General features: G+C 47.0%; 60 protein-coding genes (2 of these 60 cut by a window edge). 4 read left to right on the forward strand and 56 right to left on the reverse strand.

The genetic code is table 11. The features are described 5' to 3' along the window. On the reverse strand, positions 1-441 hold the 5' portion of the coding sequence (gene panB, locus Q7C19_RS06160) for a 3-methyl-2-oxobutanoate hydroxymethyltransferase (RefSeq protein WP_035407228.1). It extends 399 nt beyond the left edge of the window; only the first 441 of its 840 coding nucleotides appear in the window; it begins with the start codon at positions 439-441; the stop codon falls past the left edge of the window. Between the two features lie 88 nt (positions 442-529). Here panB and Q7C19_RS06165 point away from each other — a divergent pair, with 88 nt between their 5' ends. Beyond that, on the forward strand, positions 530-652 hold the full coding sequence (locus Q7C19_RS06165) for a hypothetical protein (protein ID WP_308101724.1): 123 nt from the start codon (positions 530-532) through the stop codon (positions 650-652). Positions 653-689: 37 nt separating this feature from the next. On the opposite strand, the gene Q7C19_RS06170 is transcribed toward Q7C19_RS06165, so the two are convergent. The 3 genes from Q7C19_RS06170 to bshA are packed head-to-tail and all read right to left on the reverse strand — an operon-like array spanning position 690 to position 3,893. Continuing rightward, positions 690-1,661 (reverse strand): biotin--[acetyl-CoA-carboxylase] ligase, encoded by a 972-nt coding sequence (locus tag Q7C19_RS06170; protein WP_375091881.1) that lies wholly within the window; start codon positions 1,659-1,661, stop codon positions 690-692. Next, positions 1,631-2,785, reverse strand: coding sequence for a CCA tRNA nucleotidyltransferase (locus Q7C19_RS06175; protein WP_308101725.1), 1,155 nt, complete (start codon positions 2,783-2,785; stop codon positions 1,631-1,633). The genes Q7C19_RS06170 and Q7C19_RS06175 overlap by 31 nt, the downstream gene beginning before the upstream one ends. Then, complete coding sequence (gene bshA, locus Q7C19_RS06180; RefSeq protein WP_035407220.1) at positions 2,751-3,893, reverse strand: N-acetyl-alpha-D-glucosaminyl L-malate synthase BshA; 1,143 nt, start codon at positions 3,891-3,893, stop codon at positions 2,751-2,753. The genes Q7C19_RS06175 and bshA overlap by 35 nt, the downstream gene beginning before the upstream one ends. Before the next feature lie 170 nt (positions 3,894-4,063). Between bshA and Q7C19_RS06185 the strand changes: the two genes are divergently transcribed. Continuing rightward, a complete protein-coding gene (locus Q7C19_RS06185) occupies positions 4,064-4,951 on the forward strand; it encodes a YitT family protein (protein ID WP_035407218.1) in 888 nt (295 codons plus the stop codon). Positions 4,952-4,992: 41 nt separating this feature from the next. Here the strand turns inward: Q7C19_RS06185 and Q7C19_RS06190 are convergent, their stop codons facing one another. From Q7C19_RS06190 to prsW, 26 genes are all read right to left on the reverse strand, one after another. Continuing rightward, positions 4,993-5,673 carry a zinc metallopeptidase gene (locus Q7C19_RS06190; protein WP_035407205.1) on the reverse strand — a complete coding sequence of 227 codons (681 nt, stop codon included), beginning with the start codon at positions 5,671-5,673 and terminating at the stop codon, positions 4,993-4,995. A 44-nt stretch (positions 5,674-5,717) separates the two neighbouring features. Then, a complete protein-coding gene (locus Q7C19_RS06195; RefSeq protein WP_035407193.1) occupies positions 5,718-6,320 on the reverse strand; it encodes a DUF1405 domain-containing protein in 603 nt (200 codons plus the stop codon). Positions 6,321-6,374: 54 nt separating this feature from the next. Next, positions 6,375-7,166, reverse strand: a complete 792-nt coding sequence (locus Q7C19_RS06200) for a menaquinol-cytochrome c reductase cytochrome b/c subunit (RefSeq protein ID WP_035407183.1) — start codon at positions 7,164-7,166, stop codon at positions 6,375-6,377. 40 nt (positions 7,167-7,206) lie between these two features. Beyond that, positions 7,207-7,878: a menaquinol-cytochrome c reductase cytochrome b subunit gene (gene qcrB, locus Q7C19_RS06205; RefSeq protein ID WP_012370658.1), complete on the reverse strand. Its 672-nt coding sequence runs from the start codon at positions 7,876-7,878 to the stop codon at positions 7,207-7,209. 3 nt (positions 7,879-7,881) lie between these two features. Further along, positions 7,882-8,388, reverse strand: coding sequence for a ubiquinol-cytochrome c reductase iron-sulfur subunit (locus Q7C19_RS06210; RefSeq protein ID WP_035396830.1), 507 nt, complete (start codon positions 8,386-8,388; stop codon positions 7,882-7,884). A gap of 104 nt (positions 8,389-8,492) precedes the next feature. Beyond that, on the reverse strand, positions 8,493-8,933 hold the full coding sequence (locus Q7C19_RS06215) for a DUF2487 family protein (RefSeq protein ID WP_035407181.1): 441 nt from the start codon (positions 8,931-8,933) through the stop codon (positions 8,493-8,495). Between the two features lie 183 nt (positions 8,934-9,116). Beyond that, complete coding sequence (locus tag Q7C19_RS06220) at positions 9,117-9,647, reverse strand: ReoY family proteolytic degradation factor (RefSeq protein WP_035407179.1); 531 nt, start codon at positions 9,645-9,647, stop codon at positions 9,117-9,119. A gap of 28 nt (positions 9,648-9,675) precedes the next feature. After that, complete coding sequence (locus Q7C19_RS06225; protein ID WP_231496842.1) at positions 9,676-10,962, reverse strand: tetratricopeptide repeat protein; 1,287 nt, start codon at positions 10,960-10,962, stop codon at positions 9,676-9,678. 11 nt (positions 10,963-10,973) lie between these two features. Beyond that, entirely contained in the window at positions 10,974-12,230 is a 1,257-nt protein-coding gene (aroA, locus tag Q7C19_RS06230) for a 3-phosphoshikimate 1-carboxyvinyltransferase (protein ID WP_375091883.1), read from the reverse strand. Further along, the gene (aroB, locus tag Q7C19_RS06235; RefSeq protein WP_056062174.1) at positions 12,221-13,282 is read right to left on the reverse strand and encodes a 3-dehydroquinate synthase; all 1,062 of its coding nucleotides are present in this window, start codon (positions 13,280-13,282) and stop codon (positions 12,221-12,223) included. The genes aroA and aroB overlap by 10 nt, the downstream gene beginning before the upstream one ends. Next, complete coding sequence (gene aroC / locus Q7C19_RS06240; RefSeq protein ID WP_035407171.1) at positions 13,279-14,433, reverse strand: chorismate synthase; 1,155 nt, start codon at positions 14,431-14,433, stop codon at positions 13,279-13,281. Before aroC ends, aroB begins: the two co-directional genes overlap by 4 nt. 19 nt (positions 14,434-14,452) lie before the next feature. Continuing rightward, entirely contained in the window at positions 14,453-15,229 is a 777-nt protein-coding gene (locus tag Q7C19_RS06245) for a CheR family methyltransferase (RefSeq protein WP_375092148.1), read from the reverse strand. A gap of 192 nt (positions 15,230-15,421) precedes the next feature. Further along, on the reverse strand, positions 15,422-15,838 hold the full coding sequence (gene ndk / locus Q7C19_RS06250) for a nucleoside-diphosphate kinase (protein WP_035407166.1): 417 nt from the start codon (positions 15,836-15,838) through the stop codon (positions 15,422-15,424). 93 nt (positions 15,839-15,931) lie between these two features. After that, on the reverse strand, positions 15,932-16,894 hold the full coding sequence (locus tag Q7C19_RS06255; RefSeq protein WP_035407163.1) for a polyprenyl synthetase family protein: 963 nt from the start codon (positions 16,892-16,894) through the stop codon (positions 15,932-15,934). A gap of 1 nt (position 16,895) precedes the next feature. Next, on the reverse strand, positions 16,896-17,603 hold the full coding sequence (locus Q7C19_RS06260; protein ID WP_035407160.1) for a demethylmenaquinone methyltransferase: 708 nt from the start codon (positions 17,601-17,603) through the stop codon (positions 16,896-16,898). Between the two features lie 22 nt (positions 17,604-17,625). Next, on the reverse strand, positions 17,626-18,204 hold the full coding sequence (locus tag Q7C19_RS06265) for a heptaprenyl diphosphate synthase component 1 (protein ID WP_290751244.1): 579 nt from the start codon (positions 18,202-18,204) through the stop codon (positions 17,626-17,628). A 140-nt stretch (positions 18,205-18,344) separates the two neighbouring features. Next, positions 18,345-18,617: an HU family DNA-binding protein gene (locus Q7C19_RS06270; RefSeq protein WP_012370671.1), complete on the reverse strand. Its 273-nt coding sequence runs from the start codon at positions 18,615-18,617 to the stop codon at positions 18,345-18,347. A gap of 85 nt (positions 18,618-18,702) precedes the next feature. After that, complete coding sequence (locus Q7C19_RS06275) at positions 18,703-19,437, reverse strand: hypothetical protein (RefSeq protein WP_035407154.1); 735 nt, start codon at positions 19,435-19,437, stop codon at positions 18,703-18,705. Continuing rightward, a complete protein-coding gene (locus Q7C19_RS06280) occupies positions 19,434-19,610 on the reverse strand; it encodes a DUF2768 domain-containing protein (protein WP_023468644.1) in 177 nt (58 codons plus the stop codon). The genes Q7C19_RS06275 and Q7C19_RS06280 overlap by 4 nt, the downstream gene beginning before the upstream one ends. Positions 19,611-19,649: 39 nt before the next feature. Beyond that, positions 19,650-20,675, reverse strand: a complete 1,026-nt coding sequence (locus Q7C19_RS06285) for an NAD(P)H-dependent glycerol-3-phosphate dehydrogenase (protein ID WP_035407152.1) — start codon at positions 20,673-20,675, stop codon at positions 19,650-19,652. Between the two features lie 14 nt (positions 20,676-20,689). Continuing rightward, positions 20,690-22,000 (reverse strand): ribosome biogenesis GTPase Der, encoded by a 1,311-nt coding sequence (gene der, locus Q7C19_RS06290; RefSeq protein ID WP_029342014.1) that lies wholly within the window; start codon positions 21,998-22,000, stop codon positions 20,690-20,692. A 123-nt stretch (positions 22,001-22,123) separates the two neighbouring features. After that, positions 22,124-23,257, reverse strand: a complete 1,134-nt coding sequence (gene rpsA, locus Q7C19_RS06295) for a 30S ribosomal protein S1 (protein ID WP_056062180.1) — start codon at positions 23,255-23,257, stop codon at positions 22,124-22,126. A 102-nt stretch (positions 23,258-23,359) separates the two neighbouring features. Next, positions 23,360-23,959, reverse strand: coding sequence for a lysophospholipid acyltransferase family protein (locus Q7C19_RS06300; protein ID WP_290751258.1), 600 nt, complete (start codon positions 23,957-23,959; stop codon positions 23,360-23,362). Beyond that, positions 23,956-24,630 (reverse strand): (d)CMP kinase, encoded by a 675-nt coding sequence (cmk, locus tag Q7C19_RS06305; RefSeq protein WP_290751261.1) that lies wholly within the window; start codon positions 24,628-24,630, stop codon positions 23,956-23,958. The genes Q7C19_RS06300 and cmk overlap by 4 nt, the downstream gene beginning before the upstream one ends. Before the next feature lie 76 nt (positions 24,631-24,706). Next, positions 24,707-25,363, reverse strand: a complete 657-nt coding sequence (locus tag Q7C19_RS06310; protein WP_035407143.1) for a flagellar brake protein — start codon at positions 25,361-25,363, stop codon at positions 24,707-24,709. A 19-nt stretch (positions 25,364-25,382) separates the two neighbouring features. Continuing rightward, positions 25,383-26,060, reverse strand: a complete 678-nt coding sequence (gene prsW / locus Q7C19_RS06315) for a glutamic-type intramembrane protease PrsW (protein WP_056062183.1) — start codon at positions 26,058-26,060, stop codon at positions 25,383-25,385. Positions 26,061-26,227: 167 nt separating this feature from the next. Between prsW and Q7C19_RS06320 the strand changes: the two genes are divergently transcribed. Beyond that, positions 26,228-27,196 carry an asparaginase gene (locus Q7C19_RS06320; RefSeq protein WP_375091884.1) on the forward strand — a complete coding sequence of 323 codons (969 nt, stop codon included), beginning with the start codon at positions 26,228-26,230 and terminating at the stop codon, positions 27,194-27,196. A gap of 51 nt (positions 27,197-27,247) precedes the next feature. Here the strand turns inward: Q7C19_RS06320 and Q7C19_RS06325 are convergent, their stop codons facing one another. From Q7C19_RS06325 to Q7C19_RS06360, 8 genes are all read right to left on the reverse strand, one after another. Then, complete coding sequence (locus Q7C19_RS06325) at positions 27,248-28,237, reverse strand: YpdA family putative bacillithiol disulfide reductase (protein ID WP_056062188.1); 990 nt, start codon at positions 28,235-28,237, stop codon at positions 27,248-27,250. A 130-nt stretch (positions 28,238-28,367) separates the two neighbouring features. Continuing rightward, positions 28,368-29,633, reverse strand: a complete 1,266-nt coding sequence (locus Q7C19_RS06330; RefSeq protein WP_035407132.1) for a Glu/Leu/Phe/Val family dehydrogenase — start codon at positions 29,631-29,633, stop codon at positions 28,368-28,370. Between the two features lie 146 nt (positions 29,634-29,779). Then, the gene (locus Q7C19_RS06335) at positions 29,780-30,712 is read right to left on the reverse strand and encodes a D-alanine--D-alanine ligase (RefSeq protein ID WP_056062191.1); all 933 of its coding nucleotides are present in this window, start codon (positions 30,710-30,712) and stop codon (positions 29,780-29,782) included. Positions 30,713-30,851: 139 nt separating this feature from the next. Continuing rightward, entirely contained in the window at positions 30,852-31,442 is a 591-nt protein-coding gene (locus Q7C19_RS06340) for an adaptor protein MecA (RefSeq protein ID WP_035407127.1), read from the reverse strand. A 57-nt stretch (positions 31,443-31,499) separates the two neighbouring features. After that, positions 31,500-32,384: a MerR family transcriptional regulator gene (locus Q7C19_RS06345; protein WP_035407123.1), complete on the reverse strand. Its 885-nt coding sequence runs from the start codon at positions 32,382-32,384 to the stop codon at positions 31,500-31,502. A gap of 71 nt (positions 32,385-32,455) precedes the next feature. After that, positions 32,456-32,650: a hypothetical protein gene (locus tag Q7C19_RS06350; protein WP_035407120.1), complete on the reverse strand. Its 195-nt coding sequence runs from the start codon at positions 32,648-32,650 to the stop codon at positions 32,456-32,458. A gap of 43 nt (positions 32,651-32,693) precedes the next feature. Then, complete coding sequence (locus Q7C19_RS06355) at positions 32,694-34,124, reverse strand: RecQ family ATP-dependent DNA helicase (RefSeq protein WP_375091885.1); 1,431 nt, start codon at positions 34,122-34,124, stop codon at positions 32,694-32,696. Next, entirely contained in the window at positions 34,124-35,146 is a 1,023-nt protein-coding gene (locus Q7C19_RS06360) for a YpbB family protein (RefSeq protein ID WP_375091886.1), read from the reverse strand. The genes Q7C19_RS06355 and Q7C19_RS06360 overlap by 1 nt, the downstream gene beginning before the upstream one ends. A 230-nt stretch (positions 35,147-35,376) precedes the next feature. Here Q7C19_RS06360 and Q7C19_RS06365 point away from each other — a divergent pair, with 230 nt between their 5' ends. Then, entirely contained in the window at positions 35,377-35,625 is a 249-nt protein-coding gene (locus Q7C19_RS06365; protein WP_029342027.1) for a ferredoxin, read from the forward strand. A gap of 133 nt (positions 35,626-35,758) precedes the next feature. Here Q7C19_RS06365 and Q7C19_RS06370 read toward each other — a convergent pair whose 3' ends face one another. The 18 genes from Q7C19_RS06370 to infB form a co-directional block, all read right to left on the reverse strand. Beyond that, positions 35,759-36,718: an ABC transporter permease gene (locus Q7C19_RS06370; RefSeq protein WP_035407114.1), complete on the reverse strand. Its 960-nt coding sequence runs from the start codon at positions 36,716-36,718 to the stop codon at positions 35,759-35,761. Continuing rightward, entirely contained in the window at positions 36,718-37,788 is a 1,071-nt protein-coding gene (locus Q7C19_RS06375; protein ID WP_375091887.1) for an ABC transporter permease, read from the reverse strand. Before Q7C19_RS06375 ends, Q7C19_RS06370 begins: the two co-directional genes overlap by 1 nt. After that, a complete protein-coding gene (locus tag Q7C19_RS06380; RefSeq protein ID WP_035407107.1) occupies positions 37,785-39,314 on the reverse strand; it encodes an ABC transporter ATP-binding protein in 1,530 nt (509 codons plus the stop codon). The genes Q7C19_RS06375 and Q7C19_RS06380 overlap by 4 nt, the downstream gene beginning before the upstream one ends. A gap of 65 nt (positions 39,315-39,379) precedes the next feature. Further along, positions 39,380-40,453, reverse strand: a complete 1,074-nt coding sequence (locus Q7C19_RS06385) for a BMP family lipoprotein (RefSeq protein WP_035407104.1) — start codon at positions 40,451-40,453, stop codon at positions 39,380-39,382. A 130-nt stretch (positions 40,454-40,583) separates the two neighbouring features. Next, positions 40,584-41,303, reverse strand: a complete 720-nt coding sequence (locus tag Q7C19_RS06390; protein WP_035407101.1) for a GntR family transcriptional regulator — start codon at positions 41,301-41,303, stop codon at positions 40,584-40,586. Positions 41,304-41,525: 222 nt separating this feature from the next. Beyond that, the gene (locus tag Q7C19_RS06395; protein WP_290751301.1) at positions 41,526-42,539 is read right to left on the reverse strand and encodes a BMP family lipoprotein; all 1,014 of its coding nucleotides are present in this window, start codon (positions 42,537-42,539) and stop codon (positions 41,526-41,528) included. 317 nt (positions 42,540-42,856) lie between these two features. Further along, positions 42,857-45,004 (reverse strand): DNA translocase FtsK, encoded by a 2,148-nt coding sequence (locus tag Q7C19_RS06400; RefSeq protein WP_308101737.1) that lies wholly within the window; start codon positions 45,002-45,004, stop codon positions 42,857-42,859. Between the two features lie 68 nt (positions 45,005-45,072). Next, the gene (locus Q7C19_RS06405) at positions 45,073-46,737 is read right to left on the reverse strand and encodes a ribonuclease J (RefSeq protein ID WP_023468670.1); all 1,665 of its coding nucleotides are present in this window, start codon (positions 46,735-46,737) and stop codon (positions 45,073-45,075) included. 153 nt (positions 46,738-46,890) lie between these two features. Then, positions 46,891-47,553 carry a M15 family metallopeptidase gene (locus tag Q7C19_RS06410; protein WP_375091888.1) on the reverse strand — a complete coding sequence of 221 codons (663 nt, stop codon included), beginning with the start codon at positions 47,551-47,553 and terminating at the stop codon, positions 46,891-46,893. Beyond that, positions 47,553-48,812, reverse strand: a complete 1,260-nt coding sequence (locus Q7C19_RS06415) for a lipid II:glycine glycyltransferase FemX (RefSeq protein WP_290751309.1) — start codon at positions 48,810-48,812, stop codon at positions 47,553-47,555. The genes Q7C19_RS06410 and Q7C19_RS06415 overlap by 1 nt, the downstream gene beginning before the upstream one ends. Beyond that, entirely contained in the window at positions 48,809-50,272 is a 1,464-nt protein-coding gene (locus tag Q7C19_RS06420) for a UDP-N-acetylmuramoyl-L-alanyl-D-glutamate--2,6-diaminopimelate ligase (protein WP_035407085.1), read from the reverse strand. The genes Q7C19_RS06415 and Q7C19_RS06420 overlap by 4 nt, the downstream gene beginning before the upstream one ends. A gap of 59 nt (positions 50,273-50,331) precedes the next feature. Then, on the reverse strand, positions 50,332-51,564 hold the full coding sequence (locus tag Q7C19_RS06425) for a M16 family metallopeptidase (protein WP_035407082.1): 1,233 nt from the start codon (positions 51,562-51,564) through the stop codon (positions 50,332-50,334). Positions 51,565-51,638: 74 nt separating this feature from the next. Then, a complete protein-coding gene (pnp, locus tag Q7C19_RS06430) occupies positions 51,639-53,858 on the reverse strand; it encodes a polyribonucleotide nucleotidyltransferase (protein ID WP_290751315.1) in 2,220 nt (739 codons plus the stop codon). A gap of 138 nt (positions 53,859-53,996) precedes the next feature. Next, positions 53,997-54,266, reverse strand: a complete 270-nt coding sequence (gene rpsO, locus Q7C19_RS06435) for a 30S ribosomal protein S15 (protein WP_023468676.1) — start codon at positions 54,264-54,266, stop codon at positions 53,997-53,999. Positions 54,267-54,389: 123 nt separating this feature from the next. Continuing rightward, positions 54,390-55,319 (reverse strand): bifunctional riboflavin kinase/FAD synthetase, encoded by a 930-nt coding sequence (locus Q7C19_RS06440; protein WP_035407075.1) that lies wholly within the window; start codon positions 55,317-55,319, stop codon positions 54,390-54,392. Positions 55,320-55,335: 16 nt separating this feature from the next. Next, positions 55,336-56,244, reverse strand: coding sequence for a tRNA pseudouridine(55) synthase TruB (gene truB / locus Q7C19_RS06445; RefSeq protein ID WP_290751322.1), 909 nt, complete (start codon positions 56,242-56,244; stop codon positions 55,336-55,338). A gap of 50 nt (positions 56,245-56,294) precedes the next feature. Continuing rightward, the gene (gene rbfA, locus Q7C19_RS06450; protein ID WP_035407069.1) at positions 56,295-56,636 is read right to left on the reverse strand and encodes a 30S ribosome-binding factor RbfA; all 342 of its coding nucleotides are present in this window, start codon (positions 56,634-56,636) and stop codon (positions 56,295-56,297) included. 39 nt (positions 56,637-56,675) lie between these two features. After that, positions 56,676-57,671, reverse strand: the final stretch of a protein-coding gene (gene infB / locus Q7C19_RS06455; protein ID WP_035407064.1) for a translation initiation factor IF-2. Its footprint extends 1,176 nt past the window's final position; the window shows 996 of its 2,172 coding nt (coding positions 1,177-2,172); the start codon falls outside the window, past its right edge — the gene reads right to left on this strand; its stop codon occupies positions 56,676-56,678.

Here is a 57,671-nt window from a genome sequence, read left to right on the forward strand (position 1 = left end):
AAGAACTCCAACGGATTGTGGTGTTAGTCCGAGATGTGCGACGCAAGGCATCCCAGCGTCCGTCAAACGACGAATCGTTTTTAAGATCTCCCCTGCCCCTTCTAGTTTCAAAGCATCCGCCTGTGATTCTTGGAAAATACGGGCCGCTGATTCAAGCGTGCGATCAAATGAACCATGATAGCTTGCGAACGGCATATCGACGATCATGAACGTCTGTGGTGCGCCGCGGCGAACAGCACGCGCATGGTGGACCATGTCGTCGACCGTGACGGCAATCGTTGAGTCATAGCCGAGAATGACGTTTCCGAGGGAGTCCCCGACGAGTAACATATCTACCCCTGCTGCCTCTGATAATTTTGCTGAAGGATAATCATATGCCGTCAACATGACGAGCTTCTCTCCAGCTTGTTGTTTTTTTAATAATGGACCCATTGTGTGCATCGTGTTCTCTCCTTACGTGTGTAGGGAGGACAAAAGGAAAACGCCTTCTTCTCCAAAATAAACGCATGCGGAAAAGAAGGCGGAATAATTGAATATCGTCCTTCTGTCCCTGTCCGTTAAGATCAAGGCAGTTGAAACAGCTAAAACTGGCACCTGTCGATTCGGTATGATTCCGACGAGCGGATACCATCCGTGGCTTTATTATACATGACGGGAAAAGCTCTCTGCAAACCGTCTGATTCAAATCCTCATTCTTTTTCCCAGTAAATCAGCTCTGCCGAATGGAAACGGGTCTCGCCTGCATCCGTCTCAATCCGGATCGTTCCCGTCTCGTCAATACCGAGCAATGTTCCGGAAGCGGTCGCTTGACGTGTCCGTAGCGTCACTTGTTCATGTAGGCGATCAGCGAGTGTTTCCCATTCGAATACGAAAGGTCCGAACCCTAGCTCGACCCACTGCGTATATAGTCGTTCAAATCGATTCAAAAAAGCTGCGACGACTTCCGCACGTCGGAAAGTTCTTCCTGATTCTCGGACAAGTGAGGTAGCACGATCTTTAATCCCTTCCGGAAACTGTTCATGATGCACGTTGATTCCGATGCCGATGATGACTGAACTGATCCGGTCTGCCTCGGTCTGCATCTCTGTTAAGATGCCAGCTACCTTGCGACCGTTGATCAAGATATCATTCGGCCATTTGATTGTAACCGGAACATCGAATGTCCGGAGAGACTGCGCAAGCGCAATACCTGCTACGAGCGTTAATTGACCTGCTTGGTGCATCGGTACATCCGGGCGGACGAGCAAACTCATCGCGATCCCCTCATTCTTCGCCTCATGCCAAGTCCGTCCCAGTTGTCCGCGACCTTTCGTCTGATGATCACATACGACAAGTGTTCCCTCCTGCGCCTGCTGTTGTGCTTGTTCATGTGCGATCCGTTGCGTCGTGTCCAGTTCTTCGAAATGAAGGATGTGTCGACCGAAACGCACTGTTGTTAATCCGTGCTCAATTGCAATCGGTGTCAACAAGTCACCTTCATCGACCAATTGATAGCCTTGTTTTTTATTGGAGATGATCTGGTATCCTTCTTCCTTTAAGCTTTGCATATGTTTCCAAATAGCGGTACGTGAAATATTTAGTGTCTCCGCTAATTCCTGTCCGGAATACCACGTCCGCTTGCGCAGTGCTATCAAGATTTGTTCTCGGACTGTGTGTGCCATCGCTCTACCTCCTTCATCAATACCGTTCGGTCGTTTGGACAAGACCGTATGACGACGCTGTACTCCAAGTGCAAGAGTGCTTCTTTAATCTGTTGCTTTCGAAGACCAAGACGAATCATGTCTTTTCCGTCAACAGCGAGCTCTTTGCGACCGCGAATCGGTAAATCCGATCGATCCGGATAATCCATTCCAGTCATCTCCCGCAGAATCGCCAGTTCTTCATCCGACAATTGATAACGATCCCAGTCCTGTAACGGTCGGTATAACAGAGGGACTAAACGCACAGCGAGCTGCATTTGATGTTTCGATCGTTTCCAGCGTGTCAATTGATCGCGCGTTAGACCGGCATCAAGTACGAGTGTCCAGACGGCATCCTTTGAAACACCCCGAAACGATTGCTTGGCGAGTCTCTCGACGATTTCTGAAGTCATGCCGGGTAGATAGCGTTCGATCCCTGTCCGGAGCATCGCCTGTAACGCCTGCTGTTTCCCTGGACCAAGTAAGAGCTTCTCAAACTCGGTCGCGATCCGCTCAATCGCAACGGCCTCTAGATGCGGAGCAAGTTCAAAGATTGCTTGCTCGGTCGTCTCCTCAAGCGAAAAATCAAGTTGACTCATAAAGCGGAACGCCCGCATCATACGGAGTGCATCTTCATTAAAACGTTCGACTGGTTCACCGACCGTGCGGATGATCCGCTCTTCGATGTCGCGCGCTCCGCCGAACAAATCCACACGTCCGGATGGTCTGAGTGCCATCGCGTTGATCGTAAAATCACGCCGGGTCAAATCCTCTTCCAAACTAACGCCAAGCGTCACCGCATCCGGTCGCCTACGATCGCTATAGGTTGCTTCCGAGCGGAACGTCGTGATTTCGTACGGTACGTGGTTGAGAACAACCGTTACGGTTCCATGCTCGAGCCCTGTCGGAATGACGACAGGGAATAAGTCGATGATCTGTTCCGGTAACATCGAACTCGCTAAATCATAGTCTCCTGGTGTCCGGTCGAGTAACATGTCGCGAACGGCACCACCAACGATATAAGCCTCACCACCCGCTTGTTCGATCGTCTGAATGATATGATGCGCGCCTTCAAGCAAGTTCATGACGCGCACACACCCGTTCATAGACTTGTTCATAACGACGGACGATCTCATTCGAGTCAAAACGACGACGAGTATCGCGAATACCCTCTTCTGCCATCCGTTCTCGTAACAACGGATCATCCGCAAGTTCACCGATGCGCGCCGCAGCGACCTTAACGTCGTAAGTCGGAACGATATATCCTGTCACGCCGTCCTGAATGACTTCTGGTAATCCACCCGCTGTCGAGACGACACTTGGGACACCAATTGCCATCGCCTCGAGGACGACGAGTCCAAACGCTTCTTTTTCCGACAGCAACACATGAATGTCACTGATGGCGAGCAGCTGCGCGACATGTTCCTGTTTACCAGCGAAAATGACTTTGTCGTCAATGCCAAGTTCCTTCGCACGCCGTCTCGTTTGTCCCATCTCTGGACCATCTCCGACGAGCAACAGGCGCATCTTCCGATCTTTTGCCGCGATTGCGAATGCCGCGACTGTATCGTCAATTCGTTTGACCGGTCGGAAGTTCGAGATATGGATGACGACGACTTCATCCGATTCGATACCGTAATGCCGCTTCAATCGTTCATCCCGCATCGGATAATAGACACTCTCATCAATCGAGTTCGCGATGACATCGATGTCGTAATGGGCGTTAAGTGTCGCATTCGTCTCAAGCGCAAGACTCTCAGAAACAGCCGTGACCGCATCCGATTGTTCGATACCATACCGAATGGCCGGTTGCATCTCTAAGTCCTGACCGATGACGGTGATGTCTGTTCCATGTAATGTCGTGACGACGGCGACGCCTTTTTTCTTCGCCATGTTTCGTCCGAGTTCTGCACAAACGGCATGCGGAACAGCGTAATGGGCGTGGATCACATCGAGATCGAATAAATCAATGATTTCTGCGACTTTTGACGCTAACGTAATGTCATAGGGTGGATATTTAAAAACAGAATACTGGTTGACCTCAACCAAATGGACCGTGATGTTTGGTCGATATTCCGTCAGCCGAAACGGCATGCTCGATGTAATAAAGTGAACGTCATGTCCACGATCTGCTAGCTTCATACCAAGTTCAGTCGCGACAACCCCACTACCGCCGACTGATGGATAACAGAGAATCCCAATTGCTTTTTTCATGATAAAACCACACTCTCTTTATGACTTCTATTCGTCTCTATTCTAAGCAATATCGATCAGAATGACCATACTGATCACTTTTCGACTGATTTTCGTAGGAAAAGCTAGTCTTTTTCCGACCGTGCCGTTACCCTAGAGAAAGAGTCTTGATTTGAAAGGAGCACACGGAAATGGCACCTCCATTCCAGTTTCCGATTCGGGTTCAGAACATTCTCTGGATTTTAGTCGGGTCATTCATCTTTGCTTTTGGTATTTATCATTTTAACGTCCAAAACGAATTGGCAGAGGGCGGTTTCACCGGAATCACGCTGATTCTAAAAGGACTGTTCGGGTTATCACCATCGATCACGAACTTAGTGCTGAACGTTCCTCTCTTTTTCGTCAGCTATAAGATTTTAGGGCGAACGACGTTCGTCTATACGTTGATTGGTACATTCAGTTTTTCCTTTTGGTACGGAGTGATTGCGAAGTATTCACCACTCGTGATTGATTTACGAGAAGACATGGTCCTTGCTGCCCTGTTTGCAGGTGTGTTCATCGGGGTGGGACTCGGAATCATCTTCAACAATGGCGGAACGACGGGTGGTGTCGATATCATCGCGCGTCTGACGAAACGCTACTTTGGTTGGTCGATCGGTCGAACGTTCTTAGTCTTTGACTTCTTCGTCATCGTTGCTTCTTTGACGTATCTCGATTATAAGCAGGCAATGTATACGTTACTTGCCGTCTACGTCGGTGCCCGTGTCATCGATTGGATGCAAGAAGGCACTTACGCTGGTAAAGCGGCGATGATCATCAGTGACCACCGGACGGAGATCGCGGACGGCATCCATGCGACGATGAACCGAGGTACGACCCGTCTGATTGCGAAGGGTGGATACTCGGGACGCGACCTCGAAGTATTATATGTCGTCGTCGCTCGAAACGAGATCAATCGCTTGAAGACACTCGTTAAAAGTGTCGATCAGCATGCCTTCATCACCTTGCATGATGTCTATGAGGTGACGGGGGAAGGTTTCACGTTCGATGAGAATCGGATTCCGATCAAAGAAACGTAAAAAACACGGATCGCTCGTTTGAGCGATCCGTGTTTTTCGTTTTAGTCATCACTTGACGGGTTGAAGACGATTAGTGCGAGACGAAGGAACTCGGCGACGGCAACGAGTGTTGCCGCGACGTATGTCCAAGCGGCTGCGTTCAAGACACGGCGTGAACCTCGTTCTTCTTCCGCGTCGATGATTCCGTGATCTGTCAATTGCGCCATTGCTCGGTTCGAAGCATCGAACTCGACCGGTAACGTGACGAGTTGGAAGATGACCGCTCCAAGCATCAGGACGACACCTAGCATCGCAAGACCAGTGAACCCAGCGAATAGACCAATCAACAACAGAGGGAACGATAAGTTCGACGTGATTGAGGCGACAGGTGCAATGCGGTGCCGGACACGCATCATGTTATAATCCGTCGCATCTTGGATGACGTGACCAATTTCGTGTGCCGCAATCGAAACGGCTGAGACCGTCGAACCGTAATAGACGTCTTCTGAAAGCCGGACGACTTTATTTGTCGGATCATAATGATCGGACATCGTTCCACCAATCGGCTCGAGCCGGACGTTCGTAATCCCGTTCTGCTTCATGATGAAGTCAGCGACCTGTGCTCCTGTCACCCCACTCTGAATCGGAACATCTTGATATTTTTTATAGGTGCTCCGCACCCGCATCTGAGCCCAAATCGGGACGATCATGATGATCGCGAGATAAATCAAATAGTTTGCCACGAGACATCGTTCCTTTCTTTTTTGTTTATAGGTCTATTTTATGTTCAAGCGACCTTATTGTCAATTGAATCGCGTGCGACAAACAGATATCCCATCAAAAGACATAATCCAGTCAACCAGAAAGAACCGTATCCGATCCATTTGATGTGCTCTGCAAGCGCCGGGTACCGGGGCCATTGCCCAAGGACATAATCGACGACATCGTTATGAACGACCCAAATCGCAACGAGAACAAGTTCCTTGATGCGAAATGTCATCAAAGGACTGAATAACAACGCCTGAAACGCCATCGCTCCGTGCGACACCATCAGCATCAGTGCCATCGTTGTTAAGTAGGCGTTTGATGTGCCGAGTTCGTTCAACATCAAGGCATTCATGACGACCGCCCAGACACCATATTTGATCAATGTCACGAATGCAAGCGCTTCAAACAAGCGGGAACGTCGTCCGAAAATCCATAGAAAAACGATGATCGTAAAGAACAGCGATGCGGTTGGGCTATCCGGAATGAACGGATAGAAGTACCACTTCGATGTCGCGAGTTGTGGTTCATACCAGTAGTAGCCGTATAAGGTGCCTGCTAAGTTGATCAATCCGACGATCCAAAGCACGGCTTTATGACGGAGTAAAGTAAATATTCCTTGCAATCGTTTCACCTCATCATCGACAAAAGCCGGAGGATTGCTCCCCCGGCTTTTGGCTTATTTATTGTTTTCGCCGCCTTCACCGTATGAAGCGATGAATTTCGCAAGTTCTTTATGATCGGCATCTGAGCCTTTGAACTGACCAGCCGGCATCGAACCGACACCTTTGACTGCGATATCATAAATCTCTTTTTCAGTCTTTTTCGTTCCGACGAGCGCTGGAGCTGCTGCTCCACCTTCGAGGTTCTTACCATGACAGTTGACACATGACTGGTTCGAATAAATTTCGTATCCTTTTGCCGATGTATCAATTTTTGGTCCTTCGTTCATCGTCAACTCACCTTGCTTGTGGATGGTATCCCAGTGTGTCGTTTGAACAGATTCCCATGTCAAGAAGACGATCGAGACGACTGCGAGGAGCATCATGCTGACGGCGACTGGCCGTTTCGCAGGACGGCGTTCAAGACCTTGGTCGAGCCATGGCGCGACGAGAAGTGCTGTGAACGCAAGACCTGGAAGGATGACTGTTCCCATCAAGATGTATGGACCTGCAGCGAATTGGTATTTCAAGAGCTGATAGAGGAATAGGAAGTACCAGTCCGGAAGTGGAATGTACGACGTATTCGTCGGATCGGCAATGTTTTGAAGTGGCGCTGCTTCTACGATTGTCAGAGTCATGAAGCCGATCAAGAAGACCGCTCCAACCATCCATTCGCGAAGTAAGAAGTTCGGCCAGAACGCTTCCGTTCGACCTGGATATTCCGAATAGTCTTTTGACTTGTTCGGCATCCGGTTATTGATCGACACCCGTGAATCGGTGACGAATTTCATTCCTTTACCACGATGCATCGTGTTCTCCCCCTTTTTTGTTGTCTAGATGATAGTCGGTTTAAAGTGGTCCAGAGATCCCTTGTTTACGGATCATCATGAAGTGGGCCCCGAGCAAGACGAACAATGCTGCAGGAAGGAAGAAGACGTGAATCGCAAAGAATCGAGCGATTGTACTTGCGCCGACGATTTCTCCACCCGCAAGGAGGGTCTTCGCGATACCACCGATGACCGGGATACTTTCAGCAATCTGAATCGTAACTTTTGTCGCGAACAACGCTTTCATGTCCCAAGGCAATAGGTATCCTGTCAGACCGAGAGCTAAGACGACGAAGAACAAGAGAACTCCGACGACCCAGTTCAATTCACGTGGTTTTTTGTATGAACCAGTGAAGAAGACACGTAATGTATGTAGGAACAACATTACGATAACGACAGACGCACCCCAGTGGTGCATACCACGAACGATTTGTCCGTGTGCGACTTCGTTTTGTAGATAGTAGACGGACGCGTGTGCGTTGATGATGTCCGGTACATAATACATCGTCAAGAACATCCCCGAAAGAATCTGGATGACGATCGTAAAGAACGTCAATCCGCCAAAACAATAAACGAAAGCTGAAAAGTTATGTGCCGGGTTGACGTGCTCCGGTACTTCATGATCGGCGATGTCTCGCCAGAGCGGCGTAATATCAACGCGCTCATCAATCCAATCATAGATTTTTTGCATCATCGCTTACGCACCTCTTTCGACTGGTTTACCAAGGTAGAGGTAACCATCTTTCTGTTGCATTTCATACTCATCGAGTGGTTTCGTTGGAGGCGTACCAGGTACGTTCGTGCCATCCTTCGTATACCGTCCGAAGTGACATGGGCAATAGAATTGCTCCGGGTGCGTTGGATCTGCGCCGAAGCTGACTTGGCAACCTAAGTGTTTACAAATCGGTGAAAGGGCCAAAATTTCTCCCTTATCATCTTTGAACACCCAAGCCGACAACGTTTCTTCGAACTCATACCACGCATCTTGCGTTTGTTTCTTGAAGTCGACCCGTTTTGGTTCTGTCGTGATATCCGACAACTTCATTACTTTTACTTTATCGCCTGCTCCTGATTTCTTCAGGACTGGATCAACTGCGAAGTTGACCATCGGCATGACCATTGTCGCAGCCATGAAACCGCCGACGCCTGTCAATGTATACGTCAAGAATTGACGACGTGTTACGTTAGACCCGTTTTGAGCCATCTCGATCCCCCCTTGTGATGTACGCTGTGCCCCAAGACGACAGTACTTCACACAAATTTCTCACATGGTAATAGTATCTTAATAAAATCATTGCGTCAACCGCTTCATAGCGCGGTCCAACGGTTTCCTAACTGTTCGAGAACTTGTCCAACAAAATTCCCGACCATCTGACCTTGTTGGTCACGACTCATCGTCTCAAGAGCTAGACGTGGCACGTAGATAATCTCTTCTGCGGCAGTCTCCTTCCACCTTAAATCAGCGGTGATGAAGGTGATGAAACGGAATTGCCCGGAAGCAGCCGCTTGACGCCATCCTTCCAACTGTTCGATCGACGGTACATCGATGTAGGTCATGGCAGGTAAGAGCAACGCCCGTCCAGATAGCTGGCGTTCGACTTCGGACGCCACCGTCAATGTCATGTCTGCGCATTCCGCATAAGCATGCATCGCCTCATCGAAACCGATCGGAAGCAAAGGCACGATTAGCGTGTCGATATACGCTTGCTCGCTTCGTGTCCGCTGTACGTCGGATGGTTTGAAACGCAAGTCATTTCCCCCTTTCTTTCTTACTTACAATTCGTCACATTTAATGTATCATATCCACATTTCCTCCTGCTCTCTTAATGTGAACGTTTTATGAAATTCCACCCTATTTTTCTTCATATTTTGCACAAATCTTCACATACGAAAAAGACTCTATCGCCTGTTATAAGCAATAGAGTTCTTTGATTAAGGGAGTTGATTTCGAACGAGACGTAATTGTTCGGAAAGGGAGTGGAATCGATGTTGATCGCGTGCATCAAGTGCTTCATCGATCAATCGGACCAACCGTTCTTCTTCTTGTCGATTGACCGTGACAGCGATGAAATGAGTCGCTTCATCTGCTAAGCGCGGTTCAACAGCGACTTCCGGACGAAATGGATTTTCTTCCAGTAAAGACAAGTATTCATCGTCCATCATCATGCCTTGGAAGTTTAGCTCGATGTAGATATCTTCCGATGTCAAACGAATGTCATGATACGCTTTTTCTGGATCTAGCGTCGTGACGTCCCCTTTTTTAAAAAGAAACGGTTCCGCATCGAATCCGTATGTCGTCATGATGATGGCTTTCGGAGCGAAAGTCGCATTTTGAACGAAGTGTACCTGCTCGAGTTTTGCCTCGTTACGCAACCAGTAATCGATGATCCATTTTGCTTCCCGTCGCTTTAACGTGTAATAGGTCAAGATGCGGCGTAAGAATCGCTGCTTTCTCTCTATCATCTCAATCCTACTCCCTTCTCCCGTGAAGTCATCCATCCATTCGTTCAACATAGTCGACGAGTTCGTTATCCTCTGGTGTCAACTGTGCAGCGCGTCGTAAGAGACGTTGTCCCTCTTCACGCCGTCCTTCCTCGACGAGTGCAAAACCATACTCTTTCAAGAAAAGCGCGTCTTCCGTGAATGCGCCTTCGACTATCGCATAGTTCTCCATCGCTTGCGTGTATTCCTCTAACGCATATAAAGCGCGCGCCCGGTACCATGTCAGAATCGGAGCCGTGACATGTTCTTCAATGGCTGAGATTGTCTCAATCATTGCTTCATGATCCTCGTCTTCTGCCAGTAACGAAAGCAAACGTTCCGCTGCGACGATTGATTCCGGGTTTAAAGCGAGTGCTTCACGTAACGCTTGAACACTTCCTGCGCGATCGCCGAGTTTGAGAAGGAATAAGGCTTCCATCGTCCGTAACTCGTCATTATAATCATCGCGCTCCATCCCTTGCTTGATGACGTTCAGTGCTTCTTTCGTCAGCCCAAGTTCGGCTTGGCTTTCTGCGTACGGTACATACGCTGATGTATAATCCGGATCCTGCGCAATCAATTGTTGGAATGTCTCGACTGCTTTTTGGTGTTGACCGACACGGTGAGCCGTCATCGCAAGACCAAACAGCGTATGCAAGTCGGAACGTTCTGCGACAGCACGTTCATACAGTGGAATCGCATCCTCAAATTGTCCTGTCATCGCGAGTGATTCCGCGTACAGGGCATCGAGCGGCAATTCAGCACGTAACTCTGGACGCTCTGCGATTTCAGCGAATAGTGGTACCGCTTGATCAAACGCACCGAGCGTCATGTAGAGCTCGGCTAATCCGTATGCCAGTAATGGTTCTTCAGGAGCGAGATTACGTGCTTCCTTCAGCTTCGCTAATGCCACTTCGTCAAGACCTTGTGACTGATAGAGGTCAGCGAGTAATACGAGAGAACGGGGACCATATTCCATGTCCGTTGTGTCGACCTGCTCAAGGACAGAAATCGCTTCCTCTTCCCGGTCCAAATCGATATAACATTCTGCCAGTAACAAGGCGACTCCGGCGTTACCTGCATATTCGACGTAAAGCGGTGCCAATAGATTAACTGCTCGGTCTGATAATCCAAGTTCGATATAGAGATCGGCAACCGCGAGGCGATCCTCATCCGTCCCTGTCTTTTCGAGTTGTTCTAGTGTCGCTAAGGCTTCCGAGGTATGACCGTGTTCTAGTTCTTCGATGATGCCATTCAATACTTGTTCATTCAAGGCAAACGCCCCACTTTCTGTCATCCGCCTATTTCTTACTCAGATCGGTCGGATTGAAGTTTCTTTAAATCATCATAGAACGTTGGGTAGCTGACTTCAACTACTTCGCGTCCATGCACTATAATTTCCGGGTTGATTGTCGCCGCGATCGTCAACATCATTGCGAGTCGGTGATCACCTGCACTGTCGACTTCCGCTGCTTGCAAAGGTGTCGGTCCTTCGATAATCATACCGTCATCTGTCGCCTCGATATTCGCCCCGAGACGCCGTAACGCCGTCACTACCGTCTCGATCCGGTCCGTCTCCTTGACACGGAGCTCTTCCGCATCGCGAATGATCGTTCGTCCCTCTGCTTGCGTCGCAAGCAATGCAAGTAACGGGATCTCATCGATCAAGGAAGGGATTTGTTCACCTTCGACCGTGGTCGCTTGCAACGATGTCGTCTCGACGGTCACATCTGCCGTCTCCTCTCCACCATCTTCTGAGCGATGATCGATTTCGACACTTGCCCCCATCTGGCGCAACGTCTGTAAAAAACCGACCCGTGTCGGATTCATCAAGACGTGCGTCGTCGTGATCCGACTATCCTGCCCGATCGCTGCTGCCGTCCACCAAAACGCTGCTGACGATGGATCCCCCGGGATGTCGAGTGACGTCGCTTGTAAATGTACAGGACCTTGAACACGAATATGTCGACCATCTTCGTAGTCATCGATCGATACGTCAACGCCAAACTGTGGCAGCATCCGTTCCGTATGGTCCCGTGATAGAATCGGCTCGATGACCGTCGTCTCGCCCGTCGCATGTAAACCTGCGAGTAAGACGGCACTTTTCACTTGCGCGCTTGCGACCGGTAACGTATACGTCGTTCCGACAAGTGGCGTTCCCGTAATGTGAAGCGGCGCCGTCTCACCTGTTATGTTCGCTCCGAACAAGGCAAGTGGTTCCGTGATCCGTTTCATCGGACGTCTGCGCAAGGAAGCATCTCCATCGAGTACATACGTTGCTTGACCGCCTGCTAGAATCCCACTTAAAAGACGGATCGTCGTTCCCGAGTTTCCGCAATCGATCTTTGCTTCTTGAAACGTTTCCGTACCGGTGATGCGAATTTCTCCTGCTGTTCGCTCGACGTGTGCCCCAAGCGCTCGCATCGCTTCTAATGAAGCGAGACAGTCCGCTCCTTCGAGTGCATTTCTGACATGTGTCGTTCCTTTAGCGATCCCACCGAACAGAAAAGCACGGTGTGTCATTGATTTATCGCCCGGTACTTGTACTGTTCCTCTTAATCCCATTCTAAACACCTCATTGTTTGATTGAACGCTTGTTGCAATCGTTCTTCACTGATTGCCTCTAAGTCAAAACGTCCTTCTTTCTCAAGGACGAATCGGATCGTAGTTTGGTGATTCTTTTTGTCGCGACGCATCAGTTCCAGATATGTCTCGAACGATTGTCGGTCCGGCAATCCGGTTCCGAGACGGTGGAGCAACCGTCCGAGTTGTTCCGCCTGTTCCTCATTTCCTTCCAAAAACTTGACGAAGACGAGTCCGATCCCTACTGCCTCGCCATGCGACAGACCCAGGCTCGCATATTCAACGGCATGCCCGAATGTATGCCCATAATTCAAGAAGGCACGCATCCCTTGTTCCGTCTCATCTTGTTCGACGATATCCCGTTTAACGTTAATCCCTCGTGCGAGCCAGTCTTCAAGATCAAGCCCTTTTATAGTATCCAACGAGGCATCGAGTAACGTATCTGCAAACGATGGTCGTGCGAGGAATCCATGTTTGACCAATTCAAAGAAGCCGCTCCGCCATTCCCGATCTGGTAATGTCTGAAGAAGCGTTAAATCATACACGACACCGCTCGGTTGATAAAATGCCCCGACCAAGTTTTTTCCAAGCGATAAATTCAAACCGACCTTTCCACCTACACTCGAATCATGTGCTAAGAGTGTCGTCGGAATTTGAATGAACGGGATGCCGCGCAAAAAAGTCGCTGCAACGAATCCCGCTAAATCACCTATCATGCCACCACCAAACGCAAGGATGATACTATGTCGTGTCATTCCATGACGTATTCCCTCTTCCAATAAAGAACCGTAGACCGCAAGTGATTTACTCTGCTCCCCAGTTGGCACAGTGCTGACATGAATGCTTGTTGATTGAGATATAGACCCTAATGCCTCTTGCAACGTGTGCAAGTGCAAGTCTCGAACCGTCTCATCCGTAATGATCCAGATGCGATCCGCCTCGTTCAGCGCCGAAAGATGCGATAAACGTGCTAATGCCCCATTTCCGACAAATACTGGATATGACGTTTTCAACCGGATATCAAGCTCGATCAAAACGTTCGAACCTCCTCTGTATAAGCGGCAACGGCAGCTTGAAGACGATCAATCGTTGATGTTCCGAACATTTCAAGGATAGCGACCGCAATCTCAAACGCAACGACGGCTTCTAAAACAACAGATGCGGCAGGAACGGCACAGGCATCACTTCGCTCGATTTGTGCCGTGAAGGCTTCCTTCGTCTCAATATCGACTGATTGCAGGGGGCGATAGAGCGTCGGAATCGGCTTCATCGCGACCTGGACGCGAATCGGCATCCCTGTCGACATCCCTCCTTCGATTCCACCTAGATGATTCGTCCGTCGATGATATCCGGATGCATCATGGACGATCTCATCTTGGACGGTACTTCCTTTGCGACGACCGAGCTCGTACCCGTCACCAAAACCGACTGATTTCATCGCATTGACGCTGATGACAGCCTGCGCGATTCGGCTGTCGAGCTTTAGATCGTTTTGGGTAAAGGATCCAATGCCTGGCATCATGCCCGTCACGACGACTTCGATCTCACCGCCGAGTGTATCGCCTTCTTTTTTGGCAGCATCAATTTCCTCCATCATTCGTTGTCCTGCAAGTTCGTCGGCACAGCGAACAGGTGAAGCATCAATGGTTTCCTGATATTCTACAGGATCTTTCCAAGGGGCATCAATCCCACCGATCGATCGTACATGCGAGAATACTTCAATTCCGAGTTCATTCAGTAATTGTTTAGCGAAGGCACCGACGGCAACACGTGCTGCTGTCTCACGCGCTGAAGAACGTTCCAGCACATCGCGTAAATCGCGATGACCGTACTTCAATCCTCCGACGAGATCCGCATGTCCGGGACGTGGACGCGTTAATGTCCGTGGGCGTTCCAACTCTTCTTCGAGCGGTTCCGCCTGCATGACTTGTGTCCAGTGCGTATGATCCTTATTCTCGATGAACAAACTGATCGGTGATCCCGTCGTGTATCCGTGGCGAATCCCACCACGTGCATCAATCTGATCTTGTTCGATTTGCATCCGTCGACCTCGTCCATATCCCCCTTGACGACGCGTCATTTCACGCTGAATGGCTTCGAAATCAATCGTGAGTCCTGCCGGCATCCCGTCAATGATGACAGTCAATCCTTTTCCGTGCGATTCTCCTGCTGTCATGTAACGCATTCGCTTCATCCCTTCCTGTTCAACCGATTTTTTCGTAAAAGAAGCTTTGTTTCATCTTTAATCCAAATCGTTCTGGTTGGAAAATTTGTTCCGTTCCTCCAACGAACAGAATACCGCCTGGTTTTAATGCCTCGACGAACGAACGATAGACATGTGCTTTCGCTTCTTCCGTAAAATAAATCAGTACATTACGGCAGATGATTAAATCAAAACCGGTATCGTACCGGTCGCCTAACAAATTATGTTTACTGAAACGAACAAGTCGTTTGATTTCTGGAACAACTTCGAATGTCTGCTCCTGCTCGATGAAATATTGCTTTTTCCGCGCTTCTACGACCTCATTCAATGCGGAAGCTCCGTATCGACCAAGCTTCGCTTTTTCAAGGACAAGCTCATCCAAATCCGTTGCTTGAATCGTAAAAGCCGACGAATCGAGTCGTTCACTTAAGATCATCGCTAGGGAATACGGTTCCTCTCCCGTCGAACAGGCAGCACTCCACGTTCGAATTCGTCCATGTGCACGTGATTCCAAGACCGGTAAGATGTCTTGCTCCAATTGTTGCCAACGTATCGGATTACGGAAGAATTCACTGACATTAATCGTCATCCGATCTAGAAATTCTTCGTATAACGAGGTACTTTTTTCCATTGCCTGCATATAGGACGCAAACGTACTGTACCCTTTTTTGTCACGTAACGCCGTCAACCGTCGTTTCATCTGTGCTTCTTTATACTGACCGAGATCAATCCCTGATTTGGTCTTGAATCGTTGTATGAAAAGTTCATAATCTTCCAATTGGCACACCTCGCTCACTCTCGATATCAAATGGTCATTTCTTTGACCGGTTCAACTTATTTTCTATAGTAGCATAAAGCTATAGGCATTCCAAAAAGCAATTAACCAATCCGGTCAGTCCGTTTTACAAGAATACGACAAAAGGGATTCGATCGAATCGAATCCCTCCCCGCTTGTCCTACTATTCATGTATTAGACATTAACTGGCTGTCCTTGAAACCAAAGACCAAGCTCACGCTCCGCACTTTCGATACTGTCTGAACCATGAATGACGTTCTCACTCATCGTGTTCGCAAAATCACCACGGATCGTTCCAGGTGCTGCTTCAAGTGGTTTTGTTTTTCCTATCATCAAACGAGAAACGGCAACAACGTCTGCCCCTTCAACACGCAAAGCGACGACAGGACCTGACGTCAGGAAAGTGACCAACTCTCCAAAGAATGGTTTCTCCGCATGTTCCTCGTAGTGTGCTTTTGCGAGTTCTTCTGTGACGTTCATCATTTTCATTTCACGAATGATGAATCCTTTGCGTTCGATCCGTCCGATGATTTCCCCAATCAACCCACGTTCTACGCCATCCGGTTTGACCATTAAAAATGTCTGTTCCATCTCTAGTTCCCCCTATGAAATGCTTTTAGAAAAGCGCTTACATAGTCAGTTTACTGGCTTTTTAGAAGAACAGCAAGAAATTTTTGACAATCTTTATCCTTTTCGTTTACCAACGTAGCGCGCCACTTCTTCGAGCGATCGTTTAGCGGAAGATTTAGGTAAGGGTTCGAGCCGGTTGATGGCACGACGAATGTAAAGATCGACCGTTCGTTGTGTTCGTTCGAGGGCACCTGAAGTTTGAAGAAATGCTAGCAATGGTGCAACTTCTTCATGGGTAGGCATCGTCTCGATTTTCGAAAGACTTTCGTAAAAGGCAGCATCTTCCGCTCCATAAAAGACGGGTAACGTCTTATGTCCATGACGTAGATCCTCTGCCACTGGCTTACCAAGTTGCGTTCGATTCGCTGTGAAGTCAAGCAAATCATCAGCAATCTGAAAAGCGAGTCCGATATCTCGTCCAAACAGTCGTAACGCTTTCGTATCGGCCGCTGAACAATTCGCAACGATTGCACCTAGATGGCAACTTGCTTCAATGAGAATGGCTGTTTTTCGTTCAATTCGTTTGATATAACGTTTAATCGACTGTTCCCAATCATATTGATCATAGATCTGTTCAATCTCACCCTCGCAAATTTCACGCATCGTATGGACCATGACTTGGACCAGCTCTGGTTTTCCGACTTCTCCAATCAACCGAATCGCTTCCCCAAACAAATAATTGCCTGAATAAAGCGCCACTTCTTCATCGAAGTATTGCATAACGGTCGGTTTTCCTCGTCGTAGTTCAGCGTCATCAATGACATCATCGTGTACAAGCGATGCCATATGGACGAGCTCAAGACTTGCTGCTACACGGATCAGTTCATCTCGATCTGCCTCACCGAATTTAGAGGCTAACAATACGAACGCTGGTCGAATCCGTTTTCCACCAGCTTTCAACAGTTGTTTTCCTGCTGCATCAATCGTTGGTTCCTCCGAAGCGATATGACTGATCAGAAAACGATCGACTAAATTAACTTCCTTCGTGACATCACGGTAGATGGAATGCAGTGACATCTCACCACTTCTTCCCAAGGTGCATCGCAGCAGCCCCACCCGCGAATGCTTTGACTTCCACTTGCATGAAGCCTGCCTGTTCGAAGAGTTGTTTCAGTTCGACACGGTCGAGGAACACTTCCGTTGATTCTTGTAACCAGTTGTATTGATCATACGATTTAGCAAGCAAACGACCTACTTGTGGCATGATTTTTCCAAAGTATAGCGAATATGCTTCTCGGAAAATCGGTGCCGTCGGTTGACTCGTTTCCAGACAGACGACCGTTCCACCTGGTTTTAAGACGCGATGCATCTCTTTAATGACCTGAAGGTAATCAGGAACGTTCCGTAAACCGAAACCAATTGTCACGAAATCAAATGAGTTGTCACCAAACGGTAAATCCATCGCATTTCCGTGAATCAATTCGATGTTTTTCATATCAAGCGCTTCTACTTTCTCCACGCCGACTTTTAACATGTTCTCTGAAAAATCAAGTCCCTTGATGACACCAGTCGGACCGGCTGCTTTTGCCAGTTGAATCGTCCAGTCTGCCGTTCCACAACAAAGATCAAGACATTTAGCACCTGGGAAGACTTGCATCCGGCGCATCGTTTCGCGTCTCCACAATTTATGCAGTCGGAAGCTGATGACTGAATTCATTTGATCATAGTTCGTTGATATCGATTGGAACACTTCATACACTTTTTTTTCTTTATCTTTTGTCTGCACACTGCTCACCCTTTCCAAGATCTCATGCTACCGCCATCTGTTCGAGATGCGATAACAGTAATTTCTGTGCGACCAGATCTAGCTGCTCTGCCTGTTGTTGAATGATCTGCCGTCCTTGTCGTGTCAGCCATTCTCGTTTGGTGATTGCCGCGAGTCCTTGCATTAATCCGAACTCTGCTGTTAACCATAAGAGAACCCGTTCTTCCGTTGATTCATAGTTCATTTCGTGTAAGGCACACTTCGCTTCATTGACACGTTGAATGGTCCGTCCGAGTGAGACAAGAATCTCTTTCGGCAAACCCGCTAATTGTTCGAAGAAGTAGCTCGAGAAAAGATCTCCAGCTAATACAAGAAGCTGTCTTTCCTTCGAACCGCGTAATGTTTTACTGACGCGTTCATGCAGACGTAAAGCGACTTGTGCGAAATGAATCGCTTTGACGAGTGCTTCTGAATCTAGCTTGTCATGTTGAGCGACATCAATCAACCAACGGATCTGTTCACGATCGATGGAAGGGAAATCCACATGTCGAGCCAATCGTGTCGTTTGTTTAGTGGTGAGTGCAGTGATGATTTCATCCACGCGCAGCTCATGTTGTTCCATGCTTTTACCCCCCGATCTCCAGTGCCATCTCGTTGATGGACGTTCTTCTTTTTTAATATACCATAATCGGCGGGCTTTCACGCTTCTGAATGTCCACAAAAAAGCCGCCCGAGAAAATCTCGGGCGACTATGTAGCCGGATTACTTCACAGCATCTTTCAATGCTTTACCTGGTTTGAAGGCAGGTACTTTGCTTGCTGGAATCTCGATATCTTCTTTCGTACGTGGGTTGCGACCTTTACGGGCTGCACGCTCACGGACTTCGAAGTTACCAAATCCAATCAATTGGACTTTCTCTCCAGACTGAAGTGTCTCAGTGATCGATTCGAATGTTGATTCAACAACTTTCGTCACGTCTTTTTTTGTAAGACCTGATTTTTCGACGACTGCTTGAATGAGTTCAGTTTTGTTCATTACTTTCACCCCCTCCCAATCACTTCTTCGAGGGTAATCATACCCTATAAACGTTGCTATTACAACATTTTCGTGTAAATAACGTTCAATTTTCAGATTCTTCGCTCGATTTCTCTGAAAACACAGGTTCGCCTTTTTCGTTTATCGTGTAGCTTTGAGAATAGGCAGGAACAAAAGGTTGATCTTCATAAAGCAAATACCGAATATCCTGACCGACTTTCGGCTTTTTCTTCGCAGTTTGTACAGCTTTCTTCAACTCTGGCAAATAGTTGATGAAAAGACGACCTTGACCATCGACATAGATCGATAGCTTTTCATCTGAGTACGGACTTGGGACAGTCGGTTCTTTTTTGATGAATAACTTTTTATAGTCAAGGGTAAACTGATTTTTTCCGATGGAGCCTTTAAATGGGTACTTATCATTCTTCTTGCGATACGCATCAATTCGGACTTGAAGCTTCTGTAGTTCTTCCGCGACAAGCAAATCCATCAATTTGACAGTCGGCTTCGTCTCAACGTCGACCAACAAATAGATGAATGTTCCCCCGCCTTCGAAACTGTTCGTTGGTGGATCACTCATATAACGAGGTATCAGACGGCCCAGTTCGATTTGATAACGTTCCATGAGTGGCGTATCTGCCTCCATCGTTTTGATCGGCAAAACACCTGTGTCTTTCTGGTATGCATCGACGGCATCCTGAACGGTACGTAATTGTTGCGGATACGGCACGCGGTTCGACGGTTTCTGGCTGTCCGGAAAGAGACAACCTGATAATAACGTCACCGGAATGAGCATGAGTAGTACGAACCACTTTTTCATGCGCTCGGTCCCGCCATGACGATAAATACCATGATGATCGACGCAACGATGAAACAAACGAATGCCAAGGTTGACACGAGAATCTGCCAAATCCCTTTCAACTTCGTCCGACTGACCGTGACCAGCAAGACACTGATCGCAAAGAGTCCGATGCCAGCGAACGAAATCCACATTTTTAATAATCCTGGACTCAAGGTTTCCACCCCACTCCGTTAATCTTTCGTCGTGAAGAGATGCTCGATCTCATTTTTTTGTGGTCGTTGCATCAACTTTTTGACTTCTTCTTCCGGTGTATGACCGTCAAAGAGAACATGGTATAAAGCAGAAGTAATTGGGAGTTCACATTGTTTCGACTCTGCTAGGTCATATGCAGCTTGTGTCGCACGAACACCTTCTACGACCATTCCCATGTTTTCAAGCACTGTCTCTAGTTTTTCTCCTCGACCGATGGCATTTCCCGCACGCCAATTTCGGCTATGGACAGAAGTACAAGTGACGATTAAGTCACCCATTCCTGTCAAGCCGGTGAACGTCATTGGGTTTGCCCCAAGCATCGTTCCAAGACGAGCCATCTCGACCATTCCACGCGTAATCAAGGCTGCCTTGGCATTGTCCCCGTAACCGAGACCATCTGTCATACCCGCAGCAAGTGCAATGATATTCTTCAGTGCTCCACCGAGTTCTGCCCCGATGATGTCCGCATTGAGGTAGACACGGAAGTTTTCATTCGTAAACAATTCCTGCACACGACCAGCCTCTTCTAAATCATCCGATGCAACGGTCACCGTCGTCGGTTTACGTAACGCAACCTCTTCAGCATGTGAAGGACCTGTCAAGACACAAACCGCTTTACGTTTCGCCGGGTCGACCTCTGCTTCGATCAACTCAGACAATCGAAGATGTGTCTTCGGTTCGATTCCTTTTGATGCATGAATCAGGACGACTGGTTCTGTCAATAGTTCATTTAGTTGACGAGAAACCGCACGAATCGCAGATGACGGTGTCACGATCAAAATATGTGTTGCGCCTTCGACCGCCACTTTGAGATCCGTCGTCGCCTTCAATGATTGTGGCAACACGACGCCCGGCAAGAATTGCGCATTTTCATGATGCTCATTGATACGGTCGACATTTGTTTGTTCACGACCGTAAAGAATGACTTCCTGATCATTATCGGCTAAGACGAGCGAGAGCGCTGTTCCCCAGCTTCCTGCTCCGATGACAGCGATTTTGGTCATACTGAATCACCTCATTATTGTTTTTGACGAGCTAAAATCCGGATTGGTGTACCTGTGAAATCAAATGCCTCCCGAATCCGGTTCTCGAGATATCGTTTATAAGAGAAGTGAAGCAATTCTGGATCATTGACGAACAAGACGAACGTTGGCGGACGCGACGCGACCTGAGTCGCATAGTTAATCCGTAAACGAACTCCTTTATCTGTCGGCGCAGGGTTCATAGCGACAGCATCGACGATGACATCGTTCAAGACACTTGTCTGAATCCGTTGCGCATGACTGTGCGCTGCTTGCTGAATGACTGGTAATAACGTTTGTAAACGACGTTTTGTTTTTGCTGAGACGAAGACGATTGGTGCATAGTCAAGGAAACGGAATTCTTCCCGAATCTCTTCTTGCATCTTTTTCATCGTCTTATCATCTTTTTCAACAGCATCCCATTTATTGACGACAATGATGACCGCGCGACCTGCTTCATGGGCATATCCTGCTACTTTTTTATCTTGTTCGATGATACCTTCTTCACCATCAAGAACAACACAGACGACATCTGCTCGTTCGATTGCTTTTTGAGCACGCATGACACTAAAGCGTTCTGTCGATTCATAGACTTTCCCGCGTTTTCGCATCCCTGCCGTATCGATGATGACGTATTCTTGTTCATCCCGCGTAAATGGTGTATCGATTGCATCACGTGTTGTACCAGCGATATTCGAGACGATGACACGCTCTTCACCAAGAATCGAGTTCGTCATACTTGATTTCCCGACGTTTGGACGACCAATCAAGGCAAACTTAATCGTACTTTCGTCATATTCCAACTCTTCTTTATCTGGTGCTAATTCAAGGACACGGTCGAGTAAATCACCAAGTCCAAGACCATGTGTACCAGAAATCGGGAATAAGTCTCCGAATCCAAGAGAGTAGAATTCATACATTAAATCACGCATCTCAAAATTATCCACTTTATTGACAGCTACGACGACTGGTTTGTTCGAACGGAACAACATGTTCGCGACTTCCTCATCCGCTGCTGTGATTCCTTCGCGTCCGTTCACCATGAAAATGATAACGTCCGCTTCATCAATGGCGAGCTCCGCCTGATGACGCATCATTTGAAGTAGGGGCTCATCCCCAACTTCGATTCCACCTGTATCAATCAAATGAAAATGACGATTCAGCCATTCTCCAGTTCCGTAAATACGGTCGCGGGTAACGCCTGGCTTGTCTTCTACGATTGAAACCCGATCTCCAATCACCCGGTTAAAAATCGTCGACTTTCCGATATTTGGGCGACCTACGATCGCCACGACTGGAATTGCCATCCCAACACCTTCTTTCTCTTCTCTCGCTTCATAGCCGTTCTATTGTATCAAATCAAACTCTCATATACCATAACAAACCGCATATAAAAAGCGGACACGCTTGTGTCCGCTTTGTGTCATCCTTTATTCTTTCGTCTCTGAATCGTCTTCTGTCAAGTCAGCGACAGAAAATCCTTCTGATTGATTCGAGTAATCCGAATAGTCCTCAGAAGACCCTTCTTCCTCTTCGAGAACACGTGTCGAGAGCGAGATCTTGTGCTCATCAAGACGCACTTCGAGTACCTTCGCTTCAATTTCTTGTCCTTCTTCAAGTACTTCTGAAGGCGATCCGATATGACGGTTCGCGATTTGTGAAATATGCAAAAGCCCTTCTACCTGCGGTGCAAGCTCAATGAAGGCACCGAACTGGACAAGACGACGTACACGTCCTTTGACAATATCCCCAGCTTCGATTTTCCCTTCCATCTGTTGCCATGGACCCGGTTGTGTTTCCTTGATCGACAACTTAACCTTTTCTGTATCACGGTCGACGCCAAGTACTTTGACTTCGACTTTCTGACCTTCCGTGACGATGTCCGAAGGACGTTCGACACGATGGTGTGCCATTTCCGAGATATGAACGAGACCATCGACGCCACCGATATCAACGAAAGCACCGAAATCTGTCAATCGTTGGACTGTTCCTTCTAGAACTTGCCCCACTTCTAGATTTTCGAGTGTCTCTTTTTTCTTCGCGTTCAATTCACCTTCAACGACGGCTTTGTGCGAGAGAATGACACGGTTCTTCTCTTGATCGAGTTCAACGACCTTGACGTCAATCGAACGACCGATGTAATCCGAGAAGTCCTCGACGTAATGCCGCTCGACAAGCGACGCTGGGATGAATCCACGGACACCGATATCAACGACGAGACCACCTTTAACGATGTCTTTCACGACAACTTCAAAGATCTCACCTGATTTATACTTCTCTTCAACTTGCTCCCACGCTTTAAGTGCATCAATTTCTCGTTTTGAGACGACGACCTCTTCATCCGTGATTTTCTTGACCTTCACTTGTAGTTCATCTCCGACGTTCAACACACCACGAATATCATCGAGATGAAGACTCGATACTTCGCTGATCGGTAAGATGGCTTCTGTTTTATATCCGATATCAATGAGTGCTTGCTTGTCTTCAATTTTCACGACCATTCCGGTAACTACCTGGTCCCGATGAATTTCAAAATCAGGCATATCTTTCATTTCTTCGACCATTCCAAAACAACCTCCTCACGATGAGTACAAGAAACGCCTGACACGTGTCAATGCGTTTATCCTGCTTCTAACTTCTTACAATTCTGACTATTTGTCAAGGTATTAAGCGTGATTGTAGTAGACGGATTTGATTTCGTCCATGATTCGATCAGAAATCGCTTTCGCAGCACCACGTTGATCACGTAAATCCGAAATATCGACCGGTTTTCCGATCGCGACGCGCATTCGTTTGAAAGGGCGATACGATCCAATGATGGCAATCGGTAAAATCTGAGCATTCGATCGTAAGGCGAAGAACCCTACACCGGGTTGTGCTGATGTGAATTCTCCTGGAGCAGAACGCGTTCCTTCTGGGAAAATGCCAACAGTCTCATCCGTATTTAACAGCTCGATCGTCCGTTTCAAGGCTTGACGGTCCCCTTGACCACGACCGACAGGATAGGTTCCTGCCGCAATCATCAGCTGCTTTAAGGCAGGGACTTTAAACAACTCCTCCTTCGCCATATAACGAACCGAACGTTTCGGTGGAATCGCACTGACGAGGAAGACGGGATCCCAATTTGAACTGTGGTTGGCACAGATGAGTAAGGAACCGTCTTTCGGAATATTCTCTTGCCCCGTCACCTTCAATCGGAAGACTGTTTTGGCTATGACCCAGACGACAAACCGCGCAATCCGATAAACGGTATCTTGACGTTTCATTTTAGAACACCTTCCGCTAGTTCCATCAGGCGAACAACGACTTGATCAATCGTCATCTCTGTCGTATCTAGATATAATGCGTCGTCTGCTTGGCGTAGAGGAGAGACTTCACGTTCACTGTCCCGTTTGTCCCGCAGCGCGATTTCTTCTTGAAGAACTGTGATATCGCTAGCCATCCCACGCGCGATGTTCTCCCGGTGCCTTCTAGCTGCACGCTCTTCCACAGTTGCCGTCAAGAAAACTTTTAATTCAGCATCAGGTAATACGACTGTACCGATGTCACGACCGTCCATGACGATGCCACCCTGATCTGCTAATTTTCGTTGCGCCGTGACGAGTGCTGCTCGAACTTCTTTTTGACGAGCGACGAACGATACATTATTCGTGATTTCGATGGAACGGATCGCATCCGTCACTTCGCGATCACCAATAAAGACACGTTGCCCGTTTTCGCCTGGTGTTAAACGAATATCAAGCGATTTCATCAATTCGCCAAGCACTTCTCCGTTGTTCAGATCAAGCGATTGTTCGAGTGCTGCGAGCGTAACGGCACGATACATAGCCCCTGTATCGATATATACATAGTCAAGGCGTGCCGCCAGTTGTTTTGCGATCGTACTTTTCCCAGCACCTGCTGGTCCATCTAATGCAATTTGAATCTTCTTCATCATCCATCCAATCCTTCCATCTTCCCCATATTTGATGGGGATTCATTCTTCCGAACGTTATCATAGCAAAAAAATGCGGTCAGGTGAATGGATTCATGCCCCTTCTTGAACTTTTCATTTGCATTTGATAACAGTGACGCAATACTAGCTCACGACTTCTGTCAGGAATCATTGTAAATTGGAATGCGAGTTCATACCGTTCTTCCCGTCGATCGATACGGACGAGCTCAGCAATAACATCTAAAGTACTCGAAATACCGTCACCAGTAGGTAGAATGAATGTCATCTCCACCTCTTCCTCTTTTTGAATCGGTAACTGATCCGACAAAATCATCATGCCACCAGCCGATAAGTCAAGCGTCACCGTCGTAAACGGATCAAATTGTGTTTTATGCGGATGAACGGCGACATCGAGCATTTGTGGTACTCGAACGAATTGACGTCGTTGGATGCGCTCGATTTGATCATCACTCGGTCGCTTTAAGGCGTACCGCTGACCACGAAGTGGATCATTTTGTCGTTCCACGACGACCGTATCAAACCCAAATAATTTACCTTTTTCTTTAAAGAAGTAAAAAGAAACTTCTTCGTGATCTGACAAGATGAACGTTTTTAATGTCGCGACCTCACTTGGTGCCTCGATCCAAATCAATCGATTCGTTACGGCTGTTACTTTTGACCGTCCTTGTCGATCTTCACTATTCGAAAGCATTACTAAATCCCCGATTTCCATCATCCTACTTCGCTCCTACTTTCTATTCGATGCCATCTGAATGTTGTTTTTTTCGTTTGAATCGACGATTCAAACGGTTGGCACCTCGTACTTGAAATAATCCGATCGTCCATAAAATGATCATGAAGACGATTGGCAAAACAGATATACCACCATTTTCCAATATTAACAAATTAAATAAGATATGTGCAAATACCGGAATCGTTATCGATAAGGACAACCACCGATACGGGTGAGGCGAGAATTTCGCCATTCCCATGAAGAAACCCATGATGACAGCAAACAAAGCATGACCGGATACCGGTAGTAAAGCTCGGAATAGCATGTGTTCGACCGTTCCATTCACCATCAGATATAAGATGTTCTCAAGGGTAGCAAATCCAAGCGAGCACGCTACGGCATAGATGATCCCATCATAATAATCATTAAACCGTTGATGGATATACACGGTATAAAAGACGACGAACCATTTTGCAAACTCTTCTGTGACTGCTGTTCGAATCAATTGCACCTCTTCACGCCCACCAAACTCCGTTTGAACGATGTAGTCGATGAACATCAAGGGAAAAACGAGTAAAATTCCAAAAATGAAGCTTCGAAGGATATATCCAACGGGCTCTGATTCATGTTCGTGACGTAGATAAAAATAAGTTAGGAGTGCGATGCCTGGGGCAACTCCGGAGAAAACGATTTGAATCACGCTTCCTCTCCCCCTTTCTTCCTCTCCATAAGAATAAAGGTTTCTTGGAAAAAAGAAAACGTCCTCGTTGTTTCGGGAGGGAAAAAGGTTACAATATGGAAGAACTAATTGAATATGCTATAGAAAGTAGGTGAAGGTCTTTTGTCTTTTGACACAGACCATTTAGAATGCAATCATTATTATTAATTCATACGGGTGGAACGATTGCGATGGCGCAAGATCACTCTGGTCACGTCTTACCGAATGACATCAATCCACTGGATGCTTCACTACCTCGAGCGACGGATATCGCAAACATCACAACGCGTCATTTTTCAAATTTACCTTCTCCACATATGACGCCCGACATCATGCTACGTTTGGCACACTTCATCGAAAGTGAACTTGCTAAGGAACACTACGATGGAGTCGTCATCACCCATGGGACGGATACACTTGAAGAGACCGCTTATTTCTTGCATTTGACAATTGGTGCACCTGTTCCGATTGTTTTGACTGGAGCCATGCGTTCATCCAACGAAGTCGGATCGGATGGCGAGTTTAATTTGATCACGGCACTCCGTGTCGCAGTTAGTGAAGCAGCGCGTGAAAAAGGTGTTCTCGTCGTCTTTAATGGTGAGATTCATTCGGCATTCAACGTCACGAAAACGCATACGTCATCCGTCGATACGTTTAAATCGGTTCACTTCGGAAATCTTGGCATGGTGACGAAAGATCACGTTTACCTATTCAACACGCCACTTCTGAAGCAAACACATATGGTAACCTCGCTCTCTAAACGTGTTGCTGTTTTGAAAGTATATGCCGGAATGGAACCAGATTTATTACTAGCCGTGAAACAACTCGGTTACGATGGACTCGTACTTGAAGTTCTCGGTCAAGGGAACGTCCCTCCGAGTATCGTCGATGCCATTGCCGAATTGATCGCAGTCATGCCGATCGTCATCGTTAGTCGATGCTTCAATGGAATCGTGCAAGATGTTTATGGATATACAGGTGGCGGTCAACAGTTAAAAGAGATCGGTGTCATTTTCTCAAATGGACTGAACTCACAAAAAGCACGACTTAAATTAATGATTGAACTCGAAATCAATGCGACCCAATCAGAACTCGAAGAGTCATTCAGGGTCGAATAAATGAAAAAACCTCTTGACTCGGAACTCATCATTCCGAATCAAGAGGTTTTTTTAGACGTGAATTGATAGACCACGTAATCGTTCGACGAGATGATTCGCGATGTTCGCGCCATGAAAACGTCCGTTTTCAATGAATATCTTATTGGCATCGTATCCTGCTGCAACGACGCCGGCAATATAAATCCCAGGAACATTCGACTCCATCGTCTCTTCATCATGACTCGGAACACCTGTCTTGCGATCGATCGCGATACCAGCATCAGCGAACAAGCCGACGTCTGGTGTATAACCCGTCATCGCAAATACGAAATCTGCTCGGACAGTCCGCTTGTCTCCCTCCACTCGGTAAACGACTTCTTGGTCCGTGATTTCCTCGATCATCGCGTCAAACACCATCTTGACCTTTTCCGAACGAACGAGTGATTCGAAGTTCGGCAAGACCCATGGTTTGATCGATGGACTATACTCGGGTCCACGATAAAGTACAGTTACGCGTGCTCCTGCTTTTTCAAGCTCGATTGCTGCATCAACACTTGAATTCTTCCCACCGATGACGACGACATCCTGATCAAAGTATGGATGCCCTTCCGTAAAATAGTGCGATACGTGGGGTAACGTTTCTCCTGGGACGTCCATTCGGTTCGGTAACCCATAATAACCTGTCGCAAGCACAACAGATCGTGCTTCTCGCTGTTTCTTCACTCCAGAGCGTTCTGAATGGATGATGAAGCGATCCGCCTGACGTTCAATGTGCTCGACCGTCTCAAATGGACGAATCGTCAACTGCTTTCGTTTGACGACTTCTCGATAATAGACGAGTGCATCGAGACGACGTGGTTTTAATTCCTTATTGATGAACGGCACGCCACCGATTTCTAATTTTTCACTACTTGAAAAGAACGTTTGATGCGTCGGATAACGATAGATCGCTTCAACGATATTTCCTTTTTCGAGCACTTCGACGTCTAGTCCTCGATCTTGCATTTCGATCGCTGCCGATAAACCACATGGTCCTGCACCGATTACGATACAATCTAACATTCGAATATCTCCTCTTCCGGTTGCTTTTTTTATATCTTAGCAAATCTCATCAAGAGACGAAAGAAATTGCAATAGGAAAACACCCGCTCCTCATCTAGAGGAACGGGTGATACGTATTTTTAACGTTTAATTAGACCCAACCACGGAAACGGGATGCTTCTGCCATTTTCCGCACACCTACCATATAAGCGGCGAGACGCATATCGACATTTCGCGTCTGTGCTGTCTGATAGACTTGGTTGAATGAGTTCACGAGGACCTTTTCGAGTTTCTCGTGGACTTCCTCTTCCGTCCAGTAATACCCCTGATTATTCTGTACCCATTCGAAGTAAGAAACCGTTACGCCACCACTCGAAGCAAGAACATCCGGAACGATCAAAATGTCACGTTCTGCAAGAATTTTCGTCGCTTCGTTCGTCGTTGGACCGTTTGCTGCTTCTACGACGATCGCTGCGTGGATATCATGTGCATTGTCTTCTGTAATTTGATTCTCGATTGCCGCAGGAACAAGAATATCACATTCGAGTTCAAGCAATTCTTTATTCGAGATCGTATTTTTGAACAATGTCGTAACCGTTCCGAATGAGTCGCGACGGTCCAGTAGATATGGGATGTCGAGTCCGTTCGGATCATGAAGTGCACCGTAAGCATCACTGATGGCGATGACTTTTGCACCTAAGTCATACATGAACTTCGACAAGAAGCTACCTGCGTTCCCGAACCCTTGAACGACGACGCGTGCTCCTTCAAGTGTAATGCCTTTTTTTGCTGCCGCTTCTCGGATCATGATTGCGACACCTTTCGCCGTTGCTGTTTCACGACCGTGTGAGCCACCAAGAACGAGCGGTTTTCCTGTGATGAAACCAGGAGAGTTAAATTCATCGATCCGGCTGTACTCATCCATCATCCAAGCCATGATTTGTGAGTTCGTGAAGACGTCAGGTGCTGGAATATCCTTTGTCGGTCCAACGATCTGACTGATGGCACGGACATATCCACGGCTGAGACGTTCGATTTCGCGGAAGCTCATCTCACGTGGATCACAAATGATCCCGCCTTTCCCGCCGCCATATGGTAAATCAACGATACCTGCCTTCAGACTCATCCAGACGGATAATGCTTTGACTTCGACTTCCGTCACGTTTGGGTGGAAACGAATTCCCCCTTTTGTCGGTCCAACAGCATCGTTATGTTGCGCACGATATCCTGTGAAGATTTTCGTCGAACCATCATCCATTCGCACCGGAATCCGGACTGTCAACATCCGGAGTGGTTCTTTAAGTAATTCATACATTTCGTCTGGATACCCTAATTTCCCTAGTGCTTCCTTGACGATTTCTTGTGTTGCTTCCAGTACGTTCTTGCGATGATTCGCATGTTGTTGGTCAGTAATCATTCCAACGTTCCTCCCCATAAGTGGCATCCCCTATGCCGTTTCCTTGTTCGGATAAAGTATACTCTTTTCTCGAACGTAATGAAAGGGGTTACACCCATATTTGTAAGCGCTTTCTCACTTCTTTTCCTAGGATATCAATGATTGGATTACTTGATTTGGGCGTGGCGTTCAATCGCTAATTCCATGAAATACTCGACCAATTCCGGATATTCGATACCAACTGCTCGTGCTCCGTCCGGGAATAAACTCGTTGATGTCATACCTGGCAATGTATTCGTCTCTAAAATAACTGGATTTCCGGACTCAGGAACAAGGAAATCTGACCGGGAATACCCAGCACAACCCAGTACTTGATGTGCTTTGACGGCCCACTCCTGAAGTATTGCTGTCGTCGTCTCATCTAGTTCGGCAGGGCAGATATGCTCTGAACCTCCGATTGCATATTTCGATTCGTAATCATAAAAGGCATTCTTCGGAATGATCTCGATGACCGGTAATGCTTTTTCTGCACCTTTATGACCAACGACTGGAACCGTCACTTCGCGTCCTTTAATGAATTGTTCGACGAGAACCGCATCATCGGCTTCGAACGCTTTTGCAATCCCCTCACGTAACATCGTCTCGTCTTGTGCGATTGTCAATCCATTCGATGAACCTTCTTGTGCTGGTTTAACGACACAAGGGAATTGACCATTCCATTCTGCGATTTTCGCCTCGACATCATCTTCACGTTCTAATAATACATCACGTGCAATCGTGATACCCGCTTTATCAAAGTGAACTTTTGAACGTGCCTTATCCATCGCAAGTGCTGACGCTAACACACCTGAACCTGTGTATGGAATATTCGCAAGTTCAAGTAACGCCTGCACGCGTCCATCTTCACCAATTTTCCCATGAAGAGCGATGACAGCCACATCTACATCCAGCTGGAAGAGTTCATGTGCTCGATCAGGATGGAAATCAACAGCCGTGACTTCATGTCCTTTACTGTTTAACGCTTCCATGATTGATTTTCCACTGTTTAATGAAACCTCCCGTTCACCTGAAGTCCCACCATATAACACTGCCACTTTCATCCTACTTCACTCCTTCTTCTTACGTTCAATGATTATCATACCATCCTTCTGACCACGAAAAAATACAAAATGGTGCCACTTCTGGTAGAAGATAAAAAGGTGCGACATTGCCTGACGAGGCAATGTCGCACCTGATGTTCTAAATGTGGAATTGTTCCGCAATCGTGGCAATGGCTTGTTTCGATTGAATCGTTTTTCCGTACTCTGACATGACGAGCGGACTTTTCGGGCTCGGTTCCCCGTATTCTGACAAAATCGTCGTCACCGTACGCTCGAGCGCGTCATTCATTCGTTCCTGGAAATAGAGATAATAGCTGCCTTCGAAGAAATAAAGACTACCGCCTGTCTCCGTGTACGACATATGTCGTAATAACCCATGGCTCGCTTGAATGACATCTTCGAGCGAATTCAAGGCATACAAGACATGATGGACGATGTCGACCGTCATGCGAATTTCGACTTGATCAAATTCGTCATTCATCTCTTCCGGTAGATCACCTTCACGACGCACATCAACGAGCATGCCGTCATTCGGAAAGAATGTGACGAAAAATTCGAGTGTTCCTGCTGCCTGAAAACCAAAATTCGATTCAGCTTCCTCTAATAAATTGCGCAATAGAGCTTGTCCCTTCCCAACGGCCAACGTTTCTGGTCGGACATCGTGAAGTGATAACTCTTGCTTCGTAATAAAGACACGAAGGTGTCCTTGTTTCATTTGTTCAAACCTCATATAGACTCCTCCAGTCAAGACCGGAAACATAGGTGTCTCCGTTCGCTATGAACCATACTATACACCAGATACCGGAGTGAGTCGACTTAACCAACTTTTCCACGATTGATCGTCCGCACCAAGTAAGTGTGGTCCGTATCGTTCCGGAAGCTGATCGACCGCGTATCCTCCAAGTCCAATTTCAAGATTCGGAAAATCAGCCATCAAACAGTCTAATGCTTCATCAAGCAATGGTAAATGATCGGATAACGTGCACGATAAGATGACAGCTTTCGGTTGCAATTGATGTGTCACGGCTACTAAGTCCGGCACCGGAATACCAGAACCGAGGAAAATCACATCAAAACCCGATTGCCGCAAGTAGAGTGTGAAGAAGAGTAGTCCGAGCTCATGTTCTTCTTCTGGTGCACAGACACAAACGATTCGCGGCAAGAACGGATTGATCGGCATCTGTAGTGATAACGTCGAAAGACGGGCTCTTAAGAAAGCTGTTGCAAAATGTTCATGCGCAATTGTAATCTCTCCTGACTCCCATTTCAGTCCGATTTCATGTAAGAGTGGACCAACGATATCTTGAATGACTTTATCGAAACTAAACATCGAGAACGCTTTATTCATGATGTCATGCGCGTGTCGTTCTTCGAAGTTCGTCAATGCACGGAATAACTGATCTCGTAGTTCGACTCCGTAATCATGGGGCACTTCAGCTCGATTGACAGGCATCTCATATAATTGAATTGCCTTTGAAACCGACAATCCTTCTTTTTGTTTATCGACGATCCAACGCAATTTCGCAACGTCACTATCACTATAAATGCGATGCCCGGATTCACTTCGATCCGGATCAAGCACTTGATATCTCCGCTCCCAAGCACGAATGGTCGTCGGGTTGAGTCCCACCAACGCAGCGACTGCTTTGATATTGTATTTCCCACGATCCATGCATCGTGCCTCCTTCCCCTTCCTTTCTAGTATACGCTGAAAGGAAAAAAATCTCCGTTCACAATGTGCCTTTACATCATGAAACCGATGGAGACGAAGGCGATGATGATCGTGATCATGAGTACCGTTAGCGTGATTGCTAGCGGATTTTTTCGAAATGGTTGCTTCAGTCGTTCATTTCGAACGTGTTCGATTCGCGAGGAACGTGGTGGTAAGAGTTGCTCCTCTTCGTTCTGATGTAACCGCCGTTGATCTTGTTTACTCAATGTTCATCACCTTTTCTTGAAAAAAATAAGGATATTTTCTAGTTTACACCGAATCTAGTGACGAAAAAAAGACTTGTTCTAAACGCTTTTTCCAATTTACCGTTTGAAGCACCTTACTCTTCACGGGATCCTGCCATTCGATCGTACCGCATATATCACAACAACGTGGCTGAACGATTGCCGGTTCATCAAAATGATGCAATAACATCTTACGGCGACATTCATTCCGGTGAATATAGTCCATCATCTGGCTGACTTCTCGTCCTTTGAGCTGTTTTCGTTCCACCTGCCATTGCATGATACGTTCCTTCGACCAGCCATTCTCAAGTTGCGATTTCAGTAACCGATATGCTGGATCTTCCGGATTGAGGTGTAGACGAGTCTCGATTTTCGCGTAGGATTCACCTCTTCTCACCCCTTGTTGTAACTGATCAATCCAAAGGACAGGCGCATATTGTGTCTCAATCAGAAAGGTTTGTAATTGTTCATCCTGAGGAGCATAAAGCAAGATCGCCGTCGCCTCTTTTCCGTCCCGACCGGCACGTCCGATTTCCTGCATATAAGCTTCAAGCGTCGCCGGCATCGTGTGATGGATAACTGTACGAACGTTTCCTTTATCAACACCCATTCCAAATGCGCTCGTACAAACGAGACAGTCCATTTCATCATGAAGAAACTGTTGTTGAACAAGCTGACGGTCTTCCATCGTTAATCCGGCATGATAGTAGGTTGCCCCTTCAATGATTCCTGCAATCCGTTCCGCTTCTTTACGCGTTGTCGTATAGATGACACATGGACGAACGATACGTGTCATCCAACGGTCGAGTGCTGCGTCTTTTTCTTCTCGATCGACGCGATCCACGATGTATTGGATTTCCGGTCGATTGACTGAACGACGGATGACATGCGGTTCTCGCATCTGCAATTGTATTCGGATATCTCGTTCGACAGCTTGAGTCGCTGTTGCGGTTAAGGCGAGGCACTGCGGAAAACCTAGTTCCCGGCGAATTTGCCCAAGTCTTGCATACTCAGGTCGAAACTCGTGTCCCCACTGCGAGATACAGTGGGCTTCATCGACGACGAATAGCGCGATGTCGACCTGTTTCAGACGAGCCCGTATTTGTGGTAACGCGAGTTGTTCCGGTGATAAGTAGAGATACCGTAGATGTTCGAGTACGGATAAGATTTGCTCTTTTTCTTCTCGCGTCTCAACAGATGTTAATTTTGCGACAGAACGTTCTCCCCGACGTTTGATTTGCATGACTTGATCCTCAATCAAAGAGAGCAGCGGAGACAAAATCAATGTCAGTCCCTCTCCTTTTACATACGAAGGAAACTGATAACAAACAGACTTTCCTCCACCTGTCGGTAAAATTGCTAACGTATCTGTTCCATTCAGGATGGATTCGATGATTTGGCGTTGTCCAGGTCGGAACGCTTCATAACCGAAATGTCGATGCAATAACGCTTCCATTAACTTCCCTCCCATTTACTACGAGCTAAGACCAATCGAATTTGAAAATAGGATACGTCTGATTGCATCACGCTTTTGATTCGCTTGAGCGCATAAGTTTTGAGTTGTTGTGCGATATGTCGAATTTCTTCTTGTTGAGCCGTATCAACGAAATGATCTAACGGAAAAGTGGGTGCATACATTGCAATTTCAACAAGATGGTCTTCCATCGTGCTATTTTTTAGACGTCTTCTGACCGCAACATCTTCAACAGTGAGTCCTTGTTGCAATAATTCCCAAGTCGTTTGAGCAGACTGCGTCATCTTCGGAGTGTGGAGACCGGCTCCGATTTGTTGAATGAGCGGTGTACTTTTTAAGTCATTGATGCATCTTCGCCAAGCTATGATAAATTCGAACTGGACCGTCTCGACATCTACCTTCATCATTCGTGCCAATTGAGGATATGACCATCCCGTTTGCACACCTGATAATCGATGACTGATCAATGTCGCATCTCGTTCCGGTAAGCGCTCAAGGAGGAGCGTCAATTCTTGATACATCTGCGCTAACCAATCTGCTCGATTCGAGATGGTCGGAAGAACACTCTTGACCCACTCCCGAACGATCGTCTCTTGTTGCACGGGAATGAATGGTTGTTGCGCTTCTAGACAAATTACCGTTTGAACGAGAAGACTGAGCCGTTTCCACATCATTTCAGCATATCCCCGAAGTTCACCACCAAGTTGATCAATGATTACTCCATCCGTTTGTCCTACTAGTCGAGCGCCTTCGCTCGTCAGTCGAAGTGTCTCTTGCCGTTCGATCCACTTTTTCTGAGCGAGTTCCGTTAAAACCGACTCGAATCGCTGTTTACTGACTAATACGGTACCGAACGTCGACTCTAAATCATAAAAATGAGCATCTTGAAGAGAAGTGGCTGACTTCTTCCCTTGAAAAACATGATAAAGACTCCGGTCCGAACGTTCGTCTCGAAGACGCTGAATCGATTCTAGAAAAATGCGCTCTAGTAATGAAATTTCCATCTGCCACGCTCCTTTCTGATATATAGTGTTTATCGATTTGAAGATGATACCTCATCCATTTTCTTTTCGTTACGTTTTAGACATACTGTTTGCGGGCATGTGATGATATATACATTTTCTGTTATCACTTACGCTTCGTCATTGAAATGCAACGATGAGTCCGATACAATGACATATAGATGAGAACAGCGTGTTTCAATAATGTTTTCGTATAGAGAGGAGACCGTTCAATGGCTAAATTTACGATTGTCGACAAAGATACTTGCATCGCTTGTGGTGCTTGTGGAGCAGCGGCACCAGATATCTATGATTATGATGATGAGGGTTTGGCATATGTCATTCTTGATGATAACAATGGTACTGCCGAAATTCCAGAAGCATTATTCGACGATATGATTGATGCATTTGAAGGATGCCCGACGGATTCAATCAAAGTAGCAGATGAATCGTTCGAAGGCGATGCGTTAAAATTCGAATAAGTGAATAAAAAAAGATGTTTCTTTGCGAAACATCTTTTTTTGTTGGTCTTTTATTCACGCGATATATCTATCAATCATTAAAAAAACCGGATGTCGCCATTTGGCAACATCCGGTTTCTAAGTGGTAAAAAATTTAGCGTTTTCCTTTGATATATGGTACACCAACAGCTTTTGGTGCATCCGCCCGACCAACGACACCAGCGAGTGCTAGGATCGTCAAGAGATACGGTGCAATCAATAGATACACTTGCGGAATTTGATCGAGTAACGGCAATTGCTGACCGATGATTGAAATCGCTTGAGCGAATCCGAAGAATAGTGCAGCACCCATAGCCCCGAGTGGATTCCATTTTCCGAAGATCATCGCCGCAATCGCGAGGAACCCTTGACCGAGGATCGTCGTCACACTGAAGTTCAGTGAGATTGATGTCGCATAAACAGCACCAGCAAGACCACCGAAACCACCAGAGATCATGACACCGATGAAACGCATCTTCGTGACGTTGATTCCCATTGTATCTGCCGCCATCGGATGTTCCCCGACAGAACGTAAACGAAGACCAAATGGCGTCTTGAAAATGATGTACCACGCGACGAAGGCAAGGATGATCGCGATATACGATGTGTAGTAGACGTTCGCGAAGAACATCTTCAGCACAGGAATATCGGACAAGAATGGCACGTTCTCTTTTGAGATTCGGTTTGGAATCGAATCCGTTTGTCCTTTTCCGTAAAGCGCCCGGACGAGGAAGATGGCAAGACCGACTGCAAGCAAGTTGATCGCAACTCCAAGAACCGTTTGATCAGCCCGGAAAAGGATTGCCGGAATCGCAAGGAAGAGCGAGAAAACTGCTCCGACGACAATCGCAATGAGCATCGCAAGCCAAGGACTCGCAGCACCCAAGCCCATTTTTGATAGCGTCAATGCCGTGACGACACCCGTGAAGGCACCCATGACCATTAAACCTTCTAACGCGATGTTAACGACGCCAGAACGCTCACTGAAAATGCCGCCAAGTGCTGCAATGATCAACGGAGCCGAATAGGCAAGTGCGATTGGCACGATGATATAAAGTACTTCAAGAAAGCCCATTACTGACCGGCTCCTTTCGCTTTTTTAGATTCTTTCTTAACTGCGAACTTCTCGATGACGAGACGAATCGCGTATCCAGAAGCCACGAAGATGATGATGAACGCAATGATAATTTTGATCAGTTCCGGTGGAATACCAATCTGTTGCATCGACAGACCACCGATATTGAGTCCTGCAAATAGTAATGCAGCGAGCACGACGCCGATCGGATTATTCGCACCTAACAAGGCAACCGCGATCCCGTCGAATCCAACACCAGTGAAGGACGCATTCAGCGTCATGTTTTGGAACGTCCCAAGACCTTCCATCGCCCCAGCAAGACCAGCGAACACACCTGAGATGACGAACGATAAGATGATATTGCGGTTAACGCCCATCCCTGCATATTCAGCAGCATTCTTATTGAATCCAACAGCTCGAAGTTCATAACCGAGTGTTGTTTTCCAAAGAATAAACCAGAAGACGAGTGCAGCGATGATTGCGATGAAAATTCCGTTATGAAGACGTGAGAAATCCGTGATCTCTTGTAAAAACGGCGACGCAAGTGATGCTGATTCCTTGATTGTCTCCGTCCGCTCATTCGTAATGCCGATGACATGACGTAAAATATCGTTCGTGACGTATAACGCGATATAGTTCATCATGATCGACGTGATGACTTCATGTACGTGGAATTTCGCTTTTAAGATACCAGGAATCGATGCCCAAAGCGCACCTGCTAAACCTGCTCCAATCAAAGCGAGTGGTAAATGAACAACTGTCGGAAAATCAAACTTGATTCCAATCCAGACTGCAACCATCCAGCCGACGAGTACTTGACCTTCGACACCGATGTTAAAAAGTCCTGTCCGAAAAGCAAACGCGACAGCAAGACCCGCGAAGATCAATGGAGCCGCCGCACGTAATGTTTCACCGATGCTGTACGGTTCGCCAAAAATACCATAGAATAATTGATCAAACCCAGCAATCGGATTATACCCACCAATGAGCATGACGATTGCCCCGACGACCATCCCAAGCACGATGGAAAGAATCGGAATGAGGATGCCGTAAAAACGCTCTAACTTCATGAATGACCTACCTCCTCTTTCTTACCGCCGGCCATCAGGAAGCCAAGCTCAATTTCGTTCGTTTCTTTCGGATCCAAGAAGGCCACTGTTTTTCCTTCATATAACACGGCAATCCGGTCAGAGACTTGTAGAATTTCTTCGAGTTCGAATGAAATCAACAAGACAGCACGACCTTTTTCGCGCTCAAGAACCAATTGTTCATGAATGAACTCGATTGCCCCAACATCAAGACCACGAGTCGGCTGAGCCGCAATCAGCAAATCTGGTGAACGATCGACTTCACGCGCGATGATCGCCTTCTGTTGGTTACCACCAGACAAGGCACGAGCGAACGTCTCTGGGCTTGGAGTTCGGACGTCGAACTTCTCGATGAGCGTTTTGGCTTTTTCCATGACTTGTTTATAGTTCATGATGCCTGCTTTTGAGTACGGTTGTTTGTAGTACGTTTGTAAGACCATGTTATGTCCAATCGAATAATCAAGGACAAGTCCATGTTTATGTCGGTCTTGTGGGATGTGACCGACACCTGATTCCGTTACTTTCCGTGGCTTCAGGTTTTTAATCGATTTGTTGTTGAGGAAGATTTCGCCACTGTCTGCTTTACGAAGACCTGTAATGGCTTCAATCAATTCCGTTTGTCCGTTCCCGTCGATTCCGGCAATTCCAACGATTTCTCCGGCACGAATGTCGAGATTCAACCCATCGACTGCTTTGATGCCACGACCGTCCTTGACGACTAGATTCTTGATATCGAGGACGAGTTCTTGTGGAGTTGCCTTGGAATACTCCGCATTAAAGTTGACTTCACGACCTACCATCATTTCAGCAAGACGCGACTGTGTCATCGTCTCATCAATATCGACCGTGCCGATATATTTACCACGGCGAATCGTCGTACAGCGATCAGCTACTTCCATGATTTCTTTCAGTTTATGCGTAATGAGGATAATCGACTTTCCTTCCGCAATCAAGCGATTCATGATTTGAATCAATTCTTTGATCTCTTGCGGTGTCAAAACAGCAGATGGTTCATCAAAGATCAAGATGTCTGCCCCACGGTACAACGTCTTCAAAATTTCAACACGTTGTTGCATTCCGACTGAAATATCCTCGATTTTTGCATCAGGATCAACAGCAAGACCATACTGTTCAGAAATCTGGCGTACCTTTTCACGCGCCGATGCACGATCAATCTTAATCCCTGTACGTGGCTCTGCACCTAAAATGATGTTTTCAGTAACAGTGAAATTTTGAACGAGCATGAAGTGTTGGTGCACCATGCCGATTCCAAGATCATTCGCGACGTTCGGACTCGTAATATTGACTTTTTCACCACGTACACGAATTTCTCCAGCCTCAGGCTGATACAAACCAAATAAGACGTTCATCAGCGTCGATTTTCCGGCACCGTTTTCACCAAGTAAAGCGTGAATCTCACCTTTCCGAAGCTGGAGCGTGATATTATCATTTGCGACGAAATTGCCAAACTCTTTTCTGATGTTCAGCATCTCAATGACGTATTCCAAGAAAATCCACTCCCATGTTTAGTTTAAAAGGGGAGTCGCAATGCTAGCGACCCCCGCTTTCATTATTATTTAAGTGACGCTTCGTACTCTTTATACTCGTCGTCAGTCGATGGAACTTTAATGTCACCATCGATGATTTGTTTTTTGTACTCTTCGACTTTGTCGAGTGCTTCTTTTGAGACATTGTCTTTTGAAGGAGCGATATCGACACCGCCGTCTTTTAGACCGAACTCAACGACTTTACCTGCTGGGAAGTTGCCGTCCTTCGTGTCTTTCGCGACTTGCTCTACTGCTGTATCCACACGTTTGACCATTGATGTCAATGTGACGTTCTCTGGCATACCTTCTTCGACTTGGTCACGGTCTACACCGATAACCCAAACATCTTCACCGTTCTTTTTACGGTTTTTCGCTTCTGTGAATACCCCTTGTCCAGTACCACCAGCTGCGTGATAGATGACGTCGACTTTTTTACCGTACATACCTGAAGCGATTGCTTGTCCTTTTTCTGCAGCGTTGAAATCTTCTGCGTATTGAATTTCGATTTCCGCTTTCGGGTTAGCCGCTTTAACACCTGCTTTAAATCCGCTTTCGAACTTTTTGATCAAGTCCGAGTTGACACCACCGACAAATCCAACTTTATCCGTTTTCGTCGTTAGACCTGCAACGACACCAACGAGGAACGAACCTTCGTTTTCTTTGAAGACGATTGAAGCGACGTTTGGTTTATCGACGACTTGGTCAACGAGTGCGAAGTTGTTCTTTTTGAACTGATCCGCTACTTTACCGATATCTTCAGCCATCAAGAAACCAATCCCGAGAATTAAGTCGTATTTTGCACGTGCTAATTGCTGAAGGTTCGGTTGATAGTCTGATTGTTTTGCAGATTGGAGATATTTATAGCCAGTACCTTCTTTTAAGTCATTGTCTTTCCCGAACTTTTGGATACCTTCCCAAGCAGATTGGTTGAATGATTTATCATCCACGCCGCCTGTATCTGTAACCATACCTACTTTAAAGCCTTCTGATTTGCTGCCGCTACCTGAATCTTTCGAATCGTCGTTGCCACCACATGCTGCAAGGACGGAACTCATTGCTAAACCTGTTGCTGCTAATGCGAGAAGTGACTTCTTTTTCATCTGGAAAAATCCCCTTTCGAATATGGTCATACAAAGTTCAAGACTACGTCTAGCACCTGAGGCTGGCGATGAGGAGCGTTACGTAGGTTTTGACGGGAAGCGCTTTCAGTATTCATCCTAAAACAATGGCTCACACACGTTTACGGATGACGTGGAAATCGAACTTATCTGCTCGGAAATAGTTCGCTGAAAAAAGAACGGAACGGTCGAGCTCATCATAATGCGTCTGACGCAAAGCGAGCAGAGGTTGGTCCGTATGTAATTGTTCAGCGATTTTCGGATCAATACGCGGCTCGATATGCGTCACAGCATGTGTGACACGTCGTCCGAGTTCTTTTTCTAAAGCATCAAACAATGATGTCGAAGAGGTGAACTGCTCTTCATTTTTAATATAATGGCTTGGAATCTTATCGATACAATAGACGACAGGAACATCTCCTGCGAGTCGGATTCGTTCGATTCGATATACCAATTCATCCGGACCAAGTTGAAAGCGTTCTCGGTCGCGCTCAGTCGGTTGGACCATCTCGGATGATAGCACTTCTGAGGTCGGAATCATGCCTGCGCGCGCGATCATCTCTGTCACGCTGTATAACTCCTCGATACCAGAAGTAAACGGTGGTCTTGCATTGATAAACGTACCGACACCGTGTTTACGGATGACAATGTTCTCATCTTCAAGAATTCGTAATGCCTCTCGAAGAGTAGCTCGACTGACGCCAAGTTGCTTTGAAAGTTCAAACTCTGAAGGGAGCTTCTCGCCTTCCTTGTAAACGCCGTCATCGATGTCTGACTTGATTTTTTCAATCACACGTAAATAAAGCAAACGATGATCTAGTTTAATCGACATGACGCATCTCCATCCTCTATCTAGTTGTAACCAGTGCTCAGACTTCTGACGTATGAGAACTCCAGCCAAGATAAGTATATGATGCTTAACACAATCCTGCAATCATTTTGTAACAGGTTAGAAGTCTGACTTCTGGCGCTTTTGTAACCCTTTTCATAACGTAATCAATAATGGAAGAAAATAGGGCATTCTACCTAAGAATGCCCTTTATCTTTTCAACGCTTATTGCTCAGGTACTTCGATTTTCCCTGAAACGACAGCCGCTTTTGCTTTCTCAAGCGCAGTCATCGTCTTCTTCGAGATTTTTTCAGATGGGACGATATCAACGCCGTCTTCTTTCAGACCATAACGAACCGTTTTACCACCTTCGAGTTTTCCATCTTTCGCTGCGTTAGCTGTATCTTCAACTGCGCGGTCGACACGTTTGATGACCGATGTTAACGTCACGTCTTCCGGCATACCTTCTTCTTTTTGATCACGGTCGACACCGATGACCGATACATCTTCTCCATTTTTCTTACGGTTCTTCGCTTCTGTGAAGACACCATTTCCTGTACCGCCTGCTGCTGGGAAGATGATATCCGCTCCTTTACCGTACATGCCGGCTGCGATGGCTTGACCTTTTTCAGGTGCTGCGAAGTCCTCTGCGTACTGAACATCGATTTTGATTTTTGGATTGACGGATTTCGCTCCAGCTTCGAAACCAGCTCGGAACCGCTCGATGACGTCCATTTTCATGCCACCGACGAAACCGATGTGATCTTTTTTCGTCTCCATAGCAGCAACGATCCCTGCAAGATACGCCCCTTCATTTTCCTTAAATGTGATCGATGTGACGTTTTTCCCTTCAACGACATTATCAACGATTGCAAATTGTGTATCCTTGAATTGATCTGCTACGGTTTTAACATCTTCATTGAATGTATTCCCGATACCGAAAACGAGATCTTCTCCACCACGTGCAAGACGTGACAAGTTCGGTTGATAATCTTGTTGTGATTTAGACTGTAAATAAGAGAACCCTTCATTTTGCTTGAGTTTGTTATCTTTACCGTACGCTTGCAGACCTTCCCAGGCTGATTGGTTGAACGATTTATCATCGATTCCACCTTTATCCGCTACCATAGCGACAGAGAACTGATCTTTTTGGTCAGCTTTCTCACCTGAACCACCGCAGGCTGCAAGTCCAACTGTTGCTACTGACATCATCGATACGATTACCTGTTTTTTCTTCATATCATCCATCTCCTCTGCATTTATGAGAGCGCTTTCATTATCTATTTGTGAAAAAGTCGCTCCCAGCCCTCATGTTGAAGGTCGGTCACTCATATGTCTGAGTATGCCAAAAAAAATATTGAAAATCAACAGACGTCTGACAACTATTTTCATGAAAGCGATTTTATTTTATTTTTGTCTTTTTTCCTTCCTTTCATTTCTAATTTTCTCATCTCATATACGACTCCTGTGTCATTTTTTTGAGCACATTATACGCGCATCCATATATATCCATTATTTTAATAAAAAAGAATCACGGTGGATACCGTGATTCTTGATTAACGTCCCATGACGCGGCGTGGTTTTGATCCTTCAGAAGGACCAATCAGACCATTTTCTTCTAGAGCATCAATCAACCGGGCAGCTCGGTTGTAGCCGATACGATACTTTCGTTGAATCATCGACGTCGATGCCGTCTCTTGGGTCAGAATGAACTGGACGACCTCATCATAGAGTGAGTCATCGACCTCTGTTTCACCTTCAGGTACATCTTTTGGAATCATCGCTTCAACATACTGCGCTTTTTGTTGACTGATGACATGATTGACAACCTTCTCGACTTCTTCGTCTGATAAGAACGCACCTTGTACACGGACGGGTTTGTTCATGCCGTTACCGAGCAACAACATATCCCCTCGTCCAAGCAATTTATCAGCGCCTCCCGTATCAAGGATCGTCCGTGAATCCGTCGCACTCGACACACTGAAGGCGATACGTGACGGAATATTCGCTTTGATGACACCAGTGATGATATCAACACTTGGTCGCTGGGTCGCGATAACCATGTGAATCCCAGCTGCTCGCGCCATTTGTGCAAGTCGCATGATTGCATCTTCAACTTCGTTTGACGCGACCATCATCAAGTCGGCTAACTCATCAACGATGACGACAATATACGGTAATCGTTGATGCACTTTTTCCTCTGCGTTCATCTTATCGATTAGTGCATTGTAGCCTTCGATGTTGCGCGCTCCGTTTTGACTGAAAATCTCATAACGACGTTCCATTTCCGAGACGACCTGTTTTAACGCCTGCGCCGCCTTTTTCGGATCGGTGACGACCGGTGCCAAAAGATGAGGAATACCGTTGTAGACGTTTAATTCGACCATTTTCGGGTCAATCATCATCAGGCGGACTTCATCCGGTCGAGCTCGCATCAAAATTGAGACGATCATCCCGTTAATGCAGACCGATTTACCGGAACCGGTCGAACCGGCAACTAAGACGTGTGGCATCTTATTCAGCTTTGCTGTCACCGTCTCACCAGAAATGCTTCGTCCGAGTGCGACGAGCAAACGATCATTGTCGGATTGAACGCTCTCCGCTCCTAACACTTCTCGAAGTGATACCATGGCGACTTCACGGTTTGGCACCTCGATTCCGACAGCCGCTTTACCAGGAATCGGTGCTTCGATTCGAATATCTTTCGCCGCTAACGCAAGCGCTAAATCATCGGCGAGTCCTGTGATCCGACTAAGCTTGATACCTTGTTTTGGTTCAATCTCATACTTCGTGACACTTGGTCCGAGATGAATCTTCAACACTTTCGCTCCGATTCCGAACGATTTTAAGGTCGCAATCAATTTCGTCGCATTATCCTTTAGTCGCTTATTCTCACCCGATAAGTCTTTGGACGTCGGCTCTGCTAATAAATCAAGCGACGGCAATTGATATCCGTCCGGTGTCTCCGTCATCGTCAGTGGTCCTTGTGTCTCCGCTGCTTGCGGTTCAACGTGATCCGTAAAGCCGATAATTGGAACGTCTTGAATGTTGACCGAAGGATCCTCTGCTTCTTGCTCTGTTTCGATTGGTTCCTCAACAGTTGCTGGTCGCAACGTCTTTGCTTTTTTCTCGCGGACCGGTTTCGGTGTCAGGTCTTTTTCGATCCGAGAACGAGGTGTCCGTTCACGATTACGAAATTCTTCTGCGCGTTCCCGCAGTCCAAGCCATAGCTCTCCATAAAATGAAGGGTGTAGTAGATGAACAGCTGCGCCGATGAAGAACAGACCAATCAAGAAGGCACCGCTACTTGAAATGTAATATGCTGCGTTTTGATAGAGCCATCCATTGAGAATACCACGCGGTGCTCCGAGCATTAGATCAATCCAGACGACTGAACCCATTAGTAGCATCGACCATGCCCATTTCTGAGCCCGTGACGCGTTCGATAGTAGCAAGAGTAGCACGGCACCTATCCCGCCGTATAATAAGGAACCGAACTGACCGATTAATCGTTCTCCTCCATCAGCTAGCGTCAGTCCGACTTTCCCGAATTCCCCAAATGCGAGAACGAAGGCAAGTAGTGAAACGATTGCGATGATGGTCGCATATGTACGATACGCAATCGGCTGACGTTGTTTCTTCGCTGCCGGTCGTTTCCGTGGCGGCGTTTTTTTTCGTACGGTTTTTCGTTTCGTCGTCGCCATACGTCATCCCTCCTGATAAAAAAACGGCTCAGTGGACCAGGTATTGGTCAATCTGAGCCGCTCGTTTGTTAAATCTCCATGATGATTGGAAGAATCATCGGGCGGCGTTTCGTCTGTTCATAGAGATAAGCACTGAGTTTATCTCGAATCAACGACTTCATCTCCGTCCAATCCAATTCTCCGTTTAATTTACCTTGTAGTTGTTTCGCGACGATTCGGTTCGCTTCATTGATCATATCTTCTGATTCACGCATATAGACGAATCCGCGAGAAATGATTTCGGGTCCCGAGACGATCGTTTTGTTTTTTCGGCTAATCGTAATGACACAGAGGACGACACCATCTTGTGACAACAAGCGACGATCACGAAGGACGATGTTTCCGACATCACCAACACCGATTCCGTCGATCAAGACGTTTCCGGCGTTCACTTTGCGTGACATCCGTGCTTTACGCTTCTCAAACTCAACGACATCTCCATTCTCGATGATGAAGATATTGTTCGCATTGACGCCAACCGTCTGTGCGAGACGACTGTGTGCCTTTTGCATCCGGAATTCTCCGTGAATCGGTAGGAAGAATTTCGGTTTGATCAAGTTGAGCATCAGCTTCAGATCTTCCGCATGACCGTGACCGGAAACGTGTACTTTCCGTTGGTTGTAGATAACATTCGCACCCGCACGGAATAAGAGATCGATCGTTTTCGAAACCGACTTCTCGTTACCTGGAATTGGGGAAGCCGCGACGACAACCGTATCATTCAAGCGAATATTGACTTGCTTGTGTGCGTTACGTGCCATTCGTGTCAAGGCTGCCATTGGCTCACCTTGAGATCCTGTCGTCAAGATGACGACTTGGTTATCATCGAGGCGATTGATGTCAGATAGATCAATCAATGTTTTCTGCTTGAAGCGTAAGTAATTCAAACGCTGTGCCACTTCAACGTTGTTGACCATGCTACGACCGACGACCGCTACTTTTCGATTGTTCGCTTCTGCTGCTGCAAACACTTGTTGTAGACGATGAATGTTCGAAGCGAATGAAGCTACAATCACACGACCCGGTGCTTCATAAATGACGTCGTTCAATTCAGAACCGACAATCGATTCTGACCCAGACATCCCTGGTCGCTCTGCATTCGTCGAGTCAGACAGCAAGCACAGTACGCCCCGTTGACCAATCGCTGCAATTTTCCCGAAGTCTGCTTGTTTTCCATCGACTGGTGTGTAATCGAACTTGAAATCCCCCGTATGAACGATGGCACCTTGAGACGTTTGAATACAAACCCCAACTGCATCCGGAATCGAGTGGTTGACCCGGAAGAACGTAATAAAATGACCTGCAACGGTTAATTTCGTCTTGGCATCAATTGGACGAAGATCTGCCTTTTTCAATAAACCGGCTTCTTTTAATTTGTGTTCAATCAAACCGAGCGTCAAACGTGTTCCGTAAACAGGTACCTTCAAGTCACGCAAGACGTAACTGAGTGCCCCGATATGATCCTCGTGACCATGGGTAATGAAAATCCCTTGAATCCGCTCTTTGTTTTCTTTTAAATAACTGATGTCTGGAATGACTTTATCGATTCCAAGCATCTCATCTCCTGGGAACATCAACCCGGCATCGATGACGAAGATGTCCTCGTCGAGTTCGACGACGTACATGTTCTTACCGATCTCACCGGCGCCACCAAGAGCAAAGACGCTTACTTTTTCCGTCTTCTTCTTTGACACGACATGACCTCCTATAATTCATATTCACTTTTCGTGAGCCGTCCACTTATCACTATCACTATTCTAGCCGAATTTTCACAATCTGCCAACAATCGGACTAGGAAATCTAAAAAAAACGTCATTCCTGCCACATTACTCCAGGAATGACGTTAATCATGTATTCAACAAATCTTCGACTTCTTCTGTTCGTTTCGCTTTTTCCGAACGGCTTGGACGTTCACCAGCCTTCAGTTCGTCGAGCGAATACTCGAACGTCATCTCAAAATGAGGGTAATCGACGAATCGCTTCCAATCGCCTCCCCATTCAAAACCGAGTGCTTTCCCGATATCAGCGACTTCACGCCAATCACTTTTTCCTGACCGATTCCCATCATACTCAAGATCATACGAAATCTGTCCATTTACGAGTTGCACGAAATCAATTGCAAGTCCGTAGTTATGCATCGATTCACCGCCTCGTGCATTCGTGACGACTTCACCTGCCTCAGAACGCCCTTGTTCAAAAAGTGCGTTCTGTTGCTGGATCGAGCGGTACCCTTGCGTGATCTTGATATCGATATTGTAGCAAGAATGTGCAACACGGATTAGATCCTTTGCCCCTGCCTCGACAGCTGGATGGAGACGCTTCAGGTTCGCCTCGCTTGCATTGATCAAACGGTTTTCCCCTGCTACGTCTCGTGGGCAACTATCAATCCCGAGTTCCGGTTGGTCCATCAAAATCGTCGGCATCCGGTTAATGGATGCCGCAAGAAACAATCCAATCGCGAACATCGTCAATAAAAATACGATCCAACCGAAGATTGTTCCCCGTTTCATCAGCGGCGAAGCTTCTTCCGAAGTTTTTGTAGAATCGGTAACCCCGTCTCAAGCAACAGATAGAGCGGACGATTGAGTACATAATCAAACTCACCGATTTTTTCAATCATTCGGCTGCCCCACCCAGATTTAAAGGCATAGAGTCCTGCGTAATGATCATCCGGGTCGGTCGAACCACTGACTCCACCGAAGTCATAGGAGAGCGCACCATGTTCTTTCGCATATTGCATCATCGTCCATTGCATCAAATGGTTCGGCATGAATTCCCGGTACTCGTTCGATGAGGCTCCATATAAGTAATAGGAACGACGACCAGCAAGCGTCAAAAGACCACCAGACAGGATGACACCGTTTGGATGTTTGGCAGCAATCGTCATCAGTTCCGTTTTCGACTTCTCTGCTTTTTCGATTTGTGCTGTCGTCTGCTCCAAGCGATTGTTTAAGCTTTTTAGCTTCTTCTCAGCCGTCTCTTTCTCAAGCTGACGGTGAATCTTCGAGAGTTCCTTATCGGCTTGAAGTAATAAGGCTTCCGTATTCTCAAGAGCACGTACGACATCAAGTTTCGTCAAAAACAAGACTGCATCACCCTTTGGATGGAGATGATCATACAGATTCTCGAAATAATCCAGACCGCGGATCGAGAACCCATCCCGTTCGCCCGTCTCGACCATCAGCTTCGCAAATGTCTTGAGTCCTTCACGATCCGCTTGTTCGCATACGATCCCTTTGCGTTCAGCAAGACGGACGTTGTAGCGGAACTTCGAATGGAAACCGTCGAAGATCTCTTTTTCTGTTCCTTCAAGATTCGTCTCCATCGTAAAGCGTGGTTGCGCGTAGTCAAAACCGCCGCCAAAACCGTTATGTTTGAAGCCAAGTCCTTGCATCTCCTGTAACAGACCTGGATATTCTTCCCGCTCGACGTTCGGATCGAATTTAATCGCAATCGCCTTCTGTTGTTTTGCGACACGTATCGCTTCATCACGAAGAGCACGAAGTGCGTCCGTATCCGTATAATCGACGACGAAACCGCGCGGTGCATAACAAAGCGTGAACGGTAGCTTCGGTACTTTCTTAAACAAGAGCAGACCAACTCCGGCAATCTCACCAGAAGTTGTTCCGACCGCGATCCGTTCATGTGTCCATCCTGTCGCGCTTTTGACTTCTCCCCATGCTGGAAGCTGAAGTAAGTCGCCTTTTGGATGTGTTTTTACGAATGTTTCAAATTGATCTATGGTTACAACGATTGGTTGATAAGTCACTTCTGTTCCTCCATTTGCCGTATCATCTCTTTGACGATGACTTCCTCATCGAGAGGGATTTTCTCATCCCCAATGATTTGATATTTTTCATGACCTTTACCGGCTAAGATGACGATATTATCTGGTCGTGCGAGTCGTGCTGCATAACGCACGGCCTCTTCCCGATCACCGATTTCAACGAACTGATCGTGGGTCATCCCTTTGGCGATGCCGGATGTAATTGACTCATATGCTTCATATCGTGGATCATCCGTCGTGATGACGACGGTTCCTGCGTAGGTCGAAGCCAGTTCGCCCATCTTCGGTCGTTTCGTCACGTCGCGGTTTCCACCTGTCCCAATCAGGAAGACGATCTTTTCCTTCGGTACGTCAACGAGTGCTTTCAGACACTGTTCAATGCCGTCAGGAGTATGCGCGTAGTCGACATACACGTTATATCCTTCGATTGGTAAGCGTTGCATCCGACCTTTTGCCGGACGGATTGCTGAAATCGCTCCTGCAATCGTCGTTAGGTCGTATCCGCAAGACAAGAGGATCCCTGTCGCAAGCAACAGATTGTAGACGTTAAAGCGACCGATGAAATTCGCCGTGACGTCGACTTGTTCTTCTTTGTACATCATCGTGAACGTCGTTTGTTGAAGTGACTGTTCAATCGCCGTTGCTCGGAGGTCAGCTGCGTTGTCGATACCGTACGTCATGACACGAGCACCTGTCATCATTTCGTACAGTTCGCTCGTCGGATCATCGGCATTCAAGACCGCGACTTTCTCTGTCGACAGCCGTTGTCCGAGCTGTGCGAATAACAATCCTTTGGCACGTGCATAGTTCTCAAACGTTTTGTGAAAATCGAGGTGATCATGCGTCAGATTCGTGAATCCCGCAATGTCGTAATCGACACCCGTTACTCGACCAAGCTCTAGTCCATGCGAAGAGACTTCCATGATGACGTCTTGGACATCTTCTTTATGCATTTGATGCAAAAATGCTTGTAATTCGGAGCTTTGTGGTGTCGTATTGCGACTTGGTACGACGCGGTCACCAATCTTGACTTCGACCGTTCCGATGATACCCGTTTTCCGACCAAGGTGCGCTAATATATCACGGACAATCGTCGTCGTCGTCGTTTTCCCGTTCGTTCCTGTAATACCAATCATCCGCATCTTTTCAGAAGGATAATCATAGAATTTGCCAGCCAATTCGGCAATGGCACGTGATGTACTACGAACGAGAATGACAGGAATCGACACATTGACCGGTTGTTCCGCAACGATTGCGACCGCTCCTTGTGCTTCTGCCTGTTTGGCATAGTCGTGTCCATCAACAGTATACCCTTTGATGGCGACGAACAATGTTCCCGGTTTAACATCCCGTGAATCGGTCGTGATGGACGTGACGTCCACTTCTACCATTCGTTCGATTTTTTGCGTCTGTATGACTTGAATCAGTTCAGCTAAATTCAACGGTATTCCTTCTTTCTCGACATCGTCATTTCATATGTTTCATCTATTCCGTTCTGCTGTCATGCTTCCTCTTCTTGGTCTGCCGGAAGAATATAGGCCTTTGCCGGTTCCTCCGAAAAGATGTGCTCAATCAGCCCTTCGATGTCCGATGGACGAATTCGTTCTACATCCGCTAGTACTTCTTCGAGTGACGGGTGACGATGCAGATGCAACTCATTTCGGGCATTTCGGTTCATATGGCTCGATGTGCCTTCGTTTCCTAAAATCAGAGAACCTTTTAGCTGTTCAATGCCATCTTCGAGTTCCTTAGCGGATAGTCCGTCTCGCTTCAAGCGATCAATCTCAGCAGCGAGAACCTGTTCGACCTCTTCGACTGATTCCGGAGACGTACCGACATAGATCGTGAACGTGCCATGATCGTCAAACGTCGTGTAATAGGAAAAGACTGAATAAGCAAGACCGCGTTCCTCTCGGATTGATTGGAACAAGCGACTCGACATCGTCGCACCGAATGCATTGTTGAGTAAGGCGAGGGCAGGCAATCGTGGATCAGCAGAAGGAATCGCACGGAAATTATAACAAATATGTGCCTGTTCCGTATCCTTTTCCTTACGAATCACACCATTTTGTAACCTTGGTGACGCTGTCTCACGGGTCTTCGATCGTGATATGAGGATTGACATCCGCTCTTGAATCTGCGTAATCAACTCGTCTGAGACGTTTCCGGCAACGGAAATGACGATTTGATCCGGAGCATATGCTTCTTCGAGATACTGTTCAATCATTGTACGATCAATCCGAAGCACACTCTCTTCCGTTCCAAGAATCGGACGAGCCATGACATCCTCTCCGTAAGCCGCAACAGCTAATAACTCATGGACGAGATCATCTGGTGTGTCATCGTACATTTTAATCTCTTCAATGACGACCTTTTTCTCTTTTTCTAGTTCCTCCGCATCGAACGTCGATTCGAGGAACATGTCCGCCAACACTTGAAAGGCTTCACCTGCATGTTCATCTAATGTCTTGACGTAATAACACGTTTGATCCTTACTCGTGAACGCATTAATATTTCCACCAAGTCGGTCAAAATAAACCGCAATCTCTTTTGCCGTATGGCGTTTTGTTCCTTTGAACATCATATGCTCGATGAGATGACTGATACCATGCTCCTCGATCTGTTCCGTCCGACTTCCTGCTTGAATGAAGATTCCGGTCGCGACGCTGCGTGCTTCTGGCATCCGTTCAACGATTAGTCGAACCCCGTTTTCTAGTTGTATCCGTTCGATCATAGTAATTCCTCCAAATATAGGAAACAAGGTGGCTCTCGTTGCATTCTCTGCACCGTCGAGCCACCTTGGATTCATTAGTTACGACGTGGTGGACGTTGTCCGTCACGTGGTGGGCGTGAACCCTGATCCCGGCGTGGCGGGCGGTTCTCACGCTCTGTCTTTTTCTTTTCTTCGTATGCGGCACGGTCTTCTTCGCTTAATCCTTCGACGAGCAGGACTTTGTGCGACGCGTTAACGCGTCCTTTGTCATCGATTTCTGTGACACGGACTTTTAGCTTATCTCCAAGTTTAACGACATCTTCCGTTTGACCAACACGGTCAAGTGCGAGTTCCGAGATGTGGACGAGTGCGTCTTTTCCTTTGAACAATTCGACGAATGCACCGAATTTCTCAACGCGACGGACCGTTCCATCGAACTCTTCACCGACGACGACTTCACGGACGATATCTTCGATCAATTGACGGGCACGATCGATGCCAGCTTGATCCGTCGAAGCGATAAAGACTGTTCCGTCTTGATCGATGTCGATCTTAACGCCTGTCTCATCGATGATACCGTTGATGACTTTACCACCAGGTCCGATGACATCACGGATTTTATCTGGATTGATTTTAAGTGTGACGATTTTCGGCGCGTATTGCGACAATTCGACACGCGGTTCAGCAATGACAGATTGCATATGCTCAAGAATATGCAGACGACCAAGACGTGCTTGTTCAAGTGCTTCTTCAAGAATTTGACGCGTGATTCCGCCAATTTTCATATCCATTTGGAGAGCTGTGACACCTTCGTGAGTTCCAGCGACTTTAAAGTCCATATCTCCGAGATGATCTTCCATCCCTTGGATATCTGTCAAGATCGAGTAATTTTCGCCTTCCATGATCAAGCCCATCGCGATACCAGCGACAGGTGCTTTTAATGGAACACCCGCATCCATCATGGCAAGGATCGAACCACAGATGGAAGCCTGTGATGAAGAACCGTTCGACTCAAGCACTTCTGACACGAGACGAATCGTGTACGGGAAATCAACTTCATTCGGAAGAACTGGTAAAAGTGCGCGTTCTCCGAGTGCCCCGTGACCAATTTCACGACGACCTGGTGCACGCATCGGACGTGCTTCCCCAACTGAGAATGGTGGGAAGTTATAATGGTGCATGAAACGTTTCTCTTCCTTCAGACCAAGTCCATCAATGATTTGAGCGTCACCCGCAACACCAAGTGTCGCTACAGACAAGACTTGTGTCTGACCGCGTGTGAACAGACCTGAACCGTGTGCACGTGGCAAGAGACCGACTTCTGAATCAAGCGGACGGATCTCAGCAAGACCACGACCATCTGGACGAACTTTGTCTTCCGTGATGAGACGACGGACTTCGTCTTTGACGAACTTGTTGAGCACGCCTGATACTTCTGCCAGTTGCTCTGCTGTGACAGACTCGTCAGCTGCATACAACTCGATGTATTTTGCGATGACTTCGTTGATAGCAATGTCACGCGCTTGTTTTTCTTCAACTTGAACCGCTTGTGTGACTTCTGCTAATGCTTCTGCTTTCAGGCGATTGACGATTGTCTCATCGAAGCTTGATACCGTATATTCGAACTTCTCTTTACCGACTTGTGCGACGATTTCTTCTTGGAACGCGATCATTTCCTTGATGACATCGTGTCCAAGTAAAATCGCTTCAAGCATTGCTTGTTCCGATACTTCCTTCGCACCTGCTTCAACCATGTTGACGGCATGTTTTGTTCCAGCAACTTGAAGGTCGATGTCGCTGACTTCCATTTGCGCTGAAGTCGGGTTCACGACGAATTCTCCGTCGACGCGACCGATCGTCACGCCTGCGATTGGACCGTCGAATGGAATATCCGAGATCGAAAGCGCAATCGAAGCCCCGATCATCGCAGCGACTTCTGGTGAATTGTCAGCATCTGACGAAAGAACCGTCGTCGCCACTTGTACGTCGTGACGGAAACCATCCGGGAATAATGGACGGATTGGACGGTCGATCAGACGCGAAGTCAAGATCGCGCTCTCTCCTGGACGTCCTTCACGTTTAAGGAATCCACCTGGGATTTTCCCTGCCGCATATAATTTTTCTTCATAGTTCACTGTTAATGGGAAGAAATCTAAGTCCTTTGGTTGTTTTGATGCAACGACCGTAGCAAGAACGGCTGTATCACCGTAGCGAATCAATGCTGCTCCGTTCGCTTGTTTTGCTAATTGACCGATTTCAATCGTTAATGGACGTCCACCGAGTTCGGTCGAAAACGTCTGTTTTGTTTGTGACATGCACAAATCTCCTCTCACTGCTATCCGTTTTTTCATTCAAATCTAATTATGTAGGTTCTTGCGCAAAAAGTCCATGAATCGGCAAAAAAAAGAAACAGGAGACGATGCTCCTGCTTCCCTACCTCGTTCTCGTCGGGATTAGCGACGGAGACCAAGACGCTCGATCAACGAACGGTAACGTGCAACATCCTTGTTACGAAGGTATGTGAGCAAGTTACGGCGACGACCGACCATTTTCAAGAGACCACGACGTGAGTGGTGATCCTTTTTGTGTGTACGTAAGTGATCGTTCAAAGTTGTGATCTGTTCAGTTAAAACAGCAACTTGTACTTCCGGCGAACCAGTATCGCCTTGTTTCGTAGCATATGCTTCGATGATTTCGTTTTTACGTTCTTTTGTGAGTGCCATTGTCACTCCACCTCCATCTTATGAATGACCGTATTCCCGAGCATCGGATGGTGAGACCAGATGCCAAGTGAATCGGCTGTACGTGATCGTACTGACCTATCATAACGAACCCTGTCCGTACTGTCAAACGCTTAATTGTACATTTGCTTCTTCGCGGTCCCGTGCCAATTGTTCTTTCAATTGATCGATACCGTTGAAGGCTTTTTCATCGCGTAAGTAAGCGATCCATTCAAGCGTCAATTCTTGACCATAAAGATCTTCATCAAAGTCAAGAAGATGCGTCTCTATACTGACGTCTCCCGTCTCATAGAACGTTGGGCGTCTCCCGACATTCGTCATCGCCTTGAACCGGCGACCGTCTGCTAAGCGAACGAATGTCGCATACACACCAAGTTTCGGAATGACGTAGGCGAATTCCGGTCGCATGTTGGCTGTCGGGAAACCGATTTGCCGTCCGCGTGCGTCACCGTGAATGATCGTGCCTTTGATTTGGTAGGGTTCTCCAAGCAAACGTGCAGCCGGTTCGACTTCTCCTGCAGCAAGTAAACGACGAATCCGGGTTGAGCTGATCTTTTCAGCTTCTTCTTGGAATTCTGCTACAACGGTATGCGTAAATGTGCCACGACTATGAAAATCAAGCGTCGCCATTTTGCCGGCTCCGAAGCGACCGTAGGAATAATCGAATCCAGCAACGACGTGTTCTGCTCCAGACGCAATCAGATATTCGTCGACGAAAGCTTGCGGTGATAATTCCGAGAAAGGAATCGTAAACTCAATCACATAAACACGATCGACACCAAGCTGCTCGAGTTTCTCTAATTTGCGTTCAAGCGGCGTGATGTAGTGGACTGGTTCATCCCCTTTACCAAGCACTTGTTTCGGATGGGGATCAAAGGTCATGACAGCCAAAGGCAGGCGACGAGCCTCCGCTTCTTTTAGTGCTGCTGCGATGACTTGCTGATGTCCGAGATGTACACCGTCAAAAAAGCCGAGTGCGATGACAGCAGGGTCTTTTTGAGGTTGTTCCGGATATGTTAAATGTATGATGTCCATGATGCTCTCTCCGATCTTAATCGATTTGTAGCATGACCTCAACGCGTGCTACCTGTTCTTCTGGAAGACGTCGATATAGCGCTAAAGGTACGTCTTCTTCATTATAGACAGTAAACAGCTCGAATTCGACTGGAATGCTTGTCAGCTTTGCTCCGTTCAACACACGCTGTGCAGTCGACGCATCGACCGTCAAGCGTGGCCATTTTTGGATGACGTGTTCAATCGGTAGAACGTGTTGCATCCGTTCTTCGACCGTCTCATACGATTCGAGTGTCTCAAGAGTCACTGTATCCGTCTCAGCAATCGCACCAGAGCCTGTTCGGCGTAGTTCACTCATGTGTGCCGCGTAACCAAGTCGTTCTCCGATTTCTACTGCTAATGTCCGAATATACGTTCCTTTTCCACAAGCGATATCAAGACGGAAACGACAAAGACCACCTTCGAACACAAGGTCCGATGTCCGTTCTAATCGATCGATGCGGACGATTCGTGTCGGTCGTTCGACTTCAATGCCTTTTCGGGCATATTCATATAATTTTTTCCCATTCACTTTAACAGCTGAATAATACGGTGGCGTCTGCTCGATCTCTCCTGTCAATTGAGTCAAGATGTCTGCAATTGCTTCCTCGGTAATAGTTCCCGGTTCAACCGCTGTTTCGCGAACTGTTTCCCCGTGCGCATCTTCCGTTGTCGTTGCAAAGCCAATCGTCACTTCCGCCGCGTAGCGCTTTCCTTCATCTGTGATGAAGCGGGCAAGCTTCGTCGCTCGACCGAGACAAATCGGTAAGACACCCGTTACTTCCGGATCAAGCGTACCTGTATGTCCGACTTTTTTCGTTTGAAACAAGCGACGTAGACGAAAGACACAATCATGACTCGTCATACCCGCTGGTTTATCTAACGGTAATACTCCGATGGGTTCCACGTTATTTCCTCCTTGAAAAAAGGCAACCACACACGTGGTTGCCTTAGATGTTAATCTTTGTTCAAATTCCGAAGCAACTCATCAATGCGTGATCCGTATTCGACAGAAGAATCGACCTCGAACAATAGTTCAGGTGTTTTCCGTAGACGAATCCGCGATCCGATTTCCTTGCGCATGAAGCCTTTTGATCTTTCGAGACCGATGCGCGCATCCTCACGTGCTTTTTCGTCACCGAGGACCGAGTAGAAGATCGTCGCTTGTTGTAAGTCTCCTGTCACTTCGACACCTGTGACGGTAATCGTCTTGACGCGAGGATCCTTGACATCTTTGATGAGCAATTGCGTAATTTCCTTACGCATCTGTTCGGCGACACGATTCGAGCGTAAACTCATAGTTATTCCCTCCAGTTCGGAAGAATGGATTCCGTTCTGTTACTTCCGTTTGACTTCTTCCATGATGAACGCTTCGATGACATCATCGACTTTGATATCATCATATTTTTCAATCTTAATTCCACACTCATAGCCAGTAGCGACTTCTTTGACATCATCTTTGAAACGACGAAGTGTATCGAGTTTTCCTTCGTAGATGACGATACTGTCACGAACGACACGTACGCCTGCATCACGAGTCAACTTACCTTCTGTGACATATCCACCTGCGATCGTACCAACTTTTGATACTTTGATGACATCGCGGACTTCAGCTTGACCGATGATTTTTTCAACGAATTCAGGATCAAGAAGACCTTTCATCGCTTGCTCGATTTCTTCGATTGCGTTATAGATGATCCGGTGAAGACGAATTTCGACTTTCTCCTGATCCGCCATTGATTTCGCGTTACCATCCGGACGAACGTTGAATCCGATGATGATCGCATTCGCTGCCGAAGCAAGGATGACGTCACCTTCCGTGATAGCACCGACACCTGAGTGTACGATGTTAATTTTAACACCTTCGACATCAATTTTCTTCAATGAACCGGCTAAGGCTTCAACTGAACCTTGTACGTCACCTTTGATGATGATGTTGAGGTCCTTGACTTCGCCTTCTTTGATACGATCGAAGAGATCTTCTAAGCTGACTTTCGCCGAATCACGACGTTGTGCTTCGATTTCACGCTGGTAACGCGCTTCACCGATTTGGCGGGCTTTTTTCTCATCTTCGAATGCGAAGAATTGATCGCCTGCTTTCGGTACGTCGTTCAAACCTGTGATTTCGATTGGCGTCGATGGTCCAACTTCTTTAACACGACGACCGATATCGTTGACCATTGCCCGGATACGACCGAACGTGTGACCGACAACGATTGGATCCCCAACACGAAGTGTCCCGTGTTGAACGAGAAGCGTCGCGACTGGACCGCGTCCTTTATCGAGTTTCGCCTCGATGACTGTTCCGCGACCGTTCATTTCTGGTGTTGATTT

The organism is Exiguobacterium sp. PHA03, assembly GCF_041945985.1.
In the GTDB taxonomy this organism is placed as follows: Bacteria; Bacillota; Bacilli; order Exiguobacteriales; family Exiguobacteriaceae; genus Exiguobacterium_A.

What these genes read in the sequence shown, in the direction of transcription:
- cmk (WP_290751261.1), bottom strand. Translation starts at nt 24,630, where the DNA reads ATGATGAAGAAGATTCAAATTGCATTAGATGGACCAGCAGGTGCTGGG.
- Q7C19_RS06390 (WP_035407101.1), bottom strand. Translation starts at nt 41,303, where the DNA reads ATGTCGATTAAACTAGATCATCGTTTGCTTTATTTACGTGTGATTGAA.
- Q7C19_RS06325 (WP_056062188.1), bottom strand. Translation starts at nt 28,237, where the DNA reads ATGTTAGATTGTATCGTAATCGGTGCAGGACCATGTGGTTTATCGGCA.
- Q7C19_RS06370 (WP_035407114.1), bottom strand. Translation starts at nt 36,718, where the DNA reads ATGGGCTTTCTTGAAGTACTTTATATCATCGTGCCAATCGCACTTGCC.
- Q7C19_RS06345 (WP_035407123.1), bottom strand. Translation starts at nt 32,384, where the DNA reads ATGGATCGTGGGAAATACAATATCAAAGCAGTCGCTGCGTTGGTGGGA.
- Q7C19_RS06335 (WP_056062191.1), bottom strand. Translation starts at nt 30,712, where the DNA reads ATGAAAGTGGCAGTGTTATATGGTGGGACTTCAGGTGAACGGGAGGTT.
- rpsA (WP_056062180.1), bottom strand. Translation starts at nt 23,257, where the DNA reads ATGGTCGAAGAAATGAAAGATATGCCTGATTTTGAAATTCATCGGGAC.
- ndk (WP_035407166.1), bottom strand. Translation starts at nt 15,838, where the DNA reads ATGGAACAGACATTTTTAATGGTCAAACCGGATGGCGTAGAACGTGGG.
- rpsO (WP_023468676.1), bottom strand. Translation starts at nt 54,266, where the DNA reads ATGGCACTCACAAAAGAACGTAAAAACGAAATCATCGAAGCATATGCT.
- Q7C19_RS06185 (WP_035407218.1), top strand. Translation starts at nt 4,064, where the DNA reads ATGGCACCTCCATTCCAGTTTCCGATTCGGGTTCAGAACATTCTCTGG.
- Q7C19_RS06410 (WP_375091888.1), bottom strand. Translation starts at nt 47,553, where the DNA reads ATGAAACGGGGAACAATCTTCGGTTGGATCGTATTTTTATTGACGATG.
- Q7C19_RS06265 (WP_290751244.1), bottom strand. Translation starts at nt 18,204, where the DNA reads ATGGAACAACATGAGCTGCGCGTGGATGAAATCATCACTGCACTCACC.
- Q7C19_RS06385 (WP_035407104.1), bottom strand. Translation starts at nt 40,453, where the DNA reads ATGAAAAAGAAGTCACTTCTCGCATTAGCAGCAACAGGTTTAGCAATG.
- Q7C19_RS06425 (WP_035407082.1), bottom strand. Translation starts at nt 51,564, where the DNA reads ATGATCGAACGGATACAACTAGAAAACGGGGTTCGACTAATCGTTGAA.
- aroC (WP_035407171.1), bottom strand. Translation starts at nt 14,433, where the DNA reads ATGCGTTACATGACAGCAGGAGAATCGCACGGAAAAGGATTGACTGTC.
- pnp (WP_290751315.1), bottom strand. Translation starts at nt 53,858, where the DNA reads ATGTCACAAACAAAACAGACGTTTTCGACCGAACTCGGTGGACGTCCA.
- Q7C19_RS06200 (WP_035407183.1), bottom strand. Translation starts at nt 7,166, where the DNA reads ATGCATCGTGGTAAAGGAATGAAATTCGTCACCGATTCACGGGTGTCG.
- Q7C19_RS06360 (WP_375091886.1), bottom strand. Translation starts at nt 35,146, where the DNA reads ATGGAAATTTCATTACTAGAGCGCATTTTTCTAGAATCGATTCAGCGT.
- Q7C19_RS06320 (WP_375091884.1), top strand. Translation starts at nt 26,228, where the DNA reads ATGCAATCATTATTATTAATTCATACGGGTGGAACGATTGCGATGGCG.
- Q7C19_RS06300 (WP_290751258.1), bottom strand. Translation starts at nt 23,959, where the DNA reads ATGAAACGTCAAGATACCGTTTATCGGATTGCGCGGTTTGTCGTCTGG.
- rbfA (WP_035407069.1), bottom strand. Translation starts at nt 56,636, where the DNA reads ATGAGTTTACGCTCGAATCGTGTCGCCGAACAGATGCGTAAGGAAATT.
- Q7C19_RS06220 (WP_035407179.1), bottom strand. Translation starts at nt 9,647, where the DNA reads ATGATAGAGAGAAAGCAGCGATTCTTACGCCGCATCTTGACCTATTAC.
- Q7C19_RS06355 (WP_375091885.1), bottom strand. Translation starts at nt 34,124, where the DNA reads ATGGAAGCGTTATTGCATCGACATTTCGGTTATGAAGCGTTCCGACCT.
- Q7C19_RS06280 (WP_023468644.1), bottom strand. Translation starts at nt 19,610, where the DNA reads ATGTGGATTTCGTTCGCTGGCATCGGACTCTTTGCGATCAGTGTCTTG.
- Q7C19_RS06375 (WP_375091887.1), bottom strand. Translation starts at nt 37,788, where the DNA reads ATGAAGTTAGAGCGTTTTTACGGCATCCTCATTCCGATTCTTTCCATC.
- Q7C19_RS06270 (WP_012370671.1), bottom strand. Translation starts at nt 18,617, where the DNA reads ATGAACAAAACTGAACTCATTCAAGCAGTCGTCGAAAAATCAGGTCTT.
- Q7C19_RS06255 (WP_035407163.1), bottom strand. Translation starts at nt 16,894, where the DNA reads ATGTCACTGCATTCCATCTACCGTGATGTCACGAAGGAAGTTAATTTA.
- Q7C19_RS06395 (WP_290751301.1), bottom strand. Translation starts at nt 42,539, where the DNA reads ATGAAGAAAAAACAGGTAATCGTATCGATGATGTCAGTAGCAACAGTT.
- Q7C19_RS06365 (WP_029342027.1), top strand. Translation starts at nt 35,377, where the DNA reads ATGGCTAAATTTACGATTGTCGACAAAGATACTTGCATCGCTTGTGGT.
- Q7C19_RS06225 (WP_231496842.1), bottom strand. Translation starts at nt 10,962, where the DNA reads ATGACAGAAAGTGGGGCGTTTGCCTTGAATGAACAAGTATTGAATGGC.
- Q7C19_RS06275 (WP_035407154.1), bottom strand. Translation starts at nt 19,437, where the DNA reads ATGAAAAAGTGGTTCGTACTACTCATGCTCATTCCGGTGACGTTATTA.
- Q7C19_RS06330 (WP_035407132.1), bottom strand. Translation starts at nt 29,633, where the DNA reads ATGATTACTGACCAACAACATGCGAATCATCGCAAGAACGTACTGGAA.
- der (WP_029342014.1), bottom strand. Translation starts at nt 22,000, where the DNA reads ATGGCAATTCCAGTCGTGGCGATCGTAGGTCGCCCAAATATCGGAAAG.
- Q7C19_RS06440 (WP_035407075.1), bottom strand. Translation starts at nt 55,319, where the DNA reads ATGGACATCATACATTTAACATATCCGGAACAACCTCAAAAAGACCCT.
- Q7C19_RS06210 (WP_035396830.1), bottom strand. Translation starts at nt 8,388, where the DNA reads ATGGCTCAAAACGGGTCTAACGTAACACGTCGTCAATTCTTGACGTAT.
- Q7C19_RS06310 (WP_035407143.1), bottom strand. Translation starts at nt 25,363, where the DNA reads ATGATGGAAATCGGGGATTTAGTAATGCTTTCGAATAGTGAAGATCGA.
- bshA (WP_035407220.1), bottom strand. Translation starts at nt 3,893, where the DNA reads ATGAAAAAAGCAATTGGGATTCTCTGTTATCCATCAGTCGGCGGTAGT.
- Q7C19_RS06400 (WP_308101737.1), bottom strand. Translation starts at nt 45,004, where the DNA reads ATGGCGACGACGAAACGAAAAACCGTACGAAAAAAAACGCCGCCACGG.
- Q7C19_RS06340 (WP_035407127.1), bottom strand. Translation starts at nt 31,442, where the DNA reads ATGAGGTTTGAACAAATGAAACAAGGACACCTTCGTGTCTTTATTACG.
- qcrB (WP_012370658.1), bottom strand. Translation starts at nt 7,878, where the DNA reads ATGATGCAAAAAATCTATGATTGGATTGATGAGCGCGTTGATATTACG.
- Q7C19_RS06170 (WP_375091881.1), bottom strand. Translation starts at nt 1,661, where the DNA reads ATGGCACACACAGTCCGAGAACAAATCTTGATAGCACTGCGCAAGCGG.
- Q7C19_RS06285 (WP_035407152.1), bottom strand. Translation starts at nt 20,675, where the DNA reads ATGACCAAAATCGCTGTCATCGGAGCAGGAAGCTGGGGAACAGCGCTC.
- aroA (WP_375091883.1), bottom strand. Translation starts at nt 12,230, where the DNA reads ATGGGATTAAGAGGAACAGTACAAGTACCGGGCGATAAATCAATGACA.
- Q7C19_RS06175 (WP_308101725.1), bottom strand. Translation starts at nt 2,785, where the DNA reads ATGAACGGGTGTGTGCGCGTCATGAACTTGCTTGAAGGCGCGCATCAT.